We start from the raw sequence: 55,338 nt of genomic DNA on the forward strand, positions 1-55,338 counted from the left end.
TCGGCACCACGGCGATGGCCATCTCGGTCGGGTTCGCCTTCATGGTGGGCTACTACCTGATGTTCACCGCGCGGCGCATCGGCCCGCAGCCGGAGGACAACAAGCAGGCCGACATCAGCGAGGGCGCCGGGGAGATCGGCTTCTTCAGCCCCAGCAGCTGGTGGCCGCTGTTCTTGTGCCTGGCGGCGGCCTTCGCCTTCGCCGGGTTCGTGTTCGGCTTCTGGATGTTCCTGATCGGGGTCTTCCTGATCCTCATGGCCATGATCGGGTTCGTGTTCCAGTACTACCGGGGCAACTTCTCGCACTGAGCGAGAACTGAGCGAAACCGGAGCGGGTGTCCTTCCTTGGGGGAGGACGCCCGCTTTTTCATGTTCTTTACCAGTGGCCGGATGTGGTGATTCGATCACCGAGGGTAATAAAGGAGGCAGAAGCCGTTCGATCTCGGGCGAGGGAGTCACCGTGGAGCGCGTAACGTATGGATCCGCGGGCCTGCTGGCCGTGGCGCTGCTGGCGGCGTGCTCGGCAGGCGGCCAGGCCGGAAACGGGCCTGACCGGATCGCCATGGCCGGTGGAGCGGCGCGGGAAGCCCCTGTGTCGTTCTCTCCGCGGGACAAAGCCGAAGGAGTGCCCACCGACCAGCCCGTGGTCGTGGCGGCCGTCAGCGGCAAGCTCAGGAGCGTACGGGTGGACGGCGGCAAGTCCGGCTCCCTGCAGGGCGTGCTGAGCGGCGACGGCACCCGCTGGCGCAGCACCGGCACGGCCCGCCCCGGCGCCGCGTACACCGTCACCGCCGTCTCCGTGGACGCCGCGGGCAAACAGAGCACGACCACCAGCAGGTTCACGACGGTCAAGGGCAAAGAGACGTTCGACATCGAGACCATCACCCCGAACAAGGACGACACCGGGCTGACGGTCGGCGTCGGCATGCCCATCATGATCGCCTTCGACAAGCCGGTCGCCGACCGGGTGTCCATCGAGCGCAACCTCCTCGTCCGCAGCTCCAAGCCGGTGGAGGGGGCCTGGCACTGGTTCGACGACCAGCACGTCGACTTCCGGCCGCAGGAGTACTGGCCCGCCCGTACGCGGGTGCGGGTGGAGGCGCGGCTGGCCGGGGTGCGCGGCGGACCCGGCATGTACGGCAAACGCAACGTCACGGTCAACTTCAAGATCGGCCGATCGCAGATCACCAAGGGGAGCACCGACGAGCACGTGCTCACGGTGCGCCGGGACGGCAAGAAGGTCCGCAGGATGCCGATGAGCGCCGGCCAGGGCGGGCAGTGGAAGTACTACACGACCTCGGGAATCCACCTGGCGATGTCGCGCGAGCCCGTCACCGTCATGACCTCCCCCGGGATCGGGCCCGGCCAGGCGGGCTACTACCAGCTGACGGTCTACAACACCGTGCGCATCTCCAACAGCGGCGAGTACGTGCACAGCGCGCCCTGGTCGGTCGGCTCGCAGGGCAGCGCGAACGTCAGCCACGGATGCGTGAACATCAGCCCCGACAACGCCGCCTGGTTCATCAAGAACACGCTGATCGGGGACCCGATCATCATCACCGGGTCACCGCGGAAGCTGGAGCCCACGAACGGGTGGGGGCACTGGCAGGAGAACTGGAAGCAATGGCTGAAGTGGAGCTCGCTCAAGGCCGGGCCCACGATCAGTCTGTCGTAGCCGGCGACCTGATGGCCGGCCCAGGTCAGAGCGCTTCCATCCTCCTCGGGTGAGCCGCGAGGCCGCGAGCGAAGGCGGCCGGTCCGGGACCTTCCGGACCGGCCGCCTCATGCCGGGAGCCCGCCGTCAGGCTGGGCGGAGGGAGCGGCTGATCTCCACCCAGCGGTCCAGGAGGGCCGCGGCGGCGCCGGAGTCCACGGCCTGCACCGCGCGGGCATACCCCTCGGTCATGGCCGAGTCGAGATCGTCGCCGGGCCCGTCGTAGGCCACCAACGCGGCGGCCGCGTTGAGCAGCACCGCGTCGCGCACCGCCCCCGTCTTGCCGCGCAGCAGATCGTGCACGGCCTGGGAGTTGAACGCCACGTCGCCGCCCCGCAGCGCGCCCGCGTCGGCACGCGGGATGCCGAGGACCGCGGGGTCGAACGTCGTCTGCGTGGCGGTGCCGTCCTTGACCACCCACACCGTCGAGGTGCTGGAAATGGTCAGCTCGTCCAGGCCGTCGTCACCGCGGAACACCAGGGCGGACACCCCGCGCTCGGCGAAGACGCCCGCGAGCACGGGTAGCATCCTGGCGTCGAAGACGCCGATGGCCTGAGCCGACGGGCGCGCGGGGTTGGTGAGCGGGCCGAGGAAGTTGAAGATCGTGGGCACGCCGATCTCCTTGCGCGTCGGCCCGGCGTAGCGCAGCGCAGGGTGGTAGACCGGGGCGAAGCAGAACGCGATGCCGGCGTCCCGCGCCACCTGCGCGGTCTGGTCGGGCGTGAGATCGAGGCGGATGCCCAGGTGCTCCAGGACGTCGGCGGCGCCGCACGAGGACGAGGCGGCGCGGTTGCCGTGCTTGACCACGCGCGCGCCGGTCGCGGCGGCGACGATGGCCGCCATCGTCGAGACGTTGACGGTGTGGGCGCGGTCACCTCCGGTGCCGACGATGTCGACCACGCGACCCTCCACGCTGAGCGGCGTGGCCAGATCGAGCATGGTGCGGGCCAGGCCCACCACCTCGGACACCGTCTCACCCTTGGCACGCAGGGCGATCACGAAGCCCGCGATCTGGGCCGGCGTCGCGGAGCCCGACATGATCTCCCGCATCGCCCAGGCCGTCTCATCCGATGTCAGATGCTCTCCGGCCAGGAGGGCGTTGAGCAGGGCAGGCCAGGTCGTCCGGGAGTCCATGCAGCACCTACTTAGCGTTGAGTCGGGTGGAGGAACGGCGGCGCATCAGATCGGCCACCGTGTCGGCCACGACCATGGGCTCCAGCGGCTGGGACACCACGGCGTCGGCCTTGGACCATTCGGCCAGCCACCGGTCGTCGCGCCGGGCGATGATCAGGCAGATGGGCGGGCAGTCGTAGACCTCGTCCTTGGCCTGACGCGAGACGCCCATGCCGCCCGCGGGCTGCGTCTCGCCGTCGAGGACGGCCACGTCGATCTCGCCCGAGCCCAGCCACTGGTGGACCTTGGGCTCGGTGGCGCACTCCACGATCTCGACGAAAGGCACGTCCGCCGCGGGCCGCCTGCCGATGGCCTGGATCACTTCAGCCCTCGTGGCCGCGTCGTCGCTGTAGACGAGGACCTTCATCGTGTCGTCGGTGCTCCCAGATGACGTCACTGTCGCGCTCACTATCGGTCGTAGCGGTAGGGTCACCCTGGATCGTACCGGTGTGCCGGTGTGCAAACCCAGGTCGTCGCCCGTTGCGGGCGTTTTGCGGCAATTATCCCAGGTTGGTGGCCGGTTTGTACCTGCTAACGGGGGGTCGTGCGCCGGACCGACTACCGGAGCCGCAATAATGCTGCCCGTGGCGACAGCATCCGCAATAACTTCGACGACGACACCACAGTCGTACCGCAGACCCAACCTGGTCAGCGTCGGGACGATCGTGTGGCTGTCCTCTGAGCTCATGTTCTTCGCGGCGCTGTTCGCGATGTACTTCACCATCCGGTCGGTGAGCGAGGGTAAGGGCATCGAGTGGAGCCCGGCCTTCCTTCCCTCAGGCGCGCAAGTCGCCGAGGGCGTCGCTCACCTGGACATCCCGTTCGCAACGGCCAACACGATCATCCTGGTGCTGTCGAGTGTGACGTGCCAGCTCGGCGTGTGGGCCGCGGAGAAGGGGCAGGTCAGCAGACTCCGCTTCTGGTACATCGTCAGCTTCCTCATGGGCGCGGTCTTCATCGCGGGCCAGCTGTACGAGTACTCCAAGCTGGCGTCAGAGGGCGCGACCTTGTCCGCCAATGCCTACACCTCGGTGTTCTACCTGACAACGGGCTTCCACGGCCTGCACGTGACCGGTGGCCTGATCGCGTTCCTGTTCATGCTGGGACGCACGTACGCCGCGAAGCGCTTCACGCATGAGCAGGCCACCAGCGCGATCGTCGTGTCCTACTACTGGCACTTCGTAGACGTCGTCTGGATCGGTCTTTTCGCGACCATCTACATTATTCGTTAAGGAACGGGATCTCTGTGATTAGGATCACCGCTTGGCGGCGGCATCCCCTCGCGAGATACGCCGTCCTGATTTTCGCGTTGGCGCTGGTCGGGATGGTATACGCCGCCTTTGTCCAGGCGGGTAAGCCTGCCGACGCGGCGCTCGCGGCAGGCAAGGTCGATGACGTGGCCGAGGGCAGGAGCCTGTTCGTCCAGCATTGCTCGAGCTGCCATGGCATGAACGCCGAAGGCGTCACCGACAAGGCGCCCACGCTCGTCGGCGTCGGCGCCGCGGCCGTCGACTTCCAGATGAGCACGGGCCGCATGCCCGCGGGCGCGCCCGGCCCTCAGGTCCCGCGCAAGCCTCCGGCGCCCTGGGTCAACGAGACGACGACCCGCCAGATCGCGGCCTACGTGCAGTCGCTCGGCGGCGGCCCGCAGGTTCCCGGCGCCGAGCACGTCGACCCGAAGCTGGGCGACGCCGGCCGGGGCGGCGAGCTGTTCCGCGCCAACTGCATCCAGTGCCACAACTGGGTCGGCGCCGGTGGCGCCCTGACCCAGGGCAAGTACGCCCCCAACCTCAACGAGGCGTCCCCCACGCAGATCTACGAGGCGATGGTCACGGGCCCGCAGGCCATGCCGGTCTTCAACGACACGACGATCACGCCGGAAGAGAAGCGCGACATGATCGCCTACATCACCCAGGTGCGTTCGCAGAAGGACCCGGGAGGTTTCGGTCTCGGGCGTATTGGCCCGGTCACCGAAGGTCTCGTAGCGTTTGTTGTGGGACTCAGTGCCCTGGCACTCGCCGCCATCTGGATCACCGCGAAGAAGCGACAGAAGTCATGACAGACAACGAGCACGAGATCGAGCAGCCGGACGAGCGCGTACCCAAGCGCGTCATCGGCACACCCGCGCCGGGCACCTCGATGCTCGGCACCGTGGAAGCGGCGGAGACCGCCGCCGAAGAGGTCCCCGGCGTGACGCTGCAGGACGAGACCAAGGCCCGCAAGGCCGAGAAGGTCGTGGCGCTCTGCTTCACGATCACCTTCCTCGCGTCCGTCGCGTTCATCATCGCCTACGTGGTGTTCCAGGTGGGCAGCCCCGAGGCGACGGGCACGTCCAACCTGGCGCTGGGCAGCACGCTGACGATCGCGATCCTGGGGCTCGCGGTCGGCATCGTGGTCTGGGTCCGCCAGATCATGCCGAAGTACTCGCTGGTCCAGGAGCGCCACGAGATGGCCTCCGACGAGCCCGACCGCGAGGTCGTGGCCGACACCTTCGTCCAGGGCGCCAACGAGAGCGGCTTCGTCAAGCGCAAGCTGCTGCGCCGCACGCTGCTGCTGGCGGCGGCGCCGCTCGGCCTGGTGCCGCTGGTGCTGCTGCGTGACCTGGACAACAACAAGATGCCGGGTGCGAAGTTCAACAAGGAGCTGCGCCACACGGTCTGGGGTGAGAAGAACAAGGAAGGCAAGCCGCTCAAGCTCGTCGTCGAGGGCACCGGACAGCCCATCAGGGCCGCCGACTTCAACTCGCCAGGCGGCATCCTGTCGGTGGTTCCGGAGGGCTACGAGCACGACCTCAACGCCCTCGCCAAGGCCACGCTCATCCTCATCAAGTTCCGCCCGGAGGAGCTCAAGTCGGGGGTGCGGCAGAACTGGACGCACGACGGCATCGTGGCGTACTCCAAGATCTGCACCCACGTGGGCTGCCCGGCGGCGCTCTACGAGCAGAACACCCACCACATCCTCTGCCCGTGCCACCAGTCGACGTTCGACGCCGCCGACGGCGCCAAGGTCATCTTCGGCCCGGCCGCCCGGCCGCTGCCGCAGCTGCCGATCAGCGTCGACGAGCAGGGCTACCTCATCGCCCAGGGCGACTTCAATGTGCCCGTCGGGCCCAGCTACTGGGAGCGCGGTGACGCCGAGGCCGAGGCCAGGGCGAAGGGAGGTCAGGCATGACCACCGAACTGAAGACAGTGCCCAAGGCCATCGCCGGGCCGTCGAGCTTCCTCGACGACCGGCTCGGCGGGGCCAATTTCCTCAAGCGCAACCTGCGCAAGATCTTCCCGGACCACTGGTCGTTCCTGCTGGGTGAGATCGCGCTCTACTCGTTCATCATCCTGCTGCTGACCGGTACGTTCCTGACGTTCTGGTTCAAGCCCAGCATGGAGCATGTCATCTATGACGGCCCCTACTCGCCGCTCACGGGCGTGGGGATGTCCGCGGCCTACGCCTCGACGATGGAGATCAGCTTCGAGGTCCGGGGTGGTCTGCTCATGCGGCAGATGCACCACTGGGCGGCCCTGCTCTTCGTGGCCGGTATGACGGTCCACATGCTGCGGGTGTTCTTCACCGGCGCCTATCGCAAGCCGCGCGAGCTCAACTGGATCATCGGTGTGCTGCTGCTGACGCTCGCGCTGCTCGAGGGTCTGACCGGCTACTCCCTGCCCGACGACCTGCTGTCCGGCGCCGGTCTGCGGATCACCGAGGGTGTGGCGATCTCGCTGCCGCTCATCGGCACGTTCCTCACGTTCTTCCTGTTCGGCGGGGAATATCCGGGTGACGACATCATCCCCCGGTTCTACTCGCTGCACATTCTGCTCATCCCGGGCATCCTCCTGGCGCTGATCTCGGCCCACATGGTGCTCATGTGGGTGCAGAAGCACACCCAGATGCCCGGCAAGAGCCGCACCAACCAGAACGTGGTGGGCGCGCCGTTCTACCCGGCCTTCATGGCCAAGGCGGGGGCGTACTTCCTGTTCACGCTCGGCGTGATCGCGGGCCTGGCGACGTTCGCCCAGATCAACCCGATCTGGCTGTTCGGTCCCTACACCCCGGCGGACGTGTCGGCCGGCTCGCAGCCCGACTGGTACATGGGCTTCCTGGAAGGCGCGCTCCGCATCATGCCGCCGTGGGAGATCAACCTCTTCGGCACGGCCAATGCAGGCACGTTGCCGCTGAGCGTGATCATCCCGGCCCTGGTGCCGATGGGCATCATCATGACCGGCCTGGCGCTCTATCCGTTCTTGGAACGCTGGGTGACGGGCGACAACCGCGAGCACCACGTCGCGGACCGCCCGCGCAACAACCCGCACCGCACCTCGATCGGCATGACGGCCATCACGTTCTACGGCGTGCTGTGGCTGCTCGGCGCCAACGACGAGATCTCGGCGAACTTCCACATCAGCCTCAACTGGACGACGTACGCAGGCCGGTTCCTGATCATCTTCGCGCCGGCGCTGGCGTACCTGATCACCTACCGCATCTGCCTCGGCCTGCAGCGCCAGGACTCGGGCGTCGTCTCGCACGGCGTGGAGTCCGGTGTGATCAAGCGGCTGCCGCACGGTGAGTTCATCGAGGTCCACACGCCGCCGGCGGACGACATCGAGGCGCACGTGCGCGGCAAGGAGCCGGTGCTGATGCTGCCGGTCGCCGAGGACACCGCCGGCATCCCGCCCAAGGGCATGCGCGGGCCGCTCGGCAAGCTCCGCTCTCGCATGTCCAAGGCGTATGGCGGGGAGAAGATCCCGCTGGACGAGGGGCACGAGCACGAGGAAGAGCACGCCGCCATCGGCGGCGGCGAGGATCGCACTCCGACCCACTGAGTACACCAGCCCCGGACGGCTTTCCGCCCGGGGCTGCTTTTTCCTTTACGGTCGCCCAGCGTCACCGCACGCGCCGTTGACCCTTCCCGCCCGTCATGGCCGGTCGTGAAGGCTCACGGGTTGCGCGCCGTGACGGAGCGCATTCTGGGCCCGCTCCGTGGTCGAAGCGGGCACCACGAGACCGGGGTCAGTCGGCTTCGGGGAAGCCGATGGAGAAGGCCGCGTCCAGGTCGTGTTTGCTGTAGGCGCGGAAGGCGATGTGCGTTTCCGTGTGCAGGACGCCTTCGACCTTGTTGATGCGGCCTGGCACTACCTCGGCGATTTGTTCATACGCCGGGACGCGGACCATGGCGAGGAGGTCGTATTCGCCGGTGATGGAGTAGACCTCGCTGACGCCGTCGATCTCGGCGATCGTCTCGGCGACCTCCGTGATCCGGTCTACCTCGGCGTTGATGTGGACGATAGCCGTGACCATGGAGCAACTCTATCGGGTTACCGCAAAGGCCGCCCCTCGCGGCTGCGGCCCTTGTCGAGATGGTGGTAGGCGAGGTCGATACGGGCCTTGTGGCGGGCGGCGCCCCGGGCGGGCAGGCTCCACACGCCGTCCACCTCCACCAGCCGCACGCCCGGCGACTCCAGCCACCGCAGGATGCATTCGGTCTCCTCGGCGCTGGCGGCGTGGACCGGACCGGGACCGGGGATGACGACCTCGGCCGTGGCGGTCAGGGAGGCGACGAAAGGGGTGGGGTGGACGCCCTTCTGCAGGACGCCGGCGGCGGCGAGCCTGCCGTACCTGATGACGTGGACGTCCCAGCCGCCGCCGAACGCCGGGCTGGCGGCGACCACTTGCGGAATGTGGGTGAGGGAGCTCAGCCGCTGCATGCGGGCCGCCGTGCGGACGAACGCGGCCAGCCGGTCGCGGTCGACGGACGCCTCCTCGTAGCGCTGCTCGACCGACAGACGCTCCATGCGGGCCGACACGGCGGTGAACACGGGCGTGGCGTCGAGGGTCATGGCGCGGCGGGCGCTCTCGACGTGGACGGCGTATTCCTCCGGGCTCTCCTTGCCCTCGCACGGCGCGCCACAGCGGCCCATCTCGTGCAGGACGCACGCGGCGCGCCTGGTCCGCAGGCTGATCGGCTGGGTGCACTGGCGCAGCGGCACCGCCTCGTGCAGCGCGATGCGGGCGTCGTCGGCGAGGCGGGCACTGGTGAACGGGCCGAGATAGGTGGCCTCGTCGTCCTTGAGCTCGCGCACGATCGACAGGCGGGGAAAGGGCTCGGCGGTGAGCTTGAGCCAGAGCACCTTCTCGGGGAAGCGGGAGCGGCGGTTGTAGCGGGGCTTGGCGCCGCCGATCAGGCGCAGCTCCCTGACCTCGGCCTCCAGGGCGGTGGAGCAGACGATGTGGCGCACCTGCTCGGCGATGCCGATCATCTCGCGGATGCGCGGCCGGGTCTCGCTGGCGGTGAAGTAGGAACGCACACGGTTGCGCAGGTTGGTGCTCTTGCCGATGTAGAGGACCTCGCCCCGCTCGTCCTCGAAGAGGTAGACGCCGGGCGCGTGCGGCACGGACTCGGCCAGGTGGCGCTTGCGCTGCTGCTCGGGCGTGGGGGCGCGGACGAACGACTTCAGCTCCTCGAGCGTGTGCACCTGGAACGAGCCGGCCCGCTCGATCAGCCCGTGCAGCACGTCCACGGTGGCCCTGGCGTCCTGCAGAGCCCGGTGGCACGGCTCGACCGGGCTGCGGAAGAACCTGGCCAGCGTGGCCAGCTTGGCGTTGGGTGTCTCGTCGCGGGTCAGCACGCGCCGCGCCAGATCCACCGTGTCGACGACGGGGTTTGCCGGCGGGGGATAGCCCTGCGCGGCGCAGGCCGCCTTGACGAAACGGGTGTCGAACCCGGCGTTGTGCGCCACCAGCACGGTCCCGCGGATGAACTCCAGGAAGCTCGGCAGCACCGCCTCGATCCGCGGCGCGGCCACGACCATGGAGTCGGTGATCCCGGTCAGCACGGAGATGAACGGCGGTATCGGCCCGCCGGGATCGACCAGCGTGGAGAACTCGCCCAGCACCTCGCCCGCCCGCACCTTGACCGCCCCGATCTCGGTGATGGCGTCCTCATTGGGGGCGCCGCCGGTCGTCTCCAGGTCGAACACGACGAACGTGACCTCGTTGAGCGGAGTGCCGAGTTCGTCGAGAGTGCCTTGTACCGCGTCCACGAACCAAGACCATAGAGAGACCGACCGACAGGATCGAATAACCAACCCCCTTGATCATTAGTTACCCTTCCCTTTGTGTCCACGGGAAGACTTGCCGGCCGCTACGCACTCCAGCGTCCCCTCGGCGCTGGTGGCATGGGAAAGGTGTGGCTGGCCAGGGACGAGATGCTTGACCGCGATGTCGCGGTCAAGGAGCTCACGCTGCCCGAGGGCATGTCACCCAAGGAGCGCGCCGACTCGGTGAAGCGGTCCGTGCGCGAGGCGCAGGCCACCGCCCGGCTGCGCCACCCCGGCATCGTGGCCCTGCACGACGTGGTCGTCGAGCACGAGCGGCCGTGGCTGGTCATGGAGCTGCTGCGGGGCCGCACGCTCGCCGACACCGTACGGGAGTTCGGGCCCATGCCGCCCGACTACGCCGCGCGGATCGGCGCGGACGTGCTGGAGGCGCTGACGGTCGCGCACGCGCAGGGCATGCAGCACCGCGACGTCAAGCCGGGCAACGTGTTCCTGACCGAGAGCGGCAGGGTGGTGCTCACCGACTTCGGCATCGCGCGGCAGGAGGGCCAGGCCACGCTCACCGAGCAGGGGCTGATGATCGGCTCGCCCGGATTCATCGCGCCCGAGCGGCTGGACGGCCACCCCGGCGGCCCGGCCAGCGACCTGTGGTCGCTCGGGGCCACGCTCTACACCGCGGTGACGGGCGCCGCCGCCTACGAGGGGTCGGCGGCCCAGCGCGTACGCGACACGATGACGCAGCCGCCGCCCGTCGCGCCGGGCCCGCTGGGGCCGCTGATCAACGCCATGATGGCCCAGCACCCGGAGACCCGCCCGGACCCGCGTGTGGTCGTCCCCGCGCTCAGGCAGGTCGCCGCCGGCGGCCCGCTGCCGCACGTGCCGGCCGGCCAGGAGATGACCGTGCCGAGCCCGGTCAGGAAGCGCGGGCGGGTCGTGTTGTGGATCGCCGCGGCGGCGGCTCTCGTGGTCGCGGTGGCTGCCGGCGGCTTCTTCGTGCTGAGGAGCATGGACAGCGGAGTGCCGGCGGCGTTCACCGTCCCGATGGACGTGTGCACGCTGATCAGCGAGGAGGAGGTGGGCCTGCTGCTGCGTACGCAGAGCCCGCCCAAGGGCCAACCGGGCTCGGACGACGTGGGCCCCAAGTGCGGCTGGCCGATCTCCAGGACCGGCGTGGGCCTGCAAGTGCAGAAGGACTCCGACACGGTGGACCCCTGGTCGATGACCCCGGCCAGCGCCCGCAGGCTGTTCCAGAACCAGAAGCGCTACTGGACGAAGTACGACCAGATGGAGTGGAAGTGGCCGGAGATCGGCGTGAAGGACTCTATGAAGGCCAAACGCACGCCGGTGCGCCAGATCACCGGCGTGGGGGAGGAGGCGTTCGCCTTCGAGCTGACGGGCCCCACCGGGCGGATGCTCTCGGCGTACGTCTACTACCGGCTGGCCAACCTCGTGGTGAGCGTCGAATACTCCACCATCGCAGACCGGCCCACCGACGAGGACATCAAGCAGTCGGCGCTGAAGGCGGCGCAGGCGAGCGAGCAGGCGTTGCGCCATGCCGCATGACCTCTACCTGCTGGCCGGCCGCTACCGGCTGATCGAGCGGCTCGGACAGGGCGGCGCGGGCACCGTGTGGCGGGCCATCGACGAGATCCTGGACCGGCAGGTCGCCGTCAAGCAGGTGCGCGTGCCGGAGGGGCTCAACCCGCAGGAGCGCGCACAGTTCACCGACCGGGCCATCCACGAGGCCAGGTCGGCCGGGCGGCTGCGCGACCCGGCCATCGTGCTGGTCCACGACGTGGTGCTCGAAGGACACCAGCCGTGGATCATCATGGACCTGGTCACCGGCCGCTCGCTCGACAAGCTGATCAAGGAGCGGGGGCCGTTGCCGCCCGAGTTCGTGGCCCGGGTGGGGCTGCAGGTCCTGTCGGCGCTGGAGGTCGCGCACGCGCACGGCATGCTGCACCAGGACGTCAAGCCGGCGAACATCCTGCTCGACTCCGACGGCTCGGCCATGCTCACCGACTTCGGCATCGCGACGCCGATGGGCGGGCGGGGCGCGTTCGGCAGCGGCGGCTCGCCCGGCTACATGGCCCCCGAGCGGCTCAACGAGCAGCCCTCGGGTCCGGCGTCCGATCTGTGGTCGCTCGGCGCGAGCCTGTACACCGCGCTGGAGGGCAGGGCGCCGTTCGAGCGGGACCTGCCTGCCGCGGTGGCGGCGGCGGTCCTGCTGCACGAGCCGCCGTTCCCGATGCGGGCGGGCCGCCATTTGGGCGGCCTGCTGATGGCCATGCTCGCCAAGGACCCTGCCGTGCGGCCCACCGCGCCGCAGATCCGCCAGGCCCTGGGCGCCCAGCCCGCCGCCACGGCGCCGAGGCGCCGCCGCTGGTGGCCGGCACCGGCTTTGCTCGCCGCCGTCGTGGCGCTGGGCTCGGGCGGCTGGTACGCCGCCGCCGCGCTCCGCGTCGAGCCGGAGACCGGCAGGTTCGCCCAGGCGCCCGACCCATGCAAACTCCTGACCGACGCTCAGGCCGCCGGACTCGTGAAGGGCAGGCCCGCCCGCGGCGCGACCAAGCCGGGCGAATGCCAGTGGGTCATCCGCGAGCGGCCCGAACGCCGCCTCATCGTGCGTACCTGGACCGAGCGGCCGGACGGCGACTTCAGCGGCCCTCAGGTGGCCCAGCGGCGCTTCGCCAGCGCGAAGGCCACCCGCGCCGCCGGGAAGGGCAGCCACGGCCGGGACAACCGGGGTGGGCTCTCCGACGTCAAGGGAGTGGGCGAGTCGGCGATCATCCAGAACTCCTTCACCTTCTACCTGGACTCCACAGAAAGCGGCCGATCCGACAGCATCGTGCTGTTCCGGACGAGTAACCTGCTGGGCGAAGTGGTCTGGCATCGCGAGGACATGCCGGCCGCGAAGCCGGCGGACAAGGAGACGGCCATCGCCGCCGCCCGCCTGGTGGCCGCGGCCCTTCCGAAGTGACGCCGGCCATGTCCGCAAGCATCTTGCAAGGGGCGTGACTAGCATGTTCTCCCGCAAGTCAGGGCAACCCCAGGAGTCTTCGTGAATCCCGGTAGCGAGTACCAGCCACCGACCACCCCTTACCAGGTGCCGGGCAGGCCGTTCGAGCCGCAGGGACCGCCTCCGACGATGCCGAACGCGCCCCACATGCCGCCGTTCCCGCCTCAGCCTCCGCAGCCGCCGCGGCGGAGGCCCGCCTGGCTGCTGCCCACGCTGGCCGCCGCGCTGGTGGTGTTGGTCGCGGCCGGCGGTGTGGGCGCCTATCTGGTGTACGGCAAGGTCTCCGGCTCGTGGTTCCCCGCCAAGACCGGGCAGCCGTCGTCGTCCCAGTCCGCGGGGGGCGTCGTGAAGGGGCCCGACGTGTGCGCCATGCTGCCGAAGGAGGAGGTCGACCGGCTCGTGCCGGAGGCGACCGTGGCCAAGTCCTCCAGGGAGTCCGACGCCACGGTGACGTTCTCCTGTAACTGGGTCAACCGCGACATCTCGTTCGGCGAATACCGGCGCGAGAGGGAGATCGACGTCAAGATCGATCAGTGGAAGGGCGATGGCGCCAAGACCGGCAGGTCGATCGCCCAGGGCTCCTACGAGGTCGACTACGGCGGCGGCAAATACGGCGAGACCGCCAAGCCGTCCCTGGACCCCGGCGAGAAGATGTACACCTCCCCGGTCAAGGACATCCCGGGCGTGGGAGAGGGCGCGTTCGCCCAATACACCTGGCGCCGGGACAAGGACCTGCAGTGGTACGCCTTCGGCGAGGCGCATGCCCGCGTCGGCGACATGACGATCGAGCTCAGATACCAGGCGGGCCAGCAGCGCAAGGACGCGCAGATCCTGTCCAACGAAACCAAGCAGTCCATCACCGAGGAGAACGCGATCCGCGAGGTGAGCGGCCTGATCGCGCACTTCGCCAAGGGCGCGGCCGCCTGGCAGGCGAAGAACCCCAACGTGCTGGCCCAGCCGGAGCCGTCGCAGAGCGCGCCCGTGGCCAGCACCTCGCCGTCGCCGTCGCCCTCGCCGTCCGTTCTGCCCTCCTTCCCCGCCGACTGCGCCGCCGTGACCGAGGGCGCCACCCGGCTGGTGCCCGAACCCGAGACACGGGCGCGCGGCACCACGATCGGAGCCGACAACCAGACCGAGTGCCGCTGGCTCAACCGAAACCTGCCCGGCGGCGAGGGGATCACGAAGATCCGCAGCGCGCTGATCACCGTGCACCGGTTCACCAACCGGGCAGGCAGCGCCGACGAGGCCTCGGCCAAGAGTTTCTACGCGAGCGAACGCGGCGGCGACCGCCATGTGGGGCAGTCGTCGATGGGCGGCATCACCTGGGGCAAGGTCACCGACGTCGAAGGGTTGGGTGAGCAGGCGTACCAGCAGTTCATCCAGACCAGGCGGGGCGAGGTCTCGGCCTCCACCGGGACGGTGCTCATGCGCAAGGGCGCCGTCGTCGTACGGGTCGACTACTCCGGGCACCAGCGGCCCGAGGGCGAGCCGACGAACTCGCCCAAGGTCAAGTTCATGACCGAGAAGGACGCGCTGGGCGGCGCGCTCACGCTGGCCAGGGCGTACATGGCGGAGCTGGACAAGCAGCCCGCGGGCAGCTAGGCGGTGACGCGGCGAACTGCGGGTCCACCAGGGTGAAGGCACGCGGCTCGCAGCCGGGTGGCAGGCTCCACTCGTGCACGGTTAATGAGGCTGCAACCGGGTTGCAAGTGGGGCAAATACCGTTATTTCTGCAAGCACTTGAGCCGCGCGATCCGGTTTGTCCAGTACAGGGGCATGGGCAAACCGTGGGGATCACGCGGCTCACTTCTTTTCCGCCGCGTTTCCCGTGGCGAGCCGCTCCAGGAAGGGCTCCAGCAGTCCCGGAACCGCGTGCCCGGCCAACTCCAGCCCGTCCCCGCGGCCCACGTCCACCACGTCGTAGTGCCCGTCGCCGGCGGCGGTGGTGGCCGACACCGTCAGCAGGCCGTGGCGCCGCTGGAAGAACGACTCGGTGATGGTCCAGCCCGAGATGCCCGTGCGGTCGAGCGCGACCGTACGCCGGACGGTGGCGCCGTTCCGCGTGATCAGGTGCCGTCCGCCGAGCGCGTGCCCGAGGCTCTTGGCGCTCTCCACGGCCAGCCACAGCCCGAACGGCAGCGCCACGGCGGGCACCGCCCAGACCCAGGCCCGCACCCACGGCCACGGCACCAGCCAGGACACGGCACATGCCCCTGCCGCCAGCACGCCCACGGTCACCAGCGCCCGCCCGACTCGCCTGCTCCTGGCGGCCAGAGGATGTGCCACGAGCACGCTTGCGCCCACCCCCGCTCCTGCGGAGGTGTCCGCGATCGTGGTGGCGAGGCGGGCGGCCACCGCTCGGGGGAGTGGTGGGGTCAGGGCGGCGACGTCCTCGGTCTCGTTCTCGCCGGCCTTGCCGAGCCCGGTGGCGATGGCCTTGACCCTCGCCCCGCCGCCCAGCCGGAGCAGCAGCGGCTCGCTGATCTCCACGCCCCGCAGGCGACGCTCCTCCATCGTGAGCGAGCGCGCGGTCAGCAGGCCGCGGCGCAGCCGGAGCCGCCCCGGCTCGCGTTCCAGCCGGTAACGCCCCCACGACTCGGCGAACAGCAGCACGGCCCCCAGCGCCCCGACGGCGGCGTTCGCGGCGAGCAGCAGCGGGATGGCCACCAGCGGCTGCGCTGTCACCCAGCTCCACACCTCCGCGGCGATCCGCCTGGTGAGCACCTTGGCGCCGATCTGGTCGAGCGCCTTGTAGGCGACGCCCAGCACCAGCGCCGCCCCCATGACCGTCCACACCGACAGCGGCGCGTACTTGATCCAGGACCACCGCAGCTCGGCCAGGGGCGCGGCCGCGGCCGTGGCGCCGTCGTCGCCGTGCAGGAGCATACGGCGCAAGGTCTCGGCGTCGTGCCTGGTCAGCGGATTCAGGGTGAGCTCGTCGCCCTCGGCGGAACGTTCGCCCGTGCGCACCTTGACCACCGTCAGCCCGAACATCCGCAGCACGGGATCGGCCCGCAGGTCCACGCTCCGGACACGGTCGCGCGGGATCGAGCGGTGCTGGCGTACGGCGGTGCCCGAGCGCAGTTCGAGCCGGTCGGCGGTCAGGCGCCAGTGGGTCGTGCGCAGCCGGATCATGTGGGACGCCACCACCCCGGCGACGATCAGCACCGCGGCCCCCGCACACGCCGCCACAACGCCGCCGACCGGCCAGTCCAGGCCGGTGAGGAACCGGACGAGCCCGAACTCCGCGGGCACCACGAGCGCCACTGACCTGACCGCCGAAGCCCACAGGCTGCGGCGCGGCAACCGCCACCAGCCGGTGCCGGACAGGCGGTCCACGCCTGCGCCGCGCACGTCCGCGGCTGGTCGCTGGTGCGCGAGCCCGCTCATGTGGCATCCCCCGGGGTGGACTGTGTGCTGGCGGTCAGGCGTTCGGCCAGGTCGGCGGCCATCGCGTGGTCCAGCGCCTCGATCTTGACGGCGCCCGCCGACGAGGCCGTCGTGACCGTGATGTCGGCCAGCCCGAACAATCGCTGCACCGGCCCCCGCACGGTGTCGATCCGCTGGATCCGCGACATCGGCGCCACCTTCCAGGTGTGCGTCAGCCATCCCTTGCGGGTGTAGACCGCCTCGTCGGTGACCTCCCACCGGTCCACCCGGTAGTAGGCCCGCGGCGCCACCACCGCGATCACCAGACACCCCGCGGCGAACGCCGCGACCACCGCTCCCAGCCAGACCGGCCGATCGGTGAACACCCAGTACGACACCACGGCCCCGGCGGCCACCGGCACCATGAGGATCAGCCACTGCACCGTCCACCACGGGATGGCCCGCGGATCGGCCTGGTTGCGCGGCGGCCGCAGCGACGTCGTGCTCACTCGCCCGCCTCCGCCTTCTTCGCCGAGTCGGCGACCGCCAGCAACACGAAACCGAGCACGCCGATCACGATGCCCGCGAACACCTCGTACCCCTCCAGAAAGGCCAGGTGGTTGACCACGATCAGGTTCTCGGCCCACCGCCACCACCCGAGCAGGGCGTTCACCAGACCGCCCACGCCCTGCAGGAGCAGCAGCCAGCCGAGCACCTTCAATACCGCTTCCATGGTGAAGAGCCTTCCGAACGGCCGAGGCCGCCCGCGTCGGCCGGAGGTCTCACCCGGCATCGACTTTGGTCGGTGTCGCCGCGCCTTGGGAGGGCCTAACCTCGGTGCATGTGACGCGAGCGCGAGGCCGGGATGATCTCGTCCCCGAATACCGGTGGGTGCTTCCGTCCGTGCTGCTCGGCGACGGCCGGGAGGGCCGCCGGGTGCGGCGCTCGCTGCGTGACTGGATCGTCGACATCACCGTGTTCCTGATCGCCTGCGGCATCACCATGCTGGGGCTGACGGAGATCCAGAACGAGCCGGAGCAGCTCATCGCGATCGAGCAGGTGGTGGGCGCGCTGTCGTGCGTGGCGGTCTGGCTGCGGCGCCGCTGGCCGGTCGGGCTCGCGTTGGTGACGGTCGTGCTCTCGTCCTACCTGGAGCTTGTCGGCGGCGCGTCCATCGTGGCGTTGTTCACCGTGGCGGTGCACCGGCCGTTCAAGGTCTCCGGGCCGATCACGCTGCTGGCCCTCATCACCCTGGTGCCGTACGTCTTCCTCCGGCCCCAGTCCGACATCGGGCCGCTGGAGTGGGCGCTTCTGCTGATCGCCCTCCTCCTGACCGTGTACGCCTGGGGCATCGTGATCAGGGCCAGGCGGCAGCTCATCTGGTCGCTCAGGCAGCGTGCCGACATCGCCGCGGAGGAGGCCAAGCGGCTCGAACGCGAGCGGATCGCCAGGGAGATGCACGACGTGCTCGCGCACCGCATCTCGATGCTCAGCCTGCACGCCGGCGCGCTGGAGTTCCGCCCCGACGCGCCCGCCGGCGAGATCGCCAAGGCCGCCGGGGCCATCAGGACCAACGCCCACCTGGCGCTGCAGGACCTCCGTGAGGTGATCGGCGTGCTGCGGCACTCGCGGCCGGGTGAGGACGACACCGTGCCGGACCGGCCACAGCCCACGCTCGACGACCTGCCCACACTGGTCGAGGAGTGCCGGCAGGCAGGCATGGACGTGCGGCTCGACCTGCGGGCGGACGACGCGCCGGAAGCGCTGGGCCGCAACCTCTACCGCATCGTCCAGGAGGCGCTCACCAATGCGCGCAAGCACGCGGGCGGCGCCCCGGTGACCGTCACTGTGGCCGGCACACGGGGCAAGGGACTGTCGGTTGAGGTACGCAACCCGCTGGGGTCCCGCCGCCCCCTGCGCCTTCCCGGGGCGAAGGCGGGACTCATCGGGCTGACGGAGCGGGCGGAGCTCGCCGGTGGCAGGCTCGAGCACGGCCCGACGCCGGAAGGGGAGTTCGTGGTGAGCGCCTGGCTGCCATGGCCGGTGGAGACGACATTGGAGGACGCATGACGACACCGGGCGGCGGGCCGATCCGGGTGCTGATCGTCGACGACGACGCCATGGTGCGGGCCGGGCTGTCAATGATCCTGGGCGGCGCGGGCGACATCGAGATCGTGGCCGAGGCCGCTGACGGGTCCGAGGTGCCGCCCCTGGTGGCCGAGCACCGGCCCGACGTCGTGTTGATGGACATCCGCATGCCGGGCGTCGACGGGCTCACCGCCACCGAGGCGCTACGGGGCACGTCGTCGCCGCCCGAGGTAGTGGTGCTGACCACGTTCCACGCCGACGCGCAGGTGCTGCGGGCGCTGCGGGCTGGGGCGGCGGGGTTCCTGCTGAAGGACATCGCGCCCGGCGACCTCGTGCAGGCGATCAGGAAGGTGGCCGCGGGGGAGCCGATCCTGTCGCCGGCGGTGACCCGGCAGCTGATCACGCACGTGTCGGACGGCGGGGCGAGAGAGCGTACCGACCGGGCCAGGAAGCTGCTCGGCCGGCTCAGCGAGCGCGAGCGCGAGGTGGCGCTGGCCGTGGGCCGGGGCAGGTCCAACGCCGAGATCGCGCGGGAGCTCTACATGAGCGTGCCCACGGTCAAGGCGCACGTCTCGCGGATCCTGACCAAGCTCGACCTCAACAACCGGGTCCAGGTAGCGCTGCTGGTCTACGACGCTAACGGCTGAGCAGCTGCTCGATCGTGGCCCGGTGCAGGACCAGGTCGTCGGGGTCGTCCGGGTCGGGCTGCTCGCCGAAGTGGATCCTGCGCTGCCACACCCGGGCCATGATGATCCCGTGCCGGAGGGCGGCGTACATCTCGTAGAAGTCCAGGTCGCGGGGCTGGTAGCCGGTCAGCTCCTGATATTTCTGGCAAACGTCGTCGCGCCGCATGAAGTCCGGCATGCCGGGGAAGTCCGCGGCGACCGTGAGGTCCTGGAAGAACCGGTGCAGGAAGATCATCCAGGACAGGTCCAGCTCGCGCGGCCCCACAGCGGCCATCTCCCAGTCGAGCACCGCGACCGGGGTGAAGTCCTGGAACATCATGTTCCCGATCCTGGCGTCGCCCCAGCACAACACGTCGGGCCCGGGATCCTCCGGCCAGTGCGACTCCAGCCAGCCGAAAGCCCGCTCCAGCAGGGGGATGCGCCGCCTGCCGTGCGCCCACTCGTAGTACGCGTGCTGCGCATCGACGTGCGCCCGCAGCCCGCCGGTCCCGATCACGGCCAGCTCCCGAGGCGTGAACGGCGCCTGGTGCAGCGCCGCCACGATCCCGACGCTGGCGTCCTGCAACCTGCGCTGGTCCTCGGGCGCGGCGTCGTACAGCCACCCACCGAATGTGTACGGCATCACATCCGGCGGCACCTCGCCCTCGGCGCATTCCATGACGAAGAACGGCGTGCCGAGCGGGCCGGGATCCGGCTCGAACCAGAGGGCCCTGGGCGCTGGTATCCCAGCTATTTCCCTGGCCAGGCGCATAACTTCAAACTGCGCCCGCAAATCATACGAAGGAAAGACCGGAACGGCTTCTCCCGCTGGTGCGAGCCTTGCTACGCAGCGGGTTCGCCCCGCACCCCAGGTAGCTGTGAAGAACAGGGTCTCGCTCGACATGCCGTTGCTCGTCGGTCTGAACAGTTCGGACACCGAGGCGTCCTTGCCCACCCTGCCGCGGAGCCAGACGGTCACATGATCACGCAGTTCTTCGAGGTCACGGGTGGACGTGCGTATCTGCTCTGTCATGGCCGGCCTCCCTGGTCAACAGGCGTCCCGGCACAGTCGTACACCCCCAACCAAGCGCTCGTCCATACGCAGGTGGCCGTTACGGTCAGGTACGCGGCAGCCGTACCCTTGTCTGAAAGGGCATGTCACGAAGGGACAAGTGGGATGAGTTCAGCGGGTGAAGGCCTGTCTCGCCCGCTTCCCGAGCAGGTGCGGCTCAATGTCGTCGACCTGGCGGCTCAAGTCCTCGGGACGATGCCCGGTGTTTCCATCCCGCCGCCGTTGCGCGGTATCGCCAAATTCGACCCGCGCAAGCGGGCCAAACTCGGCGGCGCGCCCATCGCGGCGCAGCTGGAGAACGACAAGAAGTTCCGCGAGCTGGTCGCCGAGTCGGTGGCCGCCGGGTGGCCCGAGCTGGTGGCCTCGCTGGCCGAGGGCAACGTGCCGCCGGCCGCCGATCCCGTGCTCGTGGCCGCGGCAGCCTACCTCATCCGGCCGCCCGGCTGGGAAGAGATGATCGAGCTCGCCCGCAACGACCTGGAGCAGTCGGCCGCGGCGGCCGAGGGGTCGGAGCGCGAGGAGACGGTCTCGCGGCTGCGTGAGCAGCTCGCCGCGCAGAAGAGCGCCGCCAAGGAAGAGGCCGACCGGCTGCGCGAGCAGGTCAAGGCCGCCCGCGCGGAGAACTCCGACCTGCGGCGCAAACTCCACGACGCCCGCGAGCGCGCCAAGGCCGCGGTCGCGCGGGCCGAGGAGATGGAGCGCGCGGCCGAGGACGTCAGGTCGGCCGCCGTGGCCGCGGGCAGCGCCGGCGAGTCCGAGCTGCGGCGGTTGCGCGAGCGGCTGGCCGATGTCGAAAAGCAGCTGGAGGCCTCGCGGCGGGCCGCCCGCGAAGGCAGGAGCATCGAGGATGCCCGCATCAGGGTGCTGCTCGACGCGCTGCAGGACGCCTCGGCCGGGCTGCGCAGGGAGCTCGCCCTGCCCACGACGATCAGCCGGCCCGCCGACTCGGTCGCCGCCGTCACGGGCGAGCGGCCCGGCGTGCGCGCGGTGCCCGCGCGCGCCCTCGCCGACGACGATCCGCAGCTGCTCGACCAGTTGCTGGCGGTGCCGCAGGTGCACCTGGTCATCGACGGCTACAACGTCACGAAGACCGGCTACGGCACGCTCACGCTCGCCGATCAGCGCAACCGGCTGATGACCGGGCTCGGCGGGCTGGTCGCGCAGACCAGGATCGAGGTGACCGCGGTGTTCGACGGCGCCGAGCTCAACGCCCCCGTCCAGGTGGTCGCGCCCCGCGGGGTGCGGGTGCTGTTCAGCGCGCCGGGGGAGACCGCGGACGACCTGATCCGCCAGCTCGTACGCGCGGAGCCGCCCGGCCGGGCCATCGCCGTGGTGTCGTCGGACCGCGAGGTGGCCGAGTCCGTCAGGCGGATGGGAGCCAGACCCGTTCCGTCTGCCTTGCTGCTGCGCCGGCTGGGCCGGGCCTAGATTACGAATTGACTGTTTGGGGTTAACCCCAGCCGCCACTTCTGTACTATTTCGCCCCAGGTTGTTATCCCTGGGAGGCGACACAGTGAGGTTTGGCCGGGTGCCGGTGGCCGCGGGTATCGCGTTCGGGCTGGTGCTGTCCCCCATGGGCGCGGCCGTCGCTGATCCCAAGCCCACTCTCAACCAGGCGAAGGCCAAGCTCGAGAAGCTCAACGACAAGGCCGACAAGGTCGTCGACCAGTACAACACGGCGACGGAACGGTACAAGAAGGCCAAGAGCGCCTACGTCAAGCTGAACGACAGCTACAAGAGCAAGCTGGCGACGGTCGCGGACCTGCGTGCCCAGGTGATCAGCATGGCCGTCGACAGCTACCGGCTCGGTGGCGACGTCACCTCCTTTCCCGGGCTGATCGGCGCGGACAACCCCGAGGACTTCCTGTCGCGAATGGCGGTGGCGGGGCAGATGTCGCAGGAGCGGGCGCAGAAGCTCACCGCTTTCGACCGGGAGAACCGCGGGCTGAAGGCCGAGCGTGACAAGGCGCAGGAGGCGCTGGAAGCGGCGGACACGGAACGTGACGGGGTGGAGAAGGAGCGCTCGGAGATCCTCAAGCTGATCGCCGAGCAGAAGAAGCTCCTGAAGAAGCTGGGCGCCTACAATCCCGGGAATCCCAACAGCGTCGGCATCAAGTACACGGGGCCGGCGTCGGGGAACGCGGCGGCGGTGCTGCGGTTCGCGTACGCGCAGGTCGGCAAGCCGTACATCTATGGGGGGACGGGGCCCGGGGGGTTCGACTGCTCGGGGCTGACGCAGGCGGCCTGGCGGGCCGGGGGTGTGTCGCTTCCTCGTACGACGTGGCAGCAGTGGGCGTGGGGAGCCGACCGCAAGGTGCCAATGGACCAGCTCCAGCCTGGTGACCTCATCTTCAGCGAGGGGCTGGGGCACGTCAGTATCTATGCCGGGAACGGGGAGATCGTGCACGCGCCGCAGACCGGCGACGTCCTCAAGGTCGTCAAGCTCTCCGACTACGGCCGCACCCTCGCCGGCGCCGTCCGCCCGTAAGGCGCTCAGTGCGCCGGTGAGGCGCTCGTCCGCCCGGCCACGGCCTGAACGCCGACTACGAGCGCGCGGGGGTTGCCGGTGGGTGTGCGTGCCCACCGAGACCGGCGGCCATCCCCGCGCACCCATCGACCCTGCGCCCACGCGCGTGTGGGGTGGCCGTCGGTTGTGCGGGTTCGGTCCGGTTGGGTTTCGGGCTGATAGCTCCGCGATTTCGATCTCCAGGGGGCTAGGTCGGCGGGGGAAGTCGGCCAGGGCGGGGAGTCAGCGGGGCGGGGGGTCAGCGGGGCGGGGGAGTCAGCGTGGTCAGGAAGGCGGAGACGGCCGGAGGGCGGTCGGTCGGGGGGAGGGTGGCGGCGAGGATGGTACGGGAGGGCAGGGGCGGTGAGGGGCGCAGGAGCCGGATGTCGGGGCGGACGGTCGAGTAGCCCGCGATCGACGGATACAGCATCACCCCCACCCCAGCGGCCACCAACCCCTGCCTGCCGTTCCAGTCGTCGCATACGTGGCTGATCCGCGGCGCCCGGCCCAAGGCCGCCGCGAGCTGGGCGATGGGACCGAGGCAGTCGGGATGGGTACCGTCGATCCACGGATCCGCCGCCAGATCCCGCAGCCGCACCCGGCCCCCCTTCGCCAGGGGATGGCTGACCGCCAGCGCGACCAGCAGCTCGTCCTCGTGCAGCGGCGTCAGAGCCACCCCGGCCGTGCCCGTCGTTCCTGAAGGGCCGGTCATGTCCCAGGAGGTCAGGAGGGCGATGTCGGTCTCACCGTCCAGTACGGCGGCGTACGGGTCGTGGTCGCCGGAGCGGACCGTGAGGGAGAGCTCCACGTCCGGATGCCTGGCCGCGAACGACCGGAACCGGTCGGGAAGGTAGCTGGTCGCGGCGCTTGGGAACGCCGACACCCGGACCCGTCCTGCCTCGGCCGTCGCGAAGGCTCGCATCCGCGTTTCGAACAGCCTCATACCCCGGAGCACCTCGTCCGCCTGCTCCAGCGCCGCCCGCCCGGCGTCCGTCGGCCGGACGCCACGCGGCAGGCGATCGAACAGCCGTACCCCCGTGTGCCGCTCCAGCGTGGCGATCTGCCGGGACACGGCGGGTTGCGTCATCGACAGCTCCTCGGCCGCAGCCGAGAACGATCCCAGCCTCCCAACCTCCACCAGCACCTTCAACGACCACACATCAAGCATGCATTGAGCTTATGGTTCTCATGCCGATCCCGCAGTGGTGTGCATGGCTGCGAGCGGTCATGCTCGGCTCTATGGACACAGAGACGATGGACAACCACCAGTACGCGTGGCTGAGTGAGGCGCTTCCGCGGGGGCCGCAGCGAATCCTCGACGCCGGTTGCGGGCGGGGCGAGCTGGCCGCCGCGTTGATGCGGCGCGGTCACCAGGTCACCGCCATCGACATCTCGCAGGAGGCCGTCGAGGCGGCGCGGGCGGCCGGCGTGCTGGCGGTACGGGCCGACATCGTGAAATATCCCGACTCTGCCGACGACGGGTCGGCCCCGGTGAGCTACTACGACGGTGGATCGTTGTTCGACGTCGTCGTCATGTCGCTCGCGCTTCACCACATGCATCCGCTCGAGGCGGCGCTGGACCGCGTGCTGTCGCTGCTCGTTCCCGGTGGGCTGCTGGTGGTGGACGAATTCGCGTGGGATTGGGCCGACCCGGCCGCAGCTACCTGGTTCTACGATGCCGGATCGTTGCTTGCCGCCGCCGGAGTGGCGGACTTCACACGCGAGCCCAGCGGCCCCGGACGGCACCCGGTCGAGCGGTGGCGGGAGGCGCACGTGGACCACGCCCCCGCGGACGACATGCTCGCCGCCCTCGCCGAACGGTTCGAGGTCGTGACCATGCGGCGAGAGCCGTACTTGTCGCGATATATCGGCGGAAAGCTGACGAACGGCAGCACCGACCTCCTCAACGAGCTATGGCGCATCGAACGGGACCGCATCGCCGCGGGATCGCTCCCGCACACGGGCTTCAGGATGACGGCGCGAAAGATGTGACGAAAGTGACAATTGGGACCTTACTCAACACTGTGCCGCCAATTGTGAGAAGGGTCACATTTGTATAACTGAACCTGGTGTTCCAGCAGGGACTTCCAAGCTGACTGGACCCGTTGTCGATCTTTACAACCTGACTGGCGTTTTGCCGATCCTTGACGTTTCGGCGTAGCTTCTGGCGTCGCAGCGAAAAGCCATGTCGCCGCGAACCCGCATCGGTCCGCCGATGTGAGCCAGATAGAGATCCGCCGGTCGCCGCCGTACGTCCCCTATGTCGAACAGACCTAGTCGAACAGAACAACGGACGGCGACCTGCCGAGTCCGTGCAGCCAGGAGGCACGGAGCCGGGGAACCATCGATCCCGATCCCAGGGATCAGGGGTGAATCGGCGCGTATCGCGCCGTAGGGCGACTTCCAGGCCCGAATCCGTCAGCTAACCCGGTAGGCGTTCGTGGAAGACTCAAGGAGCAATCCTGTCTACCTCCCTGCAAAACCCCCGTCTGTCCCGCATTGCCCTGAGTGGCGTAGCGCTCACCATGACCGTGACGGCCGGAGGTCTGATCCTCCATGCCCCGACGGCGCAGGCGGCGACGACCAGTGATTCAGCCGGTGCCTCCACGACCAAGGCCAGTACGACGGCTCGCTCCGTGACGTCGGCCAAGGCGCTCAAGGTCGCCCGGCAGAAGGCGAAGGCCCTCAAGGCCGTCGCCGTGGCCAAGGACCAGGTCGGTGACCCTTACCGGTACGGTGCCACGGGCCCTGGTTCGTTCGACTGCTCCGGCCTGACCCAGTACGCCTGGAGGAAGGCCGGGGTGACGATCCCCCGCGTGGCGGCCAGCCAGTTCGCCCGTATCAAGAAGAAGGTCTCCTGGAAGAACCTCCAGCCAGGCGACCTGATGTTCTTCAGTGGGCTCGGTCACGTGGGCATTTACGTCGGCGATGGCAAGATGCTCCACTCCCCGCGGACAGGCCAGCGGGTGCGTATCGACAAGCTGAGCAGCTGGCGCAAGGCGTCTTTCGTCGGCGCTGTCCGTCCCGGCGTGTGAGGAAAAGGGCCCCGATCCCATCGGGGCCCTTTCTTCATGCTTCCTTCTGGTACGGCAAGCCACCGTCCCCCAAACGCCGTACGGGGCCGAGGGCCTTCCAGGGAGACGGTTTCTGAGCCCTTCAGTGGCGGGCCGCCGTGACGACGCCATGTGGGCCGTCTCCGTGGCGCAGTGGGCCCGGCTCAGATCGGGTCCGGCCACGATCGGGCCCGGCTACGATCGGGGATCGTGTCCGAGCAGGTGAGCCGACGAGCCGTGGTGGCCGGACTCCTGCTCCTCGCCTTCGCCCCCGCCAGCGCCCCGGCCCTCGAATCCCCCTTCCTTCCCCCGCAAGCACGCGACCTGTGGCGCGACGGCGTCCTCCTGGCCCGCGGAACGCGTTCCCTCGTCGTCGGCCACCACACCCCGGCCAGCACGCTCGACGAGTTGGCACGGCGGGCCGACACGGCGGGGCGCCGGGTGTCGGACGTCCTCGGCCGGCCTGTGCGGCCGCTCGTCGTCGTCCCCCAGTCCGCCCCCGAGACGGCCGGGCTGGCCGGAGTGGAGCGGGTCGACGGGCTGGCCGCGGTGGCCGACCGCGGCCGGGTGATCGTCGTTCCCGAGGTCTTCGCCCGGCTCAACCCCATAGGGAAGGACGTCGTGCTCGCGCACGAGCTCACCCATGTCGTGGCGGGCACCGGGAACCTGCCCGTCTGGCTCTACGAGGGGTTCGCCGACTACGTGGGCTACCGGGACGCGGGGCTGCCCGTCCGGACGGCCGCCGCCGAACTGGGCGACGAGGTGCGGGCCGGGCGGGTGCCGAGCGAATTGCCCGGGCCTGCGGCCTTCGCGGCGGATGGCCGGGACCCGGTGCGGCTCGCACGGGCGTACCAGGAGGCCTGGCTGGCGTGTCGCTTCCTCGCCGACCGGTTCGGTGAGGAGAACCTGGTGAGGTTCTACCGTGATGCCCAGGCGGCCGGCGTCGATCGGGCGCTCGCCTCGCTCGGGCTCTCCGTGGCCACGCTGACGGCACGGTGGCGCGCGTACGTGCGGGACCAGCTCGCGTAAGGGGGAGGCAGATGAGCGAACGGCACGACACGGACGACGCAGAACTGGACACTACGGGCGCAGATCCAGCCGGTCGGCGCTCCGCCGATGACGGAGAGCGGGCCCGAGGGGGAAACCCGGGGGTGGATGAGGGCGTGGGGGATGCTGAGAGGGGGGTGCGTCGGCAGGCGGCGTTCGCGGCGATAGGGCTGGGGGCCGTGCTCCTGGCCGTGGCGGCCTTCACCACCCCCTGGCGGGTGCTGGCCGCAGGACCGCCAGACCCGGCCCGCGACTTCACCGCCGCCCAGATCGCCAGAGCGCAGGCGTTCGACGCGGCGACCACCCTCCCGAGCTACCTGTCGCTCGCCCTGTCGATCATCATCGCCGGCCTCCTGGTGGCCACCCCGATCGGCGCGAAGGCCGTGGGCCGGCTGAGAGGCCCGTGGTGGCTGAGGGTGATCCAGGGCGTCGTCGTCATCACCGCGCTCACCGAGCTGATCCGGTGGCCGCTCGGAATGTGGTTCGAGACGCTGCTGCGCGCCTTCGGGCTGTCCACCCAAGACTGGGCGTCCTGGGCCGGCGACCGGCTCAAGAGCCTGGGCGTGCAGGTGGCCATCCTCTGCCTGATGCTGGTCGTGCTCGTGGCGCTGGCTCGCAAGGTGCGGCGCTGGTGGATTCCGGCGGCCGTAGGGGCGTTCGCGCTGACGGTGGTGGCGTCGTTCGTGTATCCGGTGGTGTTCGAGCCGCTGTTCAACGACTTCACGTCCATGCAACAGGGCCCGCTGCGCAAGAACCTGCTGGCCATGGCCGAACGGGACGGCGTGCCGGTGGAGGACGTGCTGGTGGCCGACGCCTCGCGCCGGACGACTGCGCTCAACGCGTACGTGTCCGGCTTCGGTGCCACCCGCCGCATCGTCGTCTACGACACGCTGCTCAAGGCCCCGCAGCCGGAGGTGGAGCTGGTGGTGGCGCACGAGCTGGGCCACGCCAAGGACAACGACGTGCTCTCCGGCACGCTCATCAGCGGCCTGGGCGCCGGCCTGGGCGCGGTGCTGCTGTTCCTGGTGTTCGATCCGGTACGCCGCCGCGTCGGCGTCACCTCCATCGCCGACCCCCGCGCAGTGGGCGCGGTGATGGGCCTGATGACCCTGGGCTCACTGCTCCTGGGACCCGCGGAGAACCTGATCAGCCGCCACATCGAGGCCCGGGCGGACCTGCACGCCCTTGACCTCACCAGGGACCCGGCCACCTTTATACAAATGCAGAAACGCCTGGCAATCACCAATATTTCCGACTTGGCGCCGGATGCGGTGGAATATGTGCTCTATGCCTCGCATCCCACCAGCCCCCAGCGCATCGCCATGGCCCGCGCATGGGCGAAGCTGAACGGCATCCCGGTGCCGTGACCAATGTGCTCATCGTCACGAACGACTTCCCGCCCAGGCCGGGTGGCATCCAGTCGTTCGTCCACGGGCTCGCGCTGCGGACACCGGGCGTGGCCGTCTACGCACCCGCCTGGCCGGGCTGCGAGGAGTTCGACCGGCGCCAGCCGTACCGGGTGGTGCGGCATCCGACGCGGCTGATGCTGCCGACCCCGGCCGTGGCACGTCGTGCCGCCCGGCTGGTGGCCGAGCACGGGGCGGGCACCGTCGTGTTCGGGGCGGCGGCGCCGCTCGGCGTGCTCGCCCCGCACCTGCGCAGGGCGGGCGCGCGGCGCGTGGTGATGCTCACCCACGGCCACGAGGCGTCGTGGGCGAGCGCGCCGGGCTTCCGCGCCGTGCTGCGCAGGATCGGCGAGCACGCCGACGTGGTCACGTATCTCGGCGAGTACACGCGGCAGCGGCTCGTCGCGGCCATCCCGCCGGCCAAGCTCGTACGGCTCGCGCCCGGCGTGGACGCCGGCCGGTTCCGCCCCGACGTGCCCAAGGCCGAGCTGGGCCTGCAGGGGCGGCCGGTCGTGGCGTGCGTGTCGCGGCTGGTGCCGCGCAAGGGCCAGGACCAGCTCATCAGAGCCTGGCCTCAGGTGCTGCGGGCGGTGCCGGACGCCGTCCTGCTGCTGGTGGGCGGCGGGCCCTACCGGCGCACGCTGGAGCGGCTGGCGGCCGGGCACGAGTCGATCAGGTTCACCGGCACGGTGCCGGCGGCCGGCCTGCCGGGTCACTACGCCGCCGCCGACGTGTTCGCGATGCCGTGCCGTACCCGGTGGGGCGGGGTGGACGTGGAGGGGCTCGGGATCGTGTTCCTGGAGGCATCGGCCACAGGCCTGCCGGTGGTGGCCGGCGCGTCGGGCGGCGCGCCCGACGCGGTCAAGCATGGCGAGACCGGGCTCGTGGTGGACGGCACGGACCCGGAGGAGATCGCGCAGGCGATCGTCGAGCTGCTGAGCGACCCGGACAAGGCCCGCAAGATGGGCGCCGGCGGCCGCGACTGGATCGCAGCCGAATGGTCGTGGGAGCACGTCGCGGCCCGTTTCCAGAGCCTCCTCTAACCTTTGGTCGAGCCGAGCGTGAGCCCGGCCACGAACTGCTTGTGCAACATCTGGAACACGATCAGCGTCGGCAGCGCCACCAGCACCGACCCGGCGGCCAGCAGGTTGTAGTCGGTGAAGAACTGGCCGCGCAGGTTGTTCAGCGCCGAGGTGACGGGCAGCTTGTCGCCCGACGACATCAGCACCAACGCCCACAGGAAGTCGTTGTACATCCAGGTGAACTGCAGCGTGGACAGCGCCGCCAGCACCGGACGGCACAGCGGCAACGTCAGCCGCCAGTAGCGCTTCCACACCCCGGCCCCGTCCACCAGCGCCGCCTCGCTGATCTCCTCGGGGATCGTGCGCATGAAGTTGGCCATGACGAAGACGCAGAAGCCGAACTGGAACGCCACGTGGATGAGGATCAGCCCGAGGTAGGAGTCGTAGAGCGACTGCGAGCCCGACAACCACGCGGGCAGCGGGATCAGCGCGTAAAGGGTGTAGAGCGGGGTGATGAGGACCTGCGGCGGCAGCAGGTTCCCTGCGGTGAACACGATCAGCAGCGTCTTGCGGCCCGGGATGCGCAGCCGCGCGATCGCGAACGCCGTGAACGACGCCAGGAACAGCGTCAGCAGCACGCCGGGGATCACGATGATCAACGTGTTGAGGTAGTAGCGGGGTAGCTCTGCCTGGCTCCACGCCTGCCCGTAGTAGTCGAGCGTGAGGTGCTCGGGCAGCGAGAAGTAGCCGAGCCTGGCGGTCTCCTCGTACGGACGCAAGGAGGCGTACACCGCCAGCGCGAGCGGCAGCAGCCATCCCAGCGCCACCAGCACCAGGAACGCGTGCAGCAGGATCCGCAACGGCCGCACGGGCCGCCGTGAAGGCGATCGCTGCGCCTCGGCCGGGGGAGCAGCGGTCGGTGCGGTGAGCGTCATCGCCCCTCCTCCCTGAACAGCTGCGACAGGTAGGTGACGATGAACCCCAGCGAGATCACCAGCAGCACTACCGCGATCGCGGAGCCGAACCCGATCCTGCTGGCCTCGCCCACGATGTTCTCGGTCACGAGCACGGACAGCAGCTCGAGCCCGTTCCTGCCCTTGTTGATGGCGTAGACGATGTCGAACGCCCGCAGCGCCTCGATCACCGTGATCACCAGCACGATCACGTTGATCGGCCGCAGCGTCGGGAACACCACGCGGAAGAACGCCTGCCGTTCGTTGGCCCCGTCGATGGCCGCCGCCTCCTTCAGCGCCGGATCGACCGCCTTCAACCCCGCCAGATAGATGATCATGACGTAGCCGACGTGCCGCCAGGCGGCCGCGACCATGACGACCCAGATGTTGATCGAGCTGTCGCCGAGCCAGTCCACGCTCAGCCCGGTCACCGCGTTCAGCACGCCGTAGTCGGCGGAGTAGACCAGCTGCGCGATGAAGCCGACGACGGCCAGCGACAACACGACCGGCATGTAGAGCGCGCTCTGGTAGACGCGCGACAGCCGCAGCCGCCGGTCCAGCAGCACCGCGCAGAACAGCCCGAACGGCGTCGCGATCAGCCCGAGGAAGCCCAGCCACAACACGTTGTTGCGGATGGCCGACCAGAAGGGCGGGTATTCGGCGGTCAGATCGTGGTAGTTCTGCCCGCCCACCCACTCGATGGGGCCGATGCCGCCCCAGTCGGTGGCGGACAGCCCGATGGAGGCCAGCGTGGGCCCCCAGATGAAGCCCACGTTGACGATGACGGCCATCCCCAGCCCGATGACCAGAATGGTCACGTCGCGGGCGGAGTAGCGACGGGTCTTGACAGCCATCAGCGGAAGATGTTGGCCTTCTGCTTCTCGATGCTCGTCAGCAGGGAGTCGATCTCGTTGGGCTTGCTCACGAACGACTGCAGCGACGGGATCATCACGGTGGAGGCGAAGTCCGGCCGCGTGTCGCGGTCGAGGAACTGCGCGATGTGCGTGGCCTTCGACACCAGCTCGGCGCCGCGCTTCTGCAGGGCGCTGTAGCCGGAGGTGTCGGCCTTGGAGCTGGCCGCGAGCGTGCCCGGGTCCAGCTTGGTGGCGATGTTCTGCGAGGAGGCCTGGGCGAGGTGCTTGAGCAGCGCCTTGGCGCCGTCCACGTTCTTGGCCTTGGCGGAGATCATGTAGCCGTCGATGGGGGCGTCGATCGAGTCGGTGCCGTACTGCGGGTTGATCTCCGGGAAAGTGAAGAAGTCGAGGTCCTCGCGGTCGGCCTCGGGGAACTGCTGGGCGACGAACATGCCGAGCACGTACATCCCGGTCTTCTTCTGCGCCAGCGACTGCCCGGCCTCCTGCCACGTACGCCCGAGCGCCGCGGGCTGGTGGTACTCCATCAGCCCTCGCCACGTGTCGAACACCTGCTTGACCCGCGGGTCCGTCCACGACTCCTTGCCGCCCATGAGCGAGATGTGGAAGTCGTAGCCGTTCGTGCGCATGTTGAGGATGTCGAACGTGCCCATCGCCGGCCAGCCGTCCTTGTCGGCGAACGCGATGGGGATGATCCCGTCGGCCTTCATCTTCTTGGCCAGCGCGGTGAACTCGTCCAGCGTCGCGGGCGGCTCGTACCCCTTCTCCTGCCAGACGCTCTTACGGTAGAAGACCGCCCACGGATAGTACGTGGACGGCACGAAATACTGCTTGCCGTCGATGCCCGTCGACTGGTCCTTGAACGCCTGCGTGTAGTCGCCGCCGATCTCCCGCCACACGTCCGAGATGTCGATGGCCAGCCCCTGCTCGGCGAAGAACTGCATGCGGTATCCCGCGAACCAGGTGAACACGTCCTCGGGCGTGCCCCTGAGGTAGCGGTTGATGTTCTCCTGGAACGTGTTGTGGTCGACAGTGTTGATCTTGACTGTGGCCTGGGTGAAGGCCTTCACCTGGGTGTCGAGGGACTTCTTCGGGATCTCGTCGGAGGCGTTCGAGCCGATCGTGACCGTGCCGAGGTTGCCGCCGGAGGCAGTGCCGCCGCCGGGGGCGGGAGAGGGGGTGTCGGATCCGCATCCGACGAGGGCTGCGGGGACGCCGAGCGCGGCGGCTCCGAGCAGCAGATTGCGGCGGGATATCGGCAGTCGTTGGGCCATGGGGGTTCCTCCTAGCCGGACCCTTCAGATTCCCCCGAGTTCGCTCACCTTCATTCATCGAAAGGCCAACATTTCGGACTGTCAACGCACGGTTTCATGACGAATCGGCCACAGTCGCAGCGTCGCGATCGTGTCATCATGCGTGCGGGATGGTGTCGGAATCTGTTGGGATCTGGTGATGCGATGCTCGCCCCGCAGCGGCAGCAGGCGATTCTGGAGCTCGTCAGGCAGAACGGCGGCGTCCGGGTGATCGAGCTGGTGCGGGCGTTCGGCGTCTCCGACATCACCATCCGCCGCGACCTGGAAATGCTGGCCGAGCGCGGCCTGCTGGCCAAGGTGCACGGCGGCGCCACCGTTGTCGGATCCGGCATCGGGTCCACCGACGAGCCCGGCTTCGCCGTCAAGTCCGTACGCCAGGAGGAGGAGAAGCGGGCCATCGCCCGCCAGGCCGCCGCCCTGGTGGACGCGGGCACCGCGGTGGCGCTGTCGGCGGGCACCACTACGTGGGCGCTCGCGCACCGCCTGGCCGCCGTGCCGGCCCTGACCGTCGTGACGAACTCGGTGCGCGTCGCCGACGTCTTCCAGCGCTCGGGACGTACCGACCAGACGGTCGTGCTCACCGGCGGCGTGCGCACCCCCTCCGACGCCCTGGTCGGACCGGTCGCGGTGACGGCGATCCGGCAGCTCAACGTGGACCTGCTGTTCCTCGGAGTGCACGGCATGACCGTCCGGGCCGGCTTCACCACCCCGAACATGATGGAGGCGGAGACCGACCGCGCGCTCGTGGAGGCCGCCGGGCGGCTGGTCGTGCTCGCCGACCACACCAAGTGGGGCACGGTCGGCATCAGCACCATCGCCAAGCTCGGCGAGGCCGACATGCTCGTCTCCGACTCCGGGCTGCCCCGGCCGGCCAGGGAGGCGCTGGCCGAGCAGGTCGGCGAGCTCGTCATCGCCGACCCGGCCGGGCCGCGGCCGGCGTAGCGCCGGCGAGCTTACGATCGCCGGCCCTGACGCGGGGGCGACGTCCGCGATTAGCCTGGCGGTCATGAGCTCCACGCGCCGCAGCGTCGCGGAGGCTGCGGGATTAGTCTGGCACGCCGGCCCCATCCGGGCGGTGTGCCACGGGATCGTCACCCTCGTCCAGGCGGCACTGCCGGTCTCGGTCGCCTGGCTGACCAAGCTGGTGCTGGACGAGCTGGTCCGCGGCGCCACCGTCGCCGAGCTGGCCGTGCTCCTCGTGCCACTGGTGGCCGTCGGCGTGTCCATCGCCGCGTTACCGCAGCTCAGCGCGTACATCGGGGCGGAGATGGGCAGGCGCGTCTCGACGTACGCGCTCGACCGGCTGTACGTCGCCATGGAGCGCATCATCGGCCTCGGCCCGTTCGAGACGCCCGCGTTCCTGGACCGGCTCCGGCTGGCCTCGCAGGGCGGCACGATGGCGCCCGTCTTCGTCGGCAGCGCCTTCGGGCTGGCCAGCACCGTCCTGACGATCGGCGGGTTCATCGGCTCGGTCGTGATCCTCTCCCCGGTGATGGCCGTCGTCGTGCTGGTCGCCGGCGTCCCGGCGCTGATCGCGCAGATCGCGCTGGCCAGGAGGCGGGCCAAGCTGATGCTGGAGCTCGCACCCGTGCAGCGCCGCGAGTTCTTCTACTCCCACCTGCTCGGCAGCGTCGAGGCGGCCAAGGAGGTGCGGCTGTTCGGGCTCGGCGCGTTCATGCGCGCCCGCATGCTGGCCGAGCGCCGCACCGCCGACCAGGCCCACCGTGCCCTGGAGCGCAGGGACCTGCTCGTCGAGGGCGGCCTGGAGCTGCTGGGCGCCCTGATCGCCGGGGGCGGCCTGGTCTGGGCGGTGCTCGCCGCCAGGACCGGGACGCTGACCGTCGGCGACGTGTCGATGTTCATCGCCGCTGTGGCCGGGCTGCAGGGCGGGCTGTCGGCGCTGGTGAGCGGCATCGCCTCCACGCACCACCAGTTGCTGCTGTTCGGCCACTACGCCGACATCGTGCACATCGAGCCCGACCTGCCCGTCGCCGCCGACCCGCGGCCCACCCCGCCGCTGAGGCAGGGCATCGAGCTGCGTGACGTGTGGTTCCGCTACGCCGACGACCTGCCCTGGATCCTGCGCGGCGTCACGCTCACCCTCCCGTACGGCAAGGCCGTCGCCGTCGTCGGGCTCAACGGCGCCGGCAAGAGCACCCTCGCCAAGCTGCTGTGCCGCCTGTACGACCCGACCCGCGGCTCTATCCACTGGGACGGCGTGGACCTGCGCGACCTGGACCCCGCCGAGCTGCGCGCCCGGCTCGGCGCGGTGTTCCAGGACCACATGACGTACGACTTCAGCGCCCGCGACAACATCGCCGTCGGCGACCTGAGGGCGCTCGACGACCTCGACCGCATCAAGGCGGCGGCCATCCGGGCCGGCGTGGACGACGCGATCAGCGCGCTGCCCGACGGCTACGACACCGCGCTGACCAGAATGTTCGTCTTCACCCTCAAGCGCGGCAAGCAGCCGTCCACCGGTGTCACGCTGTCCGGCGGCCAGTGGCAGCGGGTGGCGCTGGCCAGGGCCTTCCTGCGGGACCACGCCGACTTCATGATCCTCGACGAGCCCAGCTCGGGACTGGACCCGGAGGCGGAGCACGACGTGCACCTGCGCATGCGCCGCTACCGGGCCGACCGGACGAGCCTGCTGATATCGCACCGGCTCAACGCGGTGCGCGAGGCGGACCTGATCGCGGTGCTGGCGGACGGGGAGATCGCCGAGCAGGGCCGCCACGACGAGCTGATGGCCGCGGACGGGCTATATGCGCGGTTGTTCCGGATCCAGGCCAGCGGCTACCAGGACGAGGCCGTGCCAGGTCCCGGCGCTCTCCCGGACGGCTTCCCCGGGGCGCTGCCCCTCCCGAGGCGTCCCGACCTGCCCTAACGGCTGCTGTACAGCTCGTCGATCTCCTTGGCGAAGTCGCGCATGACGAGGCCGCGCTTGACCTTCAGCGTCGGCGTCAGGTGCCCGCTGTCCTCGGTGATGTCCCGGTCCAGGATTAGGAACTTCTTGATCTGCTCGGCCTTCGACACCGACAGGTTCGCCCGGTCCACCGCCGTCTGGATCTCCGCCTGCACCTTCGGGTCCGCCCGCAGCTCGGACACGGACGATCCGGCGGGCACGGCCTCGGGATCCAGGGTGACGAGGGCGGCCACGAACGGGCGGCCGTCGCCGATGATCATTGCCTGGGAGATCAGCGGATGGGCGCGCAGCGCGTCCTCCAGCGGCCCCGGCGCGACGTTCTTGCCGGCCGCGGTCACCAGGATCTCCTTCTTGCGCCCGGTGATCCGCAGGTAGCCGTCGGCGTCCAGCTCGCCCACGTCGCCGGTGTGGAACCAGCCGTCGGCGTCGATCACCTCGGCCGTGGCCTCGTCGTTCTTCCAGTAGCCGGGGAAGACGTGCCTGCCCTTGGCCAGGATCTCGCCGTCGTCGGCGATGCGCAGGGTGACGCCGGGCAGCGGCTTGCCCACCGTGCCGATCTTGTTGGCGCCCGGCATGTTGACCGAGCACGGCGCGGAGGTCTCGGTCAGGCCGTATCCCTCGAAGACCTCGATGCCGACGCCCTTGAAGAAGTGGCCGAGCCGCTCGCCCAGGGCGCCACCGCCGGACACGGCGGCCGACAGGCGCCCGCCGGTGGCGGCCCGCAGCTTGGAGTAGACCAGCTTGTCGAACACCGCCCGCTGCAGCCGCAGCCCCAGCGGCGCGCCGCCCGAGCTCTCCGCGCGGCTCCAGGCCACCGCCACGTCCACGGCGCGGGCGAAGATCTTGCCCTTGCCGCCCGCGATGGCCTTCTGCTCGGCGCCGTTGTAGACCTTCTCGAACACCCGCGGCACGCCCAGCAGGAAAGTCGGCTGGAAGTCCTGCAGGTCCGGGGCGACGTTCTTCATGTTCGGCGTGTGCGCGATGATCGCGCCCGCCTCCATGAGCACCACCTGAATCATCCGCGCGAAGATGTGCGCCAGCGGGAGGAACAGCAGCGCCGATGGGTCCTTGCGGGCGAACAGCGGCTCCAGCGGCCCCCGCAGCACGTTGAGCGCCGTGAACAGCAGGTTGTCGTGGGTGATGCGGCAGCCCTTGGGCCGGCCTGTGGTGCCGGAGGTGTAGACGATCGTGGCCAGGTCGGCTCCGGTCACCCGGGCGCGCCGCTCGTCCACCTCGGCGTCGGCGACGTCGCCGGTCCCCAGCGTGCCGTCGACGCGCCACACGGACTTCAGTCCGGGCGCCGCCGCGCGCACCGTCTCCTCGTGCCCGTCCAGCTCGACGAACACCGCCTTGGCCTCGCTGTCGGACAGGATCCAGGCGACCTGCTCGGCCGACGACGTCTCGTAGATCGGCACGGTGACCGCACCGATGGACCAGATCGCGTAGTCGACAAGGGTCCACTCGTAGCGGGTGCGCGACATCAGCGCGACCCTGTCGCCATGCTCGATGCCCGCCGTGATCAGCCCTTTGGCCACCGCGACCACCTGGTCGCGGAACTCCGACGCGGTGACCACCGGCCACCCCGCGTCGGTCTTGCGGCGCATGATGACGGCGCCGGGCTCCTGCTCGGCCCGTCGGAAGACGGTGTCGGCCAGGCTCGCCGAGGCGGGCACGTCGACCAGGACCGGGACGCTGTACTCGCGCACGAATTCAACTCCTCTTCGGGTGACGCCGTGACGCTACCGCGTTAAGTTACGTGTCGGTAGCTTCGTCATTGAGGCGTTATGAAGGGCAATCATCACGCTAGCAGTCGCCGCTCGTAGGATTTCCCCCCATGAGGGTCCATGTGGTGAGCGACGTCCACGGCAGAGCCGACGCGCTGGCCAGGGCGGGTGACGGCGCGGACGCGCTGATCTGCCTGGGCGATCTGATCCTCTTCATCGACTACGACGACCACGCGCAGGGCATCTTCCCCGCCCTGTTCGGCGCGCAGAAGGCCGCCGAGTACGTCGCGCTGCGCACGGCCAAGCGGTTCGACGAGGCCAGGGCCATGTCGGCGGCGCTGTGGGCCACACTCGACGGCGACCCGCGCGAGCACATCGAGCGCAACGTCCGCGCCCAGTACGCGGCCCTCTTCGCGGCCATGCCGGCGCCCGCCTACCTCACCTACGGCAACGTGGACATCCCGCGCCTGTGGCCGGAGTACGCGCGGCCCGGCCACCATGTGCTCGACGGGCAGGTGGCGGAGATCGGCGGGCTGCGGTTCGGCTTCGTGGGCGGCGGGCTCAAGACCCCCTACCGCACCCCGTACGAGATCAGCGACGAGGAATACGCCGCCAAGGTCGAGGCACTCGGCGAGGTGGACGTGCTGTGCTGCCACATCCCGCCCGCCGTGCCCGAACTGCTCTACGACGTGGTGGCCAGGAGGTTCGAGCGCGGCAGCGAGGCCACGCTGGAGGCGATCAGGCGCACCCAGCCCCGCTACGCCCTGTTCGGCCACGTGCACAACCCCCTCCACGACCGGATCCGCGTCGGACGCACCGAATGCCGGAACGTCGGCCACTTCCGGGGAAAGGGCGTCCCTTTCGTCCTCGAATGGTGACCAGCAGGGCGCGTACGACGCTCCACCGCAAGGAGCGGATAGTGCACTACCGTGGTGGCATGGCTGATCGCACCACTTCCAGCACCACCATCGACGCCGGTCGCGCCGATGTCATGGCGGTCATCGCGGACTTCCCGTCCTACCCGGAATGGGCCGGGTCGATCAAGAATGCGGAGGTCCTCAGCACCGGCGGCGACGGCAGGCCGCAAACGGTGCGATTCGTCCTCGACGCCGGGATGATCAGCGACACCTATACCCTCGGCTACACCTGGCAGGACGACGAGAGCGTCAGCTGGCAGGTCGTGGAGCCGGGGAAGATGGTCTCCGATCTCAGAGGCAGTTACCGGCTCGCCGACAAGGGCAGTGGCACAGACGTGACGTATGAGCTGACGGTCGACTTGAGCGTGCCCATGATCGGCATGATCAAGCGCAAGGCGGAGAAGGTGATCGTGGACACCGCGCTCAAGGGACTCAAGAAGCGCGTAGAAGGTCGCTGAGGTGAACCCGCGGGTCCTGCTCTTCACCGGCAAGGGCGGCGTCGGCAAGACCACGGCCGCCGCCGCGACCGCCACGCTCGCCGCCCGTCGCGGCCTCAAGACGCTCATCGTCTCCACCGACACGGCACACTCGCTGGCCGACGCGCTCGCCGTCGAGCCTGGCGAGGTCGCGCCGGGCCTGCACCTGCAGCAGGTCGACACACAGAAGACGCTGGAGCGTCACTGGGGAGAGCTGCAGGACTACGCCCGGGGCGTGCTGGGCGAGCTGGGCCTGGACGAGATCACCTCCGAGGAGATCACGGTGCTGCCGGGCGCCGAGGAGGTCATCGCCCTGCTGGAGCTGCGCGAGCACGCCCGCGAGGGCCGCTGGGACCTCATCGTCGTCGACTGCGCGCCCACCGCCGAGACGCTGCGCCTGCTGGCCCTGCCCGAGGCGCTCGACTGGCACGTCAGCAGGCTCATGCCGGTCGGCCGCAAGATCGTGCGGCTGGTCTCGCCGTTCGTGCGCAGCGTCGCGCACGTCAGCGCGCCCGGCGAGGATGTCATGAACGCCGCCGAGCGTTTCCACCGCGGCCTCATGGAGGTGCGCGAGCTGCTCACCGGCGACCAGGCCTCCGTGCGGCTCGTGCTCACCCCCGAGTCGGTGGTGCTGGCCGAGGCCAGGCGCACCCTCACCTCGCTCAACCTGTACGGCTACCGCGTCGACGCCGTGATCGCCAACCGCGTCTTCCCCGCGGAAGGCGCCGACGCGTGGCGCGCCCAGTGGGTGGCGGCGCAGTCGCGACTGCTGGCCGAGGCGGAGCAGTCGTTCGCGCCGCTGCCCATCCACGTCGTCCCCTACCTGCCCGCCGAGCCCGTCGGCAAGGACGCGCTGGCCGCGGTGGGCGCCGAGCTCTACGGCGAGCACGACCCGTTCGCCGCCCCCGCCATCGACCCGCCGCTGCGGATGAGCGCCGACGAGCTGACCCTCGCCCTGCCCGGCGCGGACCGCGGCGACGTGGACCTCGCCCGCAAGGGCGACGAGCTGATCATCACCGCGGGGCCGTACCGGAGGATCCTGGCGCTGCCCGCGGCGCTGGCCCGCAGGAAGATCAGCGCAGCCGCGCTCCGCGACGGCGTGCTCCGAGTACGGTTCATCTCGGGGACCTCATAACGCGGGGACCCGGTACGCAGGGAGGGCCAGATGACGGAGAGCAACGACAGAGATCCGATCGGGACCGTCGCGGACGAGGCGCGCAAGCTGTTCGAGTCGATCCAGGGACGCGCCACGCGCCAGGTCGGCAAGACGGTGCTCAACTCGTTCACCGGCGGCGGACGCAGGGAACGGGACGTGTGGGAGGAAGCGGTGTCCGAACCCCACGACGAGTACATCTGCCGCGCCTGCCCGCTCTGCCGGGCGATCGCGGCACGGCGCGAGTCGGGCTCCGACGTGACCGGGCACCTCATGGCCGCGGGCGGGGAGTTGTTCGCCGCGTTCCGCGGGGCGATGGACGCGCTGAGCAAGCCCGCCCCCGGCACACAGCAGCGGGAGCGCGACAATCGTGATCGTCGCGATGACGTGGAACACATAGATCTCGGATAGGGAGAAAGACGGGCATGCTCACGATCGGTGTCGACATCGGCGGGACCAAGGTCGCCGCGGGTGTGGTCGACGACCAAGGGAAGATCGTCGCCCATACGCTGCGGCCCACCGCCGCCGACCGCCCTGACGTGGTGGCCGAGACGGTGGCCGACGTCGTTCGCGAGCTTTCCGCGGACCGGGAGATCGAGGCCGTCGGAGTGGGCGCGGCCGGGTTCGTCGACGAGACCCGGTCGATGGTGCGCTTCGCGCCCAACCTCGCCTGGCGCGATGAGCCGCTGCAGAAGAAGATCAGCGGCCTGGTCGGCCTGCCGGTCGTGATCGAGAACGACGCCAACGCCATGGCCTGGGGCGAGACCAGGTTCGGCGCCGGGCGCGGCCAGTCCCACGTGGTCTGCATCACGCTCGGCACCGGCATCGGCGGCGGTCTCGTCTTCGACGGCGCGCTCTACCGCGGCCGCTGGGGAGCGGGCGCCGAGTTCGGCCACATGCAGGTCCAGCCCGGCGGGCGGCCGTGCGGCTGCGGCAACGTGGGCTGCTGGGAGCAGTACGCCAGCGGCCAGGGCCTCGTCAAGGAGGCCAGGGAGCTGGCCGCGGCCCGACCGGAGCAGGCGAAGATCCTGCTCGGGCTGGCCGGCGGCAAGATCGAGGGCGAGGAAGTCACCGAGGCCGCGCGACTGGGCGACGAGGTCTCGCTGGCCGCGTTCGCAGCCTTCGCCGACTGGCTCGGCCAGGGCATGGCCGACCTGGCGGCCGTGCTCGACCCCGGCTGCTTCATCGTCGGCGGTGGCGTGTCCAGGGCCGCCGACCTGTTCATCGACCGGGCCCGCGAGACCTACGCCGAGCGGCTCACCGGACACGGGCACCGGCCGCTCGCCGAGATCAGGCTGGCCGAGCTTGGCGCCTCGGCCGGGGTGGTGGGGGCCGCCGACCTGGCCAGGCTGCGCTAGAACCGCGTGGCGATCAGGGTCGGCACCTACAACGTGCACGGGCTGCGCGACAGCGCGCCCGCGCTGACCAGGGTCATCGCCGCCATGCGCGCCGACGTGCTGTGCGTGCAGGAGGCGCCCAGGTTCTACCGCTGGCGGGCCAGGCGCCGGGCGCTGGCCGCCGCGGCGGGGCTGCGCGTGGCCACCCCCGGCAGGCTCGGCGGTGTGGCTGTGCTGATCGGCCGCCGCGTCCGGGTGCTGCGGGCCGAGAGCCACGCGCTGCGGGTCTTCCTCGGGCTGGAGCAGCGCGGGCTGGCCGTGGCCGTGGTCGAGGCCGAGGGGGCGCGGCTGGCCGTCGGCTCGCTCCACCTGGACCTCAACGACCCGGCCAGGGTGCACCACGCGGCCGAGGCGGTGGCGCTGATGGAGCGGGCGGCCGCCCCGTTCGGCGCGGCGATCGTGCTCGGCGGCGATGTCAACGAGCAGCCGCACCAGCCGGCCTGGCGGTATCTGGCCGGGCGGCTGGCCGATTGCTACGCGGTGGCGCCCAAGGGCGATGGGCTGACGTTCCCGGCGGCGCGGCCCGCCGTACGCATCGACGGGGTGTTCGCCGCGCGCGAGGCGCGTGTCGTGTCATGCGGGGGAGTGGACGCCGAGATCGCCGATCTCACCGGGGCGAGTGACCATCTTCCCGTTATCTCGGAGTTGCGACTTGGGCACTAAACGGCAACGGGGGCCGGTCAGCCCGTAGCATTTGCACCATGACCCGTCGCTCTCGGCGGCGTGCGCTCTCCTTGATCTTGGCGACGTCCGTGGCCTTGCCTCAGGTCACGCCCGCCGCGCATGCCGATCCCCGCCGCCCCGCCACCATCGAGGCCTGGCAGCAGTCGACCAGCGTGCGCCTGCAGACCGACGGCTCGCTCTCCGATGTGCTGGCGCTCTCCTCCAGCGACGTCTGGGCGGTCGGGCAGCAGGAGATCTGGGATGTGTGGAAGAACCGCGGGACCATCCGTCACTGGAACGGCGTCCGATGGACCGAGGTGGCCATCCGCGACGCCACCTCCGCGGGCAACCTGCGGAGCCTGGCCGCCGCCGGGTCGTCCGACGTGTGGGCGGTCGGCGACGGGCACGACGGCCTACCGTACCTCGCCCACGGCGACGTGGCCGGGTTCGACCGGGTCAGGCCACAGGGGCTGCGGGCCGGCGACTGGCTCGCCGGCGTCGACGCCAAGCAGGGCAAGGTGGTGGCGGTCGGCAGCCGCGACAAGCAGGGGCTCATTCTCACCGGTCAGGGCAACAGCTGGAGCGTCCACGCGACCAAGGAAGAAGGCGCCCTGTACGCGGTGGCGGGCGGGTTCGCCGTCGGCGACACCGGCACCGAGCCGCTGGTCGTGCACTACTCGGGCGGCTCGTGGAAGTCGATGCCGCTGCCCTCGATCCCCGGCGGCTACCTGCGCGACGTCCAGGCCGACAGCGCCAAGCGGGTGGTGGCCGTCGGCGGCGTCTACCGGGGCCCGGGCGATATCTCCCCGCTCGCGCTCACGTGGAACGGCAAGCGGTGGAAGCAGTTGGCGCTGCCCGAGTCCGACGCCCGCCTCTACGGCGTGACAGGCGATGGCAAGGGCCGCTACTGGATGGCCGGCTACGACCCGGCGCGGGCGTCCGAGCCGTTCATGATGCGCTGCGAGAAGGGCGCGTGCGAGATCATCCGCGGCGGGGCCGAGCAGGGCAGGAGCACCGTGCGCCTGCAGGCCGTGGCCTATCTCGCGGGTAAGAGCACGGTGTGGGCGGTCGGGCACGCGGTCGACGCCCGTGACCGCTACACCGACGTCGTGGAGTCGTTCGCACCCAAGACGATGGAGAGCAAGTCCTAGAGGCCGGCAGGCCCGCTCGGGCCGGGCCGGGGTGTGGTGAGGGACCCGTGGCCCCGCCCGGGCCGCCGGGTCCTAAAGGACCGCGCCGTCGTCCCAGCCGGAGTCGTTGGGCGGGCCGTCGCCCATGCGCACCACCAGGGCCACGAACCCGCCGATGAACGCCGCCACCGCCGTGAACAGCGCCCACCCCTCCATCTGCCAGTGCGCCACCGCCGCGACCAGGAGGTAGGCGGGGCCGCCGAACAGCGCCACCCACGCCAGCTTGGCCGGCAGGTCGAGCTTGGGCAACGGCGGGGGCGGCGGCGGCACGAAGTGCCCCTCTTCGTCCTCGTCGTCGTCCTGCTTGTCCTCGGGCTCGTCGAGATCCTCCTCGAGCTCCTCCGAGGGCTTGACCACCCGCCGGGTGGGCTCGGCGGGGACGTTTTCGCTGTCCGGCCATGGCTGTTCGGCCGAGTCGCGCTCGGCTGTGTCGTTGAAGGACGCGACGATCTGCCGCCAGACCTCGTCCTCGTCACTCTGGGGCGTCACCTAGATGGGCCTCTCCGCAGCGATCGCGACTTCCCCCTGGGTGCGATCAGTCCCTCTGCAAGGGTACCGAGGCATGTGTCCGGATGAAGTCGAGGCTGCCGGCAAAGATCCTGTGGGCATCATTGTCGAGCGTCGCAACATGGTAGCTATCGGTAAGCTCCTCGATCGTGGCCTGCGGGACCTTTTGGCGAATGATCGCCACACTCGTTGGCTTCACCACATGGTCGTCCACGCTGTGGAAGACCAGCAGCGGCTGCGTCACCTTCGCCAGGTCGGCCTGCACCAGCGACCACAGCCCGGGCAGCGACGCGGCCGCCTTCACCGGAGTTCGGGAGTAGGCCAGCTCGGTCACGCCGGCCTTCTTGACGTCGTTGGCGACGCCCGGCACGGACGGCACGAACCACTTCAGCAGCGGCGCCAGCTTCAGCAGCGGCACGTCGTTGGCGATCGACGGGTTGACCAGCACCACGCCGCTGATAGCCGGGCCGTGCACCTCGGCCAGCCGCAGCGCCAGGCAACCGCCGAGCGACAACCCCGCCACGAACACGTTCGCACAGCGGCCTTGCAGGTCCGCGAACGCCTTCTCCACCTCGGCGTACCAGTCCTCCCAGCGCGTGCGGTTCATCTCCTGCCATCTGGTGCCGTGCCCCGGCTGGCGGGGCAGCGAAACGCTCACCCCGTGCCCGGCCAGGAACTCGCCCCATGGCCGTAACGATTGCGGGGTGCCCGTGAACCCATGGCAGAGCAGCACGCCGACCTCGCCTGCGTCATGGTTGTAGGGCTCCGCGCCTGGCATGAGCGGCATAACAGCTCCTCCATGCGATTTCATTCCGGGGGTTCAAGACCGGGACGTTCATCCGGGAACGGCCCGATCGTCGCACGTTCGGGGGTGATTGTGCGAGAGCTGGTGTAGGAGCATGGCCGTCGAGGTGGGAAGATGACTCTGCCTGCCGATGACGTGCTGGAGAAGAGGTGCCGCGGTGTTCTACTGGGTGGTCAAGGCCATCTTGGGGCCGATCCTCCACCTTGTGTTCAGGCCGTGGACGGAGGGCTCGGAAAACGTGCCGAGGGAGGGGCCGGCGATCCTGGCCGGCAACCACCTGTCGTTCGCCGATCATTTCTTCGGCCCGCTTCAGCTGCGCCGCAAGGTCATCTCGCTGGGCAAGTCCGACTACTTCACCGGCCGCGGTGTGAAGGGCTTCTTCACCCGGCTGTTCTTCAGCGGCGTCGGCACCGTGCCGATCGACCGCTCCGGGGGCAAGGCCAGCGAGGCGGCGCTCCGCACCGGCTTGCGTATTCTGCGCGAGGGTAACGTCCTGGGCATCTACCCGGAGGGCACCCGCTCTCCCGACGGCCGGCTCTACAAGGGCAAGACCGGCGTGGCCCGGCTGGCCCTGGAGTCGCGGGCCCCGGTCATCCCCTGGGCGATGATCAACACGTACGAGATGATGCCGCCGGGGCGGGTGTTCCCCAAGCTCGGGATCAGGCCGGGCGTCAGGTTCGGCAAGCCGCTCGACTTCTCCCGTTACTACGGGATGGAGGAGGACCGCCTGGTGCTGCGCGCAGTGACCGACGAGATCATGTACGCGCTGATGGAGCTGTCCGAGCAGGAATACGTCGACAAATACGCCGCCAGCGCCCGCGTCGAGATGGAGCGCGCAGCCCGCGCCGCCGCCGCCAGGGACTAACGGCCGTCCGAGGAGCGCAATGCCTCCTCCGTTTTCCGCATGGCCGCCGTCATCGTGTGCAACTCCTCCCGGCTGAGCCGGTCGATCAGGTATTTCCGCACGACCTCCAGGTGCCCCGGCGCCACCCGCTCCAGGCACCGCAGGCCCGCCTCGGTGATCGCCGCCAGCACGCCGCGCTCGTCCGACGGGCAGGTGGCACGCTCCACCAGGCCCGCCTTCTCCAACTGAGTGATCTGGTACGTCAGCGCGCTCTTCGACACCACGACACCCTTGGCCAGCTCGGTCATCCGCTCCTGGCGGCCGGGGGCCTCGGCGAGCCGCACCAGGATCTCGAACTGTGGATGCGTCAGTCCTGCCGCGGCCTTGAGCTGCTCTTCGATGCGCCTGTCGAGCAGGTGGGAGGTCGACAGGAAGGCGCGCCAGGCGGCCATCTCCGTTGAGTCGAGCCATCGTGGTTCCGTCACCGGCACAGTCTACCGTGTTTGTTCAGATTTTAACTTTCCCTGCTAGAGTGCTCTCGTTCAAAACTGAACGAATCTCATCGCTCTCATAAGGAGGTCGCATGGCCGACCAAGCCCGTCCCATCGTCCTGCTGCTCGCGAGAATCGCCATCGGGGTGATCTTCCTCGTGCACGGCTACCAGAAGTTCGCGACCATGGGCATCGCGGGCACCACCAAGTTCTTCGAGTCCGTCGGCATCCCGTTGGCCGGCGTGGCCGCTCCGGCCGTCGCGGTGCTGGAGGTGGCCGGCGGCCTGGCGTTGATCCTCGGCGCCGCGCTGCCGATCGTCGGCACGCTGCTGGCCCTCGACATGATCGGCGCGATCGTCTTCGTCCACGCCGCCAACGGCTTCGGCGCGGCCGAAGGCGGCTACGAGTTCGTGCTGGCCCTGGCCGCGGCGAGCCTGGCCATCGGCTTCACCGGCGGCGGCGCGCTGGCGCTCGACCGCGTGCTCGGCCGGAGCCGCACCACCGAGGCGGTATCCGCCTGACCCCGCTCCCGAGGACCCCGCGCACCCGCTCCTGAAGCCAGGCGTGCGCGGGGTCGGAGCTGCGTCCTACGACAGATGGGCGCGGATCTGCGCGATGTGCTCGGGAGTGGTCCGGCAGCAGCCGCCGATCAGCGACGCGCCCGCCAGGTGCCACTCCTTGGCGGCCTGCCCGAACTCCACCGGATCGGCCAGGCCCAGCCAGCGCCGATGCCCGGCGTCCCAGGTCTCGCCCGAGTTCGGGTAGACCACGACAGGCAGCCCGCCGGACAGGCACGCGATCAGCCCGGGGATGTGGCGGGGCGCCGTGCAGTTCGCGCCGACGGCCACCACCTGCGGATTGCCGCTGAACAGCGCGGCCGCCTCGCGGATCGGCGTGCCGTCGTTGAGCCGCTCGCCGTCCCGGCAGGAGAAGCTCACCCACGCCTTGACCCCCGATGTGCGCTGCAGCAGCCTGGCCAGGGCCCGCGCCTCCGGGTAGGACGGAATGGTCTCGCAGGCCAGCAGGTCGGCGCCGGCCGTGGCCAGGATCTCCCAGCGCGGCAGGTGCCAGGCGTAGAGACCGTCCTCGTCGAGGTCGTAGTCGCCGGTGTATTCAGCGCCGTTGGCCAGGAAGGCGCCGTACGGGCCGACCGAGGCCGCCACCAGCCCGCGGCCGGCCTGGTCGCGTGCCTGCCCGGCCAGTACCACCGACAGCCTGATCAGCGCCTCCGACTGAGCCGCCCCCAGGCCGCGCCGCATGAAGCCCGGGATCGTGGCCTGGTAGCTCGCGGTGATGGCCACGTCGGCCCCCGCCGTGAAGTAGTCGGCGTGCGCCTGCCGGATCAACTCCGGCCGCTCCAGCAGCAGCCGCGCCGACCATAGGTCGTCGCTGAGGTCGGCGCCGAGCCGTTCGAGGTGGGTGGACAGGCCCCCGTCCAGCACAAGTGTGGTCACCCATCCAGGGTATGAGCCTCCGGAGTATGGCTGGGAAAGGCGCTGATCACCTGGTCGAGCAGGACCGGCGTGTCTTCGGGGGAGTCCACCGTGAAGTCGGCCCGGCGCGCCAGCTCGTCGCCCGTCTCCCCGTTGGCCACCGCGACCCGGACGCCCATGAACCCGGGATCCCGCTCCTCCCTGCAGCGCAACGCGTCGAACGCGCGGCCGTCGGAGATGTCGTCGCCGAAGTACCAGGCGCGGCTCAGCGTCTCCGCCTCCTGGGCGATGACCGTGCCCTTGTCGCACTCCACCGGCGGCCGCAGCTCCACCACCATGCGGCCGTGCTGCTCGCGCAGGCCGAGCTCCGCCGCCTTGCCCGAGGCCCACCGCTCCACCGCGCCGCGCAGCGCCGGGGCCGCGCGGTAGTGCAGCGACACCAGCAGCGCCTTGTCCTCGATCAGGACCTCGCCCGGCAGGTCGTGGGCGGCGTCCGCGGCCACCCGGCGCATGACCGGGGCCCACGGCTCGGCCTCGGCGTCGGTGCGCACCCGGCCGTCGACGACGGTCTGCATGCCGTACAGGCCGAACAGGGCCACCTGCGGTGCGTGCGAGAACCGCTCGCGCAGCCACGCGGCCGGGCGGGCCGAGACCACGGCGACCCTGCCGACCAGGCTCGTCAGCGCCTGCAAGCGCTCCACCGCCCCCCGGACGGGGAGCACGGCGCCGGGATCTCGCATGATCGGGGCGATTGTGCCGTCGAAGTCGAAGAAGAAACCCGATTTCCGGCTCTCGGAAACGGTGGCCGACACTGCTTCGACAAAGCGGAGCGGGGCGCGAGGGGTCGCCATGGTCGTGACGATAGAACAGCCTGACCGGCTCGGATAGACGCTCGTCCGATATTCGGCGGCGGTTCAGACGGCGGCCACGCGGGCCAGGGCCGGACGGTCTAGCACGATCACCTCGCCGGGGCCGATCTCGATCATCCCGCGGCGTTCGAACGAGCGCAGGGCGCGGTTGACGCTCACCCGCGTCGCGCCGATCTCGGCGCCCAGCCCTGCCTGGCCGGCGTGGAGCGGCACCCGGCCGTCCGCGCACCGGCGTACCAACCAGGTGGCCACACGCGCCGGTACGTCACGCACCGTCGCGTCGGTGAGCCGGTCGTCGAGGTCGCGTACGGTGGCGGCCAGCGTGCGCAGCAGCCGCGCCGCGACGGACGGCTCGGTGGCGACGAGCTCGAGCACCGCCGAACGGGGCAGATAGGCCACCTCCACCGCCGTCATGGCCGTCCGCGTCGCCCGATGGGGGCCGTCCACCAGGAGGGCCGTCTTGTCGAAGGCCACCGGCGCCGCCTCCACGGCCAGCACCACCTCCTTGCCGTCCGCGCTCACCCGGCCCGCCTTCACCCGGCCGCCGAGCAGCACGATCAGCTGATCGGCCGGGTCCCCCTCGGTGCACAGCACCTGCCCGGCCGGATAGCGCCTGCGCCGGGCCAGGGCCGCCAGCGCCCGCAGCCGCTCCTCGCCGAGCCCGCCGAGCATCGGCAGGTCGGCCAGCGTGTACGTCATGTATCCCCGTATACACCCTGCCGGTGCCCCGCGATGCTGAGCGTGTGACCCGTCACCCCCTAGCGTTCGGGGGTATGGCGAGATACGTGGTGCAATTGGCCTTCGACGGCGACCCGCGACGGCTCACGGCCCGCCCCGCGCACCGTGAGCACCTGCGGCGGCTCAAGCAGGAGGGGCGGCTGGTGAGCGCCGGGCCGTGGGCGGACGACAGCGGGGCGCTGCACGTCTATGAGGTGGCGGACGAGGCGGAGCTGCGGGCCATCCTGGCCCGGGACCCGTACACGGAGGCGGACGCCTACGAGATCGTCCTCGTGAAGGAGTGGACCGCCATCATGTAATCGCCCGCGCCGCGCCGCCCCCGCTCAGCGGCTGAGCGGGGGCGGGCGGGAGCGGGCCGATCAGGGATGCTTCCGGCGCCGGTCCAGCGCGGCTCCGGCGCCGGTCCAGCGCGGCTCCGGACCGGTCAGGGGCGCTTCCAGAAGGGGCCCCGGCGGCCACCACCAGGGTGCCCGCCATCGGAACGGCCGCCGCCGGGTTGCGCGCCCCCGTGAGGGTCGCCACCGGAGGAGCTGCTGCCGAAGGGCCCGCGGTCCGGCCCCGGCCCCGGCCCCGGCCCCGGCCGCGGCGGCGGTGCGGAGCGGCCGCGGATCAGGACCGTGAGGACGTGGACGGCGCGCTCGTGCAGGGCCTGGGCGTCCGCGCCCGGCCGCTCGGCCGCCTCCAGCTCGCGGGCCAGCCCCGCCAGCTGCTCGTCGCCGCCCAAGTACTCCGCGAGCGCCGACAACCGCGACCCCAGATCGGCCAGGTACAGCAGATCGGGCGCGGGCAGCGCCTTGAGCCGATCCAGCTCGGCCACCAGTTGCGGCCGGACCGACTCCAGCCGGCCGGCGGGACGTGGCCCGCCGGCCCAACGCCGCCCCGCGGAACCGGGCCGGGGACCGGGCCTCGGCACGCCACCGGCCACGAACCCCTGGTCGTCACCGGCCACGAGCCCTTGCTCCATCTCGGCCGCGCCGAACCCGGGCTGCGCCTGGCGCATCCTCGGGGCGGCTGAGGGCATGGCCATCATCGCGGCGTGCGCCGTGAAGCCGCCGCCCATCATCGGCGCGGCCTGCGGCGCCTCCCAGCCGCTCGGAGGCTCGACCGGCTGGATGACGCGGTGCTCGGGTCCGCCGTCGGCGACCTGCCTGGTGTCGATCGCCACGTACGCGGTGAAGCGGCAGAGCACGCCGTGCTCGAGCGACGTACGGACGATGCGCGACTCCAGGTCGTGCTCGCCCATGGCGTACCGGTCCTCGAGCTCTCGCAGGTGCGCGCGGGCCCACACGGCGCGGATGGCCGGATTGTCCACCGTGACACCCGCGACCTGCTCCTCCCACGGTCCGCCGGCGGCCGTCCCGCGGACGGTCACCGAGGAGCCTTCGCGGTAGCGCCCGTACACGCGCAGCGGGACGCCCGGGAAGATCGACCCGAGATGTGTGACCGTACCGGGCTCGACCTCCAGTCCCTTGAGCGAGAGGCCGGTCACGAGGGGAGCGCCGATCCTGCGGTGGATGTGGTCCATGGCCGCGTCGAGCCGGTCCTCCGACTCCACCAGCTCGCACCGGCCCGCGCCGAGCCCGGCGAGCCGGCCGAGGAAGCCGGCGTTCACGGCCCGGTCGATGCCGACCGTGTGCACGCGCATGGCCGACAGCGCGCCGCCCGCCTGCTCCAGGATCTGGTCCTCGTTGCCCACCTGGCCGTCCGTGACCAGCACCACGACCCGCTCCCGCTCAGCCGGGGCGCCCAGCAGGGCGACGGCCTGGCGCAGCGGCTCGAGCAGCTCGGTGCCCCCGCGGGCGTCGACCCGGGCGAGGTGCTCCACGGCGCGGTACCGATTGCGGTCCGACGCCTCCACGAGCCCCTCGAACGCCCGCTCCACCACTGAGTCGAACGTCAGCACCGCGAACCGGTCCTGCGGCGTCAGCGTGTCGACGATGCGGGCGGCGGCCCGGCGCGCGGCCACCATCTTCCAGCCGCCCATGCTGCCCGAGCGGTCGAGCAGCAGCACCAGGTCCCGCGGCGTGCGGGTGGACTGCAGCGGCGGCGGCACGACGGTGAGCGCGAAAGTCCCCCCTTGCTCGGCCGGGCCGTCGAGCTGCAGCGACGTGGACGCGTCGAACGACATCCGCAGGATGAAGTCCCGGTCAAGCCGCTCGCCAGGACGCAGCCGCACTGTGCCGCCCTCCTCCTCGACCACGTGCAGGCTGGAGGCCAGCTCACGCAGCTCCAGCCCGGCGGCGTCCACGGTCGCGGCGAGCGACAGGCGCACCGGGTTGGGGAAGCCGGGCAGCAGTACGGGCGGGCTGATCCTGGACGCGTCCGGGACGGCGTCGGTGTCGGGCACGACGCCGTCACCCGCGGGCGGGCCGTCGATGGGGGTGCCCGGGATGTAACGCGGCGCCACCACCAGAGGGAAGCGGAACGTGGCCGCCCCGTCCTCGTACGGCAGCGGCTGGCTCATCGTCAGCCGGACTGAAACATGCTCGCCGGGCAGGATGTTGCCCACCCGGATCGTGAACACGTCCGGCCGGTCCTCCTCGGCGATCGCGGCCCGCTTGCCCTCCCGCAGCGCCCGGTCGTAGTCCGCCCTGGCCTGGCCGCGCTCCTTCAGCACGCCCTCGACCACCCGGTCGTCGGCCTCCATCCGGAACCCGGTCACGGCCGCCCGGTCGGGCAGCGGGAAGACGTACGTGGCCTCCAGCGTGACGTCGAACGGGTTTCTGAACCCCTGCGTGACCTCGACCCCGGCGATGAGGCCCGAGATGTCCGCGGTGACGTCCACGCTCTCCAGCGGCAGGTTGCCGCGCTCGGTCAGCAGCGCGCCGAACCCGGCGTCCGGCACCGGCAGGCACCGTGCGGGCTCCAGCGAAGTGATCTTCATAGCAGCTCCCTCTCTTCGAGCACCGCGAGCAGCGGTCCCGCCGCCGCCAGCACCGCCTGTACGTCCTCTTCTGACGGGGTACGCCCGACGTCCAGCACGAGCCGCACTCCGTCACCCAACCTGACTCCGACGACCAGCGCCGCAGCAGTCCCGCCTCCTACCGGTGCGTTCCGCGTCCTGGCCGCATCTGTCCCACCGGACGTCGCGGCGTCTGTCCTGCCGTCCGGCGTGACGTCTGTCCTGCTGCCCGGCGTGGCGAGGCCCGCACGGCCATCCGGCATGGCCGGGCCTGTGCCGCTGCCCGGAGTCGCGGTATCCGCACCCGCCCGATGATCGGTCGCGGCGGCGTCGCCGGAGATGCCGGCGGCGCGATGCGCACTCTCCATGCCGGGCCGCTCAGTCCAGAACCGGTCCCGCACCGCCTCGTCGCCGCGTCGTGCGCCACCGCCGGTCCGCAGGTCCGCGAGCCCCCGCCCGGCGCCATCGAGGCCGCCGCGACCGTCCGGTGGGGGAGGCGTGTCCGCGAGCCCCGCCAGGGTCGCCGCTTCCTCCAGCACCACAGCACCCGTCACCGGCCCCTTGATGCCCGCCGCGTCCTCCAGCATCCGATCCGTGGCCCCCGCCAAAGCCGTCTGGATCTCCGCGATCGAGTGGCCCGCCGCCTGCATGCGCTTGATGGACACCAACTGCAGCAGGTGCCTCCGCCCGTAACGGGCGATCCTGCCGCGCCGGGTCAGGGGCGGGTCGACCAGACCGATGGTCGTATACCACCTGATCAGCCGCTCTCCGGGCACGTCGCGTACCCGGCCGTTGGCCTGCGTGCCGCCGGCACGCAGCGCACGGGCCGCGAGCTCGGCCAGCTCGCCGATCGTCCAGGTGTCGCTCATACCTCCACAATGACACTGTCACTATTACACTGTCAACGTTAGCGACTCGGAGGATTGGGCACGGGCAAGGTTGTACGGAAATAAGCGGACAAAGCTCACCGAACGGGGAGGAATTGCGTTATGGCCACGATCACTGGTCCGCTCTCGGGGGAGGCCAAGAAGAAGGTGGCGGAGGCCCTACAGGGTGCCCTGGTCGATCTCATCGATCTGTCACTGGTCGCCAAGCAGGCACACTGGAACCTCATCGGCTCCCACTTCCGCTCCATCCACCTCCAGCTCGACAGGGTCACGGACCTGGCGCGGACGCACATGGACACCATCGCCGAGCGCGCGGTCGCACTCGGGGCCAACCCGGACGGCCGCGCCGCCACGATCGCCAAGTCGACCAAGCTCGCGCAGCTGGAGAGCGGCTGGGTGGAGGACGGCAAGGTCCTCGCGACGATCATCGACGTCCTGGACGGCATCAGCAGGCGCATGCACGAGCGCGTCCGGGCCACCGACCAGCCCGACCCGGTCAGCCAGGACCTGCTCATCTCCGTGGCGCAGGACATCGACAAGCAGCACTGGATGTTCCAGGCCATGAGCTGACCGGAGCGCCGGGGATGCCGGAGCGCCGGGGAGGCCCGGGAGCCGCGATGGCGGCCCCGGGCTCTCGTATGCCGTAAGCGGCACGTAAGAGCTGATCATCTCTTGATGATCTAGCGTGCCGGGATATGGACAACCGCACGCAGATCGTCGTGCTCGCGAAGCGGCCCCGCCCGGGCCACGTGAAGACCCGGCTGACGCCGCCGTACACCCCGGAGGAGGCGGCCGAGCTGGCGGCGGACGCGCTACGCGACACCCTGGACGCCGTCGCGGCCACTCCCGCGGTCGCCCGGGTGCTGGCGACCGACGATCCTGTGCCGGGTGTGGCCCCGACCGGATTCGAGGTGATCGCGCAGCGCGGCGCCGGCCTGGACGAGCGCCTGGCCTGGGCCTTCGCGGACGTCTACGCCCGCCGACCCCTTCCCGTCCTGCTCGTCGGCATGGACACCCCGCAGATCACCGCCGCCCTGCTGACCCGGGCCGCGACCGCGCTCCAGGACCACGACGCGGTGTTCGGCCCGGCCGTCGACGGCGGATTCTGGCTGCTGGGCCTGCGCCGGCCCGATCCTGCCCTGCTGCTCGGCGTTCCCATGTCCAGGCCCGACACGGGCGCCGCCCAGCTCCGCCGGCTGCGCGGCCGGTCCGTGGCGACGATGCCGCTGCTCACCGACGTGGACGACGCCGCCGACGCCCGTGAGGTGGCCGAGCGGGCGCCGCATACCCGCTTCGCCGCCACCATTACCCGCCTCGCGGCCGGAGCCGCCAGGTGATCGGACGGCTCTACGAGGAGTCGCTGGACGGAGCCCAGATCGACATCGAGGACGCGGACGGCCGCCGCCGGCCCCTCGACGCCATGCGCTGGCTGGAGCCCATCGACGGGGATGAGGCCATGCTGTCGCGCTGCGCCGCCCCAACCCTGGACGTCGGCTCCGGCCCGGGGCGGCTGACGGTCGAGCTGGGCAGGCGGGGCGTGGCCGCGCTCGGCATCGACGTCACCCCGCACGCCGTACGGCTGACTCGGCGGGCAGGCGGCCTGGCCCTGTGCCGTGACGTCTTCGGACGGGTGCCGGGCGCCGGCCGGTGGGCGACGGCGTTGCTGGCGGACGGCAACATCGGCATCGGCGGCGACCCCGCGGCACTGCTACGCAGAATGCGCGAGCTCGTCCGCCCGGGCGGCGAGGTGATCGCGGAGGCCGCCCCGCCGCACACGCCGAGCACGGTCGAACGTGTGCGTCTGCGCCATGGTGCTGTCACCGGCCCTTGGTTCCGCTGGGCCGGCGTCTCGGTCTCCGACGTGCCCGCGCTGGCCCGCGCGAGCGGTTTCACGGTCACCGAGCGTCATGAAGAGGCCGGACGCTGGTTCGCGTACCTCCGTTGATGCGGAGGGAGGCTGGTTTGAGTACCTCCGCCGGCGCGTTACGCAACGTCACCGCCACCTGATGATCGCGGGACGGGCCCACGGGGTTTGCGCAGAGTTTGATGTCGCGAGTCCCTCCCATTCATGTCGGTGCGGTCGACTAGCGTGGCACCTAGAGGGAGGCCCCACGATGTCCCACAAGACTCTCCTCCGCACGGGCCCGCTCTTGCCGGGCGGCGCCAGCCCGTACGGGCCGCTCGGCCTGCCGGGCGCCGGAGGTCTCGCGCTGCCCTCGGGGTTCACCGGCCGGGTCGTGGCCCGCTCAGGTCACAAGGTCGCCGGCCTCACCTGGCACGCGGCGCCCGACGGCGGCGCCTGCTTCCCCGACGGCGACGGCTGGATCTATGTCTCCAACTCCGAGCTGCCCCTGCTCGGCGGCGCCTCCGCGCTGCGGTTCCGCGCCGACGGCAGCGTCGGCGACGCCTACCGCATCCTGTCGGGCACCGACCTCAACTGCGCGGGCGGTGCCACGCCGTGGCACACCTGGTTGTCGTGCGAGCTCGGCCACCGCGGCCGCGTCTTCGAGTGCGATCCTTACGGCGCCCGCGCCGCACGCCCGCGGCTGGCCATGGGCCGCTTCAAACACGAGGCCGCGGCCTGCGACCCCGAGCGCGGCGTGGTCTACATGACCGAGGACGAGCCAGACGGCTGCTTCTATCGGTTCAGGCCGGGCGACTGGGGCGACCTGACCGAGGGCACGCTGGAGGTGCTGTGCTCCTCCGGCCGCTGGCGAGTGGTGCCGTCGCCGGCGGCGCTGCTCCAGGAGACCCGCCACCAGGTCGAGGACGCCCGCCACTTCGACGGCGGCGAGGCCTGCCACTACGCGGGCGGGGTCTGCTACTTCACCACCAAGGGTGAGACGGGCCTGTGGGCCTACGACGCGCAGACCTCCACGCTCGACCGGCTGTGCGACGGCGTGCGCGCCATCACCGCCGCGCCGTCCGGCGACCTCTACGTCGCCAGGGAGACGACGCAGATCGACGTCATCGCGCCGGACCGCGCCGTCACGCCGTTCCTCCGGCTGGACGGGCATGAGGGGGCCGACCTGACCGGGCTGGCGTTCTCGCCGCGCGGCGACCGGCTCTACTTCTCGGCCAGGCGCGGCCGCGCGG

General features: G+C 70.5%; 55 protein-coding genes and 1 riboswitch (2 of these 56 only partly in view). Of the genes, 34 read left to right on the top strand and 21 right to left on the bottom strand.

Annotated elements, in window-relative coordinates; translation table 11 throughout:
* On the top strand, nt 1-308 hold the 3' portion of the coding sequence (locus ACTWPT_RS02630) for a cytochrome c oxidase subunit 4 (RefSeq protein ID WP_443175587.1). Its footprint begins 106 nt before the window's first position; only the last 308 of its 414 coding nucleotides appear in the window; the start codon falls outside the window, past its left edge; its stop codon occupies nt 306-308.
* A gap of 151 nt (nt 309-459) precedes the next feature.
* On the top strand, nt 460-1,674 hold the full coding sequence (locus ACTWPT_RS02635) for a L,D-transpeptidase (RefSeq protein WP_443175588.1): 1,215 nt from the start codon (nt 460-462) through the stop codon (nt 1,672-1,674).
* 126 nt (nt 1,675-1,800) lie between these two features.
* Here the strand turns inward: ACTWPT_RS02635 and trpD are convergent, their stop codons facing one another.
* Together trpD and ACTWPT_RS02645 are read right to left on the bottom strand one after the other, a co-directional pair.
* On the bottom strand, nt 1,801-2,847 hold the full coding sequence (gene trpD / locus ACTWPT_RS02640; protein ID WP_443175589.1) for an anthranilate phosphoribosyltransferase: 1,047 nt from the start codon (nt 2,845-2,847) through the stop codon (nt 1,801-1,803).
* 7 nt (nt 2,848-2,854) lie between these two features.
* Nucleotides 2,855-3,253 (bottom strand): hypothetical protein, encoded by a 399-nt coding sequence (locus ACTWPT_RS02645; protein WP_127940564.1) that lies wholly within the window; start codon nt 3,251-3,253, stop codon nt 2,855-2,857.
* A gap of 208 nt (nt 3,254-3,461) precedes the next feature.
* Here ACTWPT_RS02645 and ctaE point away from each other — a divergent pair, with 208 nt between their 5' ends.
* The 4 genes from ctaE to qcrB are packed head-to-tail and all read left to right on the top strand — an operon-like array spanning nt 3,462 to nt 7,703.
* Nucleotides 3,462-4,118: an aa3-type cytochrome oxidase subunit III gene (ctaE, locus tag ACTWPT_RS02650; protein ID WP_443175590.1), complete on the top strand. Its 657-nt coding sequence runs from the start codon at nt 3,462-3,464 to the stop codon at nt 4,116-4,118.
* A gap of 14 nt (nt 4,119-4,132) precedes the next feature.
* Complete coding sequence (gene qcrC / locus ACTWPT_RS02655) at nt 4,133-4,945, top strand: cytochrome bc1 complex diheme cytochrome c subunit (RefSeq protein WP_443175591.1); 813 nt, start codon at nt 4,133-4,135, stop codon at nt 4,943-4,945.
* The gene (gene qcrA, locus ACTWPT_RS02660; protein ID WP_443175592.1) at nt 4,942-6,057 is read left to right on the top strand and encodes a cytochrome bc1 complex Rieske iron-sulfur subunit; all 1,116 of its coding nucleotides are present in this window, start codon (nt 4,942-4,944) and stop codon (nt 6,055-6,057) included. Before qcrC ends, qcrA begins: the two co-directional genes overlap by 4 nt.
* Nucleotides 6,054-7,703 carry a cytochrome bc1 complex cytochrome b subunit gene (qcrB, locus tag ACTWPT_RS02665; protein WP_443175593.1) on the top strand — a complete coding sequence of 550 codons (1,650 nt, stop codon included), beginning with the start codon at nt 6,054-6,056 and terminating at the stop codon, nt 7,701-7,703. The genes qcrA and qcrB overlap by 4 nt, the downstream gene beginning before the upstream one ends.
* A 187-nt stretch (nt 7,704-7,890) precedes the next feature.
* Here the strand turns inward: qcrB and ACTWPT_RS02670 are convergent, their stop codons facing one another.
* Both ACTWPT_RS02670 and ACTWPT_RS02675 read right to left on the bottom strand, forming a co-directional pair.
* Nucleotides 7,891-8,178 (bottom strand): Lrp/AsnC family transcriptional regulator, encoded by a 288-nt coding sequence (locus tag ACTWPT_RS02670; RefSeq protein WP_127931874.1) that lies wholly within the window; start codon nt 8,176-8,178, stop codon nt 7,891-7,893.
* 17 nt (nt 8,179-8,195) lie between these two features.
* Nucleotides 8,196-9,920 carry a DEDD exonuclease domain-containing protein gene (locus tag ACTWPT_RS02675; RefSeq protein ID WP_443175594.1) on the bottom strand — a complete coding sequence of 575 codons (1,725 nt, stop codon included), beginning with the start codon at nt 9,918-9,920 and terminating at the stop codon, nt 8,196-8,198.
* Between the two features lie 75 nt (nt 9,921-9,995).
* Between ACTWPT_RS02675 and ACTWPT_RS02680 the strand changes: the two genes are divergently transcribed.
* The 3 genes from ACTWPT_RS02680 to ACTWPT_RS02690 all read left to right on the top strand — a co-directional run bounded on the left by ACTWPT_RS02680 (nt 9,996) and on the right by ACTWPT_RS02690 (nt 14,556).
* On the top strand, nt 9,996-11,498 hold the full coding sequence (locus ACTWPT_RS02680; protein WP_443175595.1) for a serine/threonine-protein kinase: 1,503 nt from the start codon (nt 9,996-9,998) through the stop codon (nt 11,496-11,498).
* The gene (locus ACTWPT_RS02685; RefSeq protein WP_443175596.1) at nt 11,488-12,915 is read left to right on the top strand and encodes a serine/threonine-protein kinase; all 1,428 of its coding nucleotides are present in this window, start codon (nt 11,488-11,490) and stop codon (nt 12,913-12,915) included. The genes ACTWPT_RS02680 and ACTWPT_RS02685 overlap by 11 nt, the downstream gene beginning before the upstream one ends.
* A gap of 81 nt (nt 12,916-12,996) precedes the next feature.
* Nucleotides 12,997-14,556, top strand: coding sequence for a hypothetical protein (locus ACTWPT_RS02690; RefSeq protein WP_443175597.1), 1,560 nt, complete (start codon nt 12,997-12,999; stop codon nt 14,554-14,556).
* A gap of 201 nt (nt 14,557-14,757) precedes the next feature.
* On the opposite strand, the gene ACTWPT_RS02695 is transcribed toward ACTWPT_RS02690, so the two are convergent.
* The 3 genes from ACTWPT_RS02695 to ACTWPT_RS02705 are packed head-to-tail and all read right to left on the bottom strand — an operon-like array spanning nt 14,758 to nt 17,056.
* Nucleotides 14,758-16,344 (bottom strand): PH domain-containing protein, encoded by a 1,587-nt coding sequence (locus tag ACTWPT_RS02695; protein WP_443175598.1) that lies wholly within the window; start codon nt 16,342-16,344, stop codon nt 14,758-14,760.
* Entirely contained in the window at nt 16,341-16,832 is a 492-nt protein-coding gene (locus ACTWPT_RS02700) for a PH domain-containing protein (protein ID WP_443175599.1), read from the bottom strand. The genes ACTWPT_RS02695 and ACTWPT_RS02700 overlap by 4 nt, the downstream gene beginning before the upstream one ends.
* Nucleotides 16,829-17,056, bottom strand: a complete 228-nt coding sequence (locus ACTWPT_RS02705) for a hypothetical protein (RefSeq protein WP_443175600.1) — start codon at nt 17,054-17,056, stop codon at nt 16,829-16,831. The genes ACTWPT_RS02700 and ACTWPT_RS02705 overlap by 4 nt, the downstream gene beginning before the upstream one ends.
* A gap of 110 nt (nt 17,057-17,166) precedes the next feature.
* Between ACTWPT_RS02705 and ACTWPT_RS02710 the strand changes: the two genes are divergently transcribed.
* Entirely contained in the window at nt 17,167-18,393 is a 1,227-nt protein-coding gene (locus tag ACTWPT_RS02710) for a sensor histidine kinase (RefSeq protein WP_443175601.1), read from the top strand.
* Nucleotides 18,390-19,058 (top strand): response regulator, encoded by a 669-nt coding sequence (locus ACTWPT_RS02715; RefSeq protein ID WP_443175602.1) that lies wholly within the window; start codon nt 18,390-18,392, stop codon nt 19,056-19,058. The genes ACTWPT_RS02710 and ACTWPT_RS02715 overlap by 4 nt, the downstream gene beginning before the upstream one ends.
* Here the strand turns inward: ACTWPT_RS02715 and ACTWPT_RS02720 are convergent.
* The gene (locus ACTWPT_RS02720; protein ID WP_443175603.1) at nt 19,048-20,109 is read right to left on the bottom strand and encodes a phosphotransferase family protein; all 1,062 of its coding nucleotides are present in this window, start codon (nt 20,107-20,109) and stop codon (nt 19,048-19,050) included. The genes ACTWPT_RS02715 and ACTWPT_RS02720 overlap by 11 nt on opposite strands.
* Before the next feature lie 144 nt (nt 20,110-20,253).
* Here ACTWPT_RS02720 and ACTWPT_RS02725 point away from each other — a divergent pair, with 144 nt between their 5' ends.
* Together ACTWPT_RS02725 and ACTWPT_RS02730 are read left to right on the top strand one after the other, a co-directional pair.
* Entirely contained in the window at nt 20,254-21,576 is a 1,323-nt protein-coding gene (locus ACTWPT_RS02725) for an NYN domain-containing protein (protein ID WP_443175604.1), read from the top strand.
* 85 nt (nt 21,577-21,661) lie between these two features.
* Nucleotides 21,662-22,636, top strand: a complete 975-nt coding sequence (locus tag ACTWPT_RS02730; RefSeq protein ID WP_443175605.1) for a C40 family peptidase — start codon at nt 21,662-21,664, stop codon at nt 22,634-22,636.
* 277 nt (nt 22,637-22,913) lie between these two features.
* Here the strand turns inward: ACTWPT_RS02730 and ACTWPT_RS02735 are convergent, their stop codons facing one another.
* The gene (locus ACTWPT_RS02735) at nt 22,914-23,822 is read right to left on the bottom strand and encodes a LysR family transcriptional regulator (protein ID WP_443175606.1); all 909 of its coding nucleotides are present in this window, start codon (nt 23,820-23,822) and stop codon (nt 22,914-22,916) included.
* 71 nt (nt 23,823-23,893) lie between these two features.
* On the opposite strand from ACTWPT_RS02735, the gene ACTWPT_RS02740 reads away from it, so the two are divergent.
* The 5 genes from ACTWPT_RS02740 (at nt 23,894) to ACTWPT_RS02760 (ending at nt 29,203) form a co-directional block, all read left to right on the top strand.
* Nucleotides 23,894-24,646, top strand: coding sequence for a class I SAM-dependent methyltransferase (locus ACTWPT_RS02740; protein ID WP_443175607.1), 753 nt, complete (start codon nt 23,894-23,896; stop codon nt 24,644-24,646).
* Between the two features lie 300 nt (nt 24,647-24,946).
* Nucleotides 24,947-25,106, top strand: a riboswitch (cyclic di-AMP (ydaO/yuaA leader).
* A 73-nt stretch (nt 25,107-25,179) separates the two neighbouring features.
* Entirely contained in the window at nt 25,180-25,689 is a 510-nt protein-coding gene (locus ACTWPT_RS02745) for a C40 family peptidase (protein ID WP_443175608.1), read from the top strand.
* A gap of 228 nt (nt 25,690-25,917) precedes the next feature.
* Nucleotides 25,918-26,736, top strand: a complete 819-nt coding sequence (locus ACTWPT_RS02750; RefSeq protein ID WP_443175609.1) for a hypothetical protein — start codon at nt 25,918-25,920, stop codon at nt 26,734-26,736.
* A 134-nt stretch (nt 26,737-26,870) separates the two neighbouring features.
* Nucleotides 26,871-28,121 carry a M48 family metallopeptidase gene (locus tag ACTWPT_RS02755; RefSeq protein ID WP_443175610.1) on the top strand — a complete coding sequence of 417 codons (1,251 nt, stop codon included), beginning with the start codon at nt 26,871-26,873 and terminating at the stop codon, nt 28,119-28,121.
* Nucleotides 28,118-29,203, top strand: a complete 1,086-nt coding sequence (locus ACTWPT_RS02760; RefSeq protein ID WP_443175611.1) for a glycosyltransferase family 4 protein — start codon at nt 28,118-28,120, stop codon at nt 29,201-29,203. Before ACTWPT_RS02755 ends, ACTWPT_RS02760 begins: the two co-directional genes overlap by 4 nt.
* Here ACTWPT_RS02760 and ACTWPT_RS02765 read toward each other — a convergent pair.
* The 3 genes from ACTWPT_RS02765 to ACTWPT_RS02775 are packed head-to-tail and all read right to left on the bottom strand — an operon-like array spanning nt 29,200 to nt 32,281.
* Nucleotides 29,200-30,117 (bottom strand): carbohydrate ABC transporter permease, encoded by a 918-nt coding sequence (locus ACTWPT_RS02765; RefSeq protein ID WP_443175612.1) that lies wholly within the window; start codon nt 30,115-30,117, stop codon nt 29,200-29,202. The two genes, ACTWPT_RS02760 and ACTWPT_RS02765, sit on opposite strands and share 4 nt — an antisense overlap.
* A complete protein-coding gene (locus ACTWPT_RS02770; RefSeq protein ID WP_443175613.1) occupies nt 30,114-30,989 on the bottom strand; it encodes a carbohydrate ABC transporter permease in 876 nt (291 codons plus the stop codon). Before ACTWPT_RS02770 ends, ACTWPT_RS02765 begins: the two co-directional genes overlap by 4 nt.
* A complete protein-coding gene (locus ACTWPT_RS02775) occupies nt 30,989-32,281 on the bottom strand; it encodes an ABC transporter substrate-binding protein (protein WP_443175614.1) in 1,293 nt (430 codons plus the stop codon). The genes ACTWPT_RS02770 and ACTWPT_RS02775 overlap by 1 nt, the downstream gene beginning before the upstream one ends.
* Nucleotides 32,282-32,464: 183 nt before the next feature.
* Between ACTWPT_RS02775 and ACTWPT_RS02780 the strand changes: the two genes are divergently transcribed.
* Both ACTWPT_RS02780 and ACTWPT_RS02785 read left to right on the top strand, forming a co-directional pair.
* Nucleotides 32,465-33,262 carry a DeoR/GlpR family DNA-binding transcription regulator gene (locus ACTWPT_RS02780; RefSeq protein ID WP_443175615.1) on the top strand — a complete coding sequence of 266 codons (798 nt, stop codon included), beginning with the start codon at nt 32,465-32,467 and terminating at the stop codon, nt 33,260-33,262.
* A 64-nt stretch (nt 33,263-33,326) separates the two neighbouring features.
* A complete protein-coding gene (locus ACTWPT_RS02785; RefSeq protein WP_443175616.1) occupies nt 33,327-35,207 on the top strand; it encodes an ABC transporter ATP-binding protein in 1,881 nt (626 codons plus the stop codon).
* Here the strand turns inward: ACTWPT_RS02785 and ACTWPT_RS02790 are convergent.
* Nucleotides 35,204-36,952, bottom strand: coding sequence for an AMP-dependent synthetase/ligase (locus ACTWPT_RS02790; protein ID WP_443175617.1), 1,749 nt, complete (start codon nt 36,950-36,952; stop codon nt 35,204-35,206). The genes ACTWPT_RS02785 and ACTWPT_RS02790 overlap by 4 nt on opposite strands.
* A 128-nt stretch (nt 36,953-37,080) precedes the next feature.
* On the opposite strand from ACTWPT_RS02790, the gene ACTWPT_RS02795 reads away from it, so the two are divergent.
* Genes ACTWPT_RS02795 through ACTWPT_RS02825 form a run of 7 tightly spaced genes read left to right on the top strand, consistent with a single transcriptional unit; the run spans nt 37,081 to nt 42,727 of the window.
* Complete coding sequence (locus ACTWPT_RS02795; RefSeq protein ID WP_443175618.1) at nt 37,081-37,848, top strand: metallophosphoesterase family protein; 768 nt, start codon at nt 37,081-37,083, stop codon at nt 37,846-37,848.
* A 59-nt stretch (nt 37,849-37,907) separates the two neighbouring features.
* The gene (locus tag ACTWPT_RS02800) at nt 37,908-38,345 is read left to right on the top strand and encodes an SRPBCC family protein (protein ID WP_443175619.1); all 438 of its coding nucleotides are present in this window, start codon (nt 37,908-37,910) and stop codon (nt 38,343-38,345) included.
* 1 nt (nt 38,346) lies between these two features.
* Nucleotides 38,347-39,498, top strand: coding sequence for an ArsA family ATPase (locus ACTWPT_RS02805; protein ID WP_443175620.1), 1,152 nt, complete (start codon nt 38,347-38,349; stop codon nt 39,496-39,498).
* Between the two features lie 30 nt (nt 39,499-39,528).
* A complete protein-coding gene (locus tag ACTWPT_RS02810) occupies nt 39,529-39,927 on the top strand; it encodes a DUF5304 family protein (RefSeq protein WP_443175621.1) in 399 nt (132 codons plus the stop codon).
* 14 nt (nt 39,928-39,941) lie between these two features.
* Nucleotides 39,942-40,874, top strand: coding sequence for an ROK family glucokinase (locus ACTWPT_RS02815; protein ID WP_443175622.1), 933 nt, complete (start codon nt 39,942-39,944; stop codon nt 40,872-40,874).
* Nucleotides 40,875-40,880: 6 nt separating this feature from the next.
* Complete coding sequence (locus ACTWPT_RS02820) at nt 40,881-41,576, top strand: endonuclease/exonuclease/phosphatase family protein (protein WP_443175623.1); 696 nt, start codon at nt 40,881-40,883, stop codon at nt 41,574-41,576.
* Between the two features lie 38 nt (nt 41,577-41,614).
* On the top strand, nt 41,615-42,727 hold the full coding sequence (locus ACTWPT_RS02825) for a hypothetical protein (protein WP_443175624.1): 1,113 nt from the start codon (nt 41,615-41,617) through the stop codon (nt 42,725-42,727).
* A 72-nt stretch (nt 42,728-42,799) separates the two neighbouring features.
* On the opposite strand, the gene ACTWPT_RS02830 is transcribed toward ACTWPT_RS02825, so the two are convergent.
* On the bottom strand, nt 42,800-43,255 hold the full coding sequence (locus tag ACTWPT_RS02830) for a hypothetical protein (RefSeq protein ID WP_443175625.1): 456 nt from the start codon (nt 43,253-43,255) through the stop codon (nt 42,800-42,802).
* A gap of 46 nt (nt 43,256-43,301) precedes the next feature.
* On the bottom strand, nt 43,302-44,060 hold the full coding sequence (locus ACTWPT_RS02835; protein WP_443175626.1) for an alpha/beta hydrolase: 759 nt from the start codon (nt 44,058-44,060) through the stop codon (nt 43,302-43,304).
* Nucleotides 44,061-44,235: 175 nt separating this feature from the next.
* Here ACTWPT_RS02835 and ACTWPT_RS02840 point away from each other — a divergent pair, with 175 nt between their 5' ends.
* Entirely contained in the window at nt 44,236-44,943 is a 708-nt protein-coding gene (locus tag ACTWPT_RS02840; protein ID WP_443175627.1) for a lysophospholipid acyltransferase family protein, read from the top strand.
* Here the strand turns inward: ACTWPT_RS02840 and ACTWPT_RS02845 are convergent.
* Entirely contained in the window at nt 44,940-45,407 is a 468-nt protein-coding gene (locus ACTWPT_RS02845) for a MarR family winged helix-turn-helix transcriptional regulator (protein ID WP_443175628.1), read from the bottom strand. The genes ACTWPT_RS02840 and ACTWPT_RS02845 overlap by 4 nt on opposite strands.
* Before the next feature lie 98 nt (nt 45,408-45,505).
* On the opposite strand from ACTWPT_RS02845, the gene ACTWPT_RS02850 reads away from it, so the two are divergent.
* Nucleotides 45,506-45,934 carry a DoxX family protein gene (locus ACTWPT_RS02850; RefSeq protein ID WP_443175629.1) on the top strand — a complete coding sequence of 143 codons (429 nt, stop codon included), beginning with the start codon at nt 45,506-45,508 and terminating at the stop codon, nt 45,932-45,934.
* A 66-nt stretch (nt 45,935-46,000) separates the two neighbouring features.
* Here the strand turns inward: ACTWPT_RS02850 and mmuM are convergent, their stop codons facing one another.
* The 3 genes from mmuM to ACTWPT_RS02865 form a co-directional block, all read right to left on the bottom strand.
* Nucleotides 46,001-46,867 carry a homocysteine S-methyltransferase gene (gene mmuM, locus ACTWPT_RS02855; protein WP_443175630.1) on the bottom strand — a complete coding sequence of 289 codons (867 nt, stop codon included), beginning with the start codon at nt 46,865-46,867 and terminating at the stop codon, nt 46,001-46,003.
* The gene (otsB, locus tag ACTWPT_RS02860; protein ID WP_443175631.1) at nt 46,864-47,697 is read right to left on the bottom strand and encodes a trehalose-phosphatase; all 834 of its coding nucleotides are present in this window, start codon (nt 47,695-47,697) and stop codon (nt 46,864-46,866) included. The genes mmuM and otsB overlap by 4 nt, the downstream gene beginning before the upstream one ends.
* A 63-nt stretch (nt 47,698-47,760) precedes the next feature.
* A complete protein-coding gene (locus ACTWPT_RS02865) occupies nt 47,761-48,414 on the bottom strand; it encodes a Crp/Fnr family transcriptional regulator (protein WP_443175632.1) in 654 nt (217 codons plus the stop codon).
* Between the two features lie 74 nt (nt 48,415-48,488).
* Here ACTWPT_RS02865 and ACTWPT_RS02870 point away from each other — a divergent pair, with 74 nt between their 5' ends.
* Complete coding sequence (locus tag ACTWPT_RS02870; protein ID WP_443175633.1) at nt 48,489-48,752, top strand: YciI family protein; 264 nt, start codon at nt 48,489-48,491, stop codon at nt 48,750-48,752.
* A 125-nt stretch (nt 48,753-48,877) separates the two neighbouring features.
* Here the strand turns inward: ACTWPT_RS02870 and ACTWPT_RS02875 are convergent, their stop codons facing one another.
* Complete coding sequence (locus ACTWPT_RS02875; RefSeq protein WP_443175634.1) at nt 48,878-51,337, bottom strand: VIT domain-containing protein; 2,460 nt, start codon at nt 51,335-51,337, stop codon at nt 48,878-48,880.
* Nucleotides 51,334-52,224 carry a helix-turn-helix domain-containing protein gene (locus tag ACTWPT_RS02880; protein ID WP_443175635.1) on the bottom strand — a complete coding sequence of 297 codons (891 nt, stop codon included), beginning with the start codon at nt 52,222-52,224 and terminating at the stop codon, nt 51,334-51,336. Before ACTWPT_RS02880 ends, ACTWPT_RS02875 begins: the two co-directional genes overlap by 4 nt.
* A gap of 120 nt (nt 52,225-52,344) precedes the next feature.
* On the opposite strand from ACTWPT_RS02880, the gene ACTWPT_RS02885 reads away from it, so the two are divergent.
* The 4 genes from ACTWPT_RS02885 to ACTWPT_RS02900 all read left to right on the top strand — a co-directional run.
* Nucleotides 52,345-52,812 carry a Dps family protein gene (locus ACTWPT_RS02885; RefSeq protein ID WP_443175636.1) on the top strand — a complete coding sequence of 156 codons (468 nt, stop codon included), beginning with the start codon at nt 52,345-52,347 and terminating at the stop codon, nt 52,810-52,812.
* A 125-nt stretch (nt 52,813-52,937) separates the two neighbouring features.
* Nucleotides 52,938-53,579 (top strand): TIGR04282 family arsenosugar biosynthesis glycosyltransferase, encoded by a 642-nt coding sequence (locus ACTWPT_RS02890; RefSeq protein WP_443175637.1) that lies wholly within the window; start codon nt 52,938-52,940, stop codon nt 53,577-53,579.
* The gene (locus ACTWPT_RS02895) at nt 53,576-54,187 is read left to right on the top strand and encodes a methyltransferase domain-containing protein (protein ID WP_443175638.1); all 612 of its coding nucleotides are present in this window, start codon (nt 53,576-53,578) and stop codon (nt 54,185-54,187) included. Before ACTWPT_RS02890 ends, ACTWPT_RS02895 begins: the two co-directional genes overlap by 4 nt.
* 169 nt (nt 54,188-54,356) lie before the next feature.
* Nucleotides 54,357-55,338: the 5' portion of an alkaline phosphatase PhoX gene (locus ACTWPT_RS02900; protein WP_443175639.1), read on the top strand. The gene runs 41 nt beyond the window's last position; 982 of the gene's 1,023 nt are visible here — the first part of the coding sequence; it begins with the start codon at nt 54,357-54,359; its stop codon lies off the right edge, out of view.

The sequence above is a fragment of the Nonomuraea sp. 3N208 genome, from assembly GCF_052245935.1.
GTDB lineage: Bacteria > Actinomycetota > Actinomycetes > Streptosporangiales > Streptosporangiaceae > Nonomuraea.

Bases quoted from the DNA above. Each gene is read 5' to 3' on its own strand.
- ACTWPT_RS02865 (WP_443175632.1), bottom strand. From the start codon at position 48,414: ATGACGTACACGCTGGCCGACCTGCCGATGCTCGGCGGGCTCGGCGAG.
- ACTWPT_RS02725 (WP_443175604.1), top strand. From the start codon at position 20,254: ATGAGTTCAGCGGGTGAAGGCCTGTCTCGCCCGCTTCCCGAGCAGGTG.
- ACTWPT_RS02715 (WP_443175602.1), top strand. From the start codon at position 18,390: ATGACGACACCGGGCGGCGGGCCGATCCGGGTGCTGATCGTCGACGAC.
- qcrA (WP_443175592.1), top strand. From the start codon at position 4,942: ATGACAGACAACGAGCACGAGATCGAGCAGCCGGACGAGCGCGTACCC.
- ACTWPT_RS02795 (WP_443175618.1), top strand. From the start codon at position 37,081: ATGAGGGTCCATGTGGTGAGCGACGTCCACGGCAGAGCCGACGCGCTG.
- trpD (WP_443175589.1), bottom strand. From the start codon at position 2,847: ATGGACTCCCGGACGACCTGGCCTGCCCTGCTCAACGCCCTCCTGGCC.
- ACTWPT_RS02870 (WP_443175633.1), top strand. From the start codon at position 48,489: ATGGCGAGATACGTGGTGCAATTGGCCTTCGACGGCGACCCGCGACGG.
- otsB (WP_443175631.1), bottom strand. From the start codon at position 47,697: ATGGCGACCCCTCGCGCCCCGCTCCGCTTTGTCGAAGCAGTGTCGGCC.
- ACTWPT_RS02775 (WP_443175614.1), bottom strand. From the start codon at position 32,281: ATGGCCCAACGACTGCCGATATCCCGCCGCAATCTGCTGCTCGGAGCC.
- ACTWPT_RS02745 (WP_443175608.1), top strand. From the start codon at position 25,180: ATGACCGTGACGGCCGGAGGTCTGATCCTCCATGCCCCGACGGCGCAG.
- ACTWPT_RS02850 (WP_443175629.1), top strand. From the start codon at position 45,506: ATGGCCGACCAAGCCCGTCCCATCGTCCTGCTGCTCGCGAGAATCGCC.
- ACTWPT_RS02645 (WP_127940564.1), bottom strand. From the start codon at position 3,253: ATGAAGGTCCTCGTCTACAGCGACGACGCGGCCACGAGGGCTGAAGTG.
- ACTWPT_RS02780 (WP_443175615.1), top strand. From the start codon at position 32,465: ATGCTCGCCCCGCAGCGGCAGCAGGCGATTCTGGAGCTCGTCAGGCAG.
- ACTWPT_RS02705 (WP_443175600.1), bottom strand. From the start codon at position 17,056: ATGGAAGCGGTATTGAAGGTGCTCGGCTGGCTGCTGCTCCTGCAGGGC.
- ctaE (WP_443175590.1), top strand. From the start codon at position 3,462: ATGCTGCCCGTGGCGACAGCATCCGCAATAACTTCGACGACGACACCA.
- ACTWPT_RS02810 (WP_443175621.1), top strand. From the start codon at position 39,529: ATGACGGAGAGCAACGACAGAGATCCGATCGGGACCGTCGCGGACGAG.
- ACTWPT_RS02885 (WP_443175636.1), top strand. From the start codon at position 52,345: ATGGCCACGATCACTGGTCCGCTCTCGGGGGAGGCCAAGAAGAAGGTG.
- ACTWPT_RS02800 (WP_443175619.1), top strand. From the start codon at position 37,908: ATGGCTGATCGCACCACTTCCAGCACCACCATCGACGCCGGTCGCGCC.
- ACTWPT_RS02765 (WP_443175612.1), bottom strand. From the start codon at position 30,117: ATGACGCTCACCGCACCGACCGCTGCTCCCCCGGCCGAGGCGCAGCGA.
- ACTWPT_RS02875 (WP_443175634.1), bottom strand. From the start codon at position 51,337: ATGAAGATCACTTCGCTGGAGCCCGCACGGTGCCTGCCGGTGCCGGAC.
- ACTWPT_RS02825 (WP_443175624.1), top strand. From the start codon at position 41,615: ATGACCCGTCGCTCTCGGCGGCGTGCGCTCTCCTTGATCTTGGCGACG.
- ACTWPT_RS02815 (WP_443175622.1), top strand. From the start codon at position 39,942: ATGCTCACGATCGGTGTCGACATCGGCGGGACCAAGGTCGCCGCGGGT.
- ACTWPT_RS02890 (WP_443175637.1), top strand. From the start codon at position 52,938: ATGGACAACCGCACGCAGATCGTCGTGCTCGCGAAGCGGCCCCGCCCG.
- ACTWPT_RS02685 (WP_443175596.1), top strand. From the start codon at position 11,488: ATGCCGCATGACCTCTACCTGCTGGCCGGCCGCTACCGGCTGATCGAG.
- ACTWPT_RS02785 (WP_443175616.1), top strand. From the start codon at position 33,327: ATGAGCTCCACGCGCCGCAGCGTCGCGGAGGCTGCGGGATTAGTCTGG.
- ACTWPT_RS02740 (WP_443175607.1), top strand. From the start codon at position 23,894: ATGGACACAGAGACGATGGACAACCACCAGTACGCGTGGCTGAGTGAG.
- ACTWPT_RS02720 (WP_443175603.1), bottom strand. From the start codon at position 20,109: ATGACAGAGCAGATACGCACGTCCACCCGTGACCTCGAAGAACTGCGT.
- ACTWPT_RS02835 (WP_443175626.1), bottom strand. From the start codon at position 44,060: ATGCCGCTCATGCCAGGCGCGGAGCCCTACAACCATGACGCAGGCGAG.
- ACTWPT_RS02670 (WP_127931874.1), bottom strand. From the start codon at position 8,178: ATGGTCACGGCTATCGTCCACATCAACGCCGAGGTAGACCGGATCACG.
- qcrB (WP_443175593.1), top strand. From the start codon at position 6,054: ATGACCACCGAACTGAAGACAGTGCCCAAGGCCATCGCCGGGCCGTCG.
- ACTWPT_RS02735 (WP_443175606.1), bottom strand. From the start codon at position 23,822: ATGCTTGATGTGTGGTCGTTGAAGGTGCTGGTGGAGGTTGGGAGGCTG.
- ACTWPT_RS02880 (WP_443175635.1), bottom strand. From the start codon at position 52,224: ATGAGCGACACCTGGACGATCGGCGAGCTGGCCGAGCTCGCGGCCCGT.
- ACTWPT_RS02770 (WP_443175613.1), bottom strand. From the start codon at position 30,989: ATGGCTGTCAAGACCCGTCGCTACTCCGCCCGCGACGTGACCATTCTG.
- ACTWPT_RS02695 (WP_443175598.1), bottom strand. From the start codon at position 16,344: ATGAGCGGGCTCGCGCACCAGCGACCAGCCGCGGACGTGCGCGGCGCA.